Origin of the sequence: Aquitalea sp. FJL05 (assembly GCF_003852595.1) — a bacterium.
In the GTDB taxonomy this organism is placed as follows: Bacteria; Pseudomonadota; Gammaproteobacteria; order Burkholderiales; family Chromobacteriaceae; genus Aquitalea; species Aquitalea aquatilis.
The window spans coordinates 1-55721 of the sequence record NZ_QAJS01000003.1 but is presented as its reverse complement, the minus strand read 5'-3'; the positions used below and the strand labels follow the sequence as shown (position 1 = coordinate 55721).

Genomic DNA, 55721 nt, shown 5'->3' with positions numbered 1-55721 from the left:
CCTGTGACGAATCGCTGGGCCTGCGGCTGGGGCGCGCCATGCACACCTCCAATTACGGCATTCTGGGCTACACCATGCTGGTCAGTCCCACGCTACGGGTGGCACTGGAAACCGCCATCCGTTTTCCCTTGCTGCTGGCCAGCTATTTTACCCTGCGGCTGGAAGAACGTGGCAAGGAAGCCTGGCTGCTGGCCGATGATTACCACTACCGGGCCGACCTGCTCAGTTTCAATGCCGAGATGTGCTTGTCGTCGATGTGGAGCATCGCCGGCGACTGCATGGGCGTGCGCTGGAGTCCGAAGGCGGTGCACATGAGCTTTGCCCAGCCGGCCCACGCCGGGCTTTATCCGGCCATTTTCGGCCATGCCGGCCAGTTTGACATGGCGGACAATGCGCTGGTGTTTCCGGCCAAATGGCTGGACCGCCCACAGCCGCTGGCCGATGCCGTCAGCTTTCACATGGCGCAGGAGCAATGCCAGCGCCAGCAGGAACAATGGGCCAGCAGCCATGGCTCGGCCCTGGTGGCACGGGTGCTGCGGCTGATCCAGTCCGACCCGGTACGCTTTGCCCGGCTGGACGAGCTGACCGCCACCCTGCACATGTCGGAGCGTACCCTGCGGCGCAAGCTGGCCGCACTGGGCACCTCCTTTCAGGCCTTGCTGGATCAGGCCCGCCATCAACAGTCCCTGCATCTGCTGCATGACACCAGGCTGTCCATCGGCATGATTGCCGAACGGCTGGGTTTTGCCGAATCCGCCAGCTTTCGCCACGCCTTTGCCCGCTGGACCGGCAAGCGCCCGTCCGACCTGCGCCGCTAGGCCGCTGCGGTCCTGTTCCGGGCCAGCGCGGCCGGTCTACCCGTTTTCTTGCCCTGCCTGCCCTAGCCATCTGCGGCCCGGGCAGCGCATTGCAGCATCGGCAGTTGGCCATCTGGCCACATGATTTGGCCGGAATTATCCCTTAGTTGACCGCTTTGTATCTTTCGCTGCGCTGCCTTGTTGGCAGAATGAATAAAAAAATAACGGACCACTTCGCAGCCCGAATTCGCCCGCGCCGTGACTGTTGCCAACAGTCATTGCCCAGGGCGGCAGCCTGTCCGTTTACACAAGAGTGGAGGAGAAACCAATGAGCAAGGCATCCGTCGCCGTCATCCAGATGGCAGTCGATCCCGTCTCGCGCCAGCACAACTGGCAGCAGGCAGAAACCCTGATCCGCCAGGCCGCAGCACAGGGCGCACAGATCATCCTGCTGCCCGAACTGTTCGAGTGGCGCTATTTCTGTACCGAGCAGGACGCGCGCTACCACGCGCTGGCTGAACCGCTGGCCGGCCACCCGGCGGTAGCGCATTTTTCGCGGCTGGCCGCCGAGTTGCAGGTGGTGTTGCCGCTGAGTGTGTTCGAAGCCGCCGGTCAGGCGCGCTACAACACCGTGGTGATTATCGATGCCGATGGCAGCGTGCTGGGGCACTACCGCAAGACCCACATCCCGGATGGTCCGGGCTATTCCGAAAAGTTCTACTTCAATGGCGGCGATACCGGCTTCAAGGTATGGCACACCCGCTATGCCAGGCTGGGCGTGGGCATCTGCTGGGACCAGTGGTTCCCCGAAAGCGCCCGCGCCATGGCGCTGCTGGGGGCCGAGCTGCTGTGCTACCCCACGGCAATCGGCAGCGAGCCGCAGGACGCCACGCTGGACTCGCGCGACCACTGGCAGCGCACCATGCAGGGCCATGCTGCCGCCAACCTGATGCCGCTGTTTGCCGCCAATCGTATCGGTAGCGAGCAGGGCCGCGACTTTTCCCAGACCTACTACGGCAGCTCCTTCATCACCGATGGCAAGGGTGCTGTGCTGCACCGTGCCGGGCGTGATGAACAGGCGGTGCTGGTGCAGGACTTCGACCTGGCAGAACTGGCCGCCGTGCGCGCCAGCTGGGGCGTGTTCCGCGACCGTCGGCCGGATGCCTATGCGGCGCTGCTGACGCTGGACGGGCACACGCCCGTCCCCACCGCCGGCTAAACCTCCCTCATTTCCGAAGTATTGCGTGTCTGCGCATGACCCATCTGTGGGCAGGGCGCGGCCATGTTATCCACTGTATTCCACAGGAGGACTGCCATGACCGGCAACCGTGTGGCGATTGAGATCGACCATGTCTGCAAGCGCTTCGGCGCAGGCGAACAGGCCGTGCTGGCGCTGGACCATATCGCGCTGGATATCCGCGAAAACGAATTCTTCACCCTGCTGGGGCCGTCAGGCTGCGGCAAGACCACCTTGCTGCGGATGATTGCCGGCTTCGAGGATGTCAGTGCCGGCGACATCCGCCTGTATGGCGCCTCGCTCACCGGCAAGCTGCCCTTCCAGCGCCCGGTCAACACCGTGTTCCAGAGCTATGCGCTGTTCCCGCATCTGACCGTGGAAGAAAACATCGCTTTCGGGTTGGAAATGCGTGGTTTCAAGCCGGCTGACATCAAACCCATCGTGGCGGAAAAGCTGGAGCTGGTGAAGCTGTCGGGCTTTGCCCGCCGCCGTCCGCACCAGCTGTCCGGTGGCCAGCAACAGCGGGTGGCGCTGGCGCGGGCGCTGGCCCCGTCGCCCAGGGTGCTGCTGCTGGACGAATCGCTGTCGGCGCTGGACCTGAAGCTGCGCAAGGAGATGCAGGTAGAGCTGAAACGGCTGCAGCGCGAAACCGGCATCACCTTTGTTTTCGTCACCCACGACCAGGAAGAAGCGCTCACCATGTCGGACCGCATCGCGGTGATGTCGGCCGGCAAGCTGCAACAGGTGGGCAGCCCGGAAGACATTTACGACCGGCCGGCCAATCGCTTTGTCGCCGACTTCATCGGCGAAACCTCCTTCCTGCAAGGCCAGGTGGCGGATGGTCAGCTGCAGTTTGGCGCAGCAGGCAGCCTGTCCTGTCAGGTGCTGGATCAATCACACGATGGCGCGGCAGCGCTGGCCGTACGGCCCGAACGGCTGCAACTGTCGGCCACCGGCAGCGGACTGGCCGGGGTGGTGGCCGAGGTGGTGTATCGCGGCGTGGACACCGTCTATACCGTGCAACTGGCCGATGGCCAGCCCTGCCGGGTGCGCCATACCAATGACAGTGGTGCCTCGCGCCTGGCACGGGTGGGCGATGCGGTGCGGGTCGCCGCTCAGCCGGGAGCCTTCCATCGTCTGCAGGAGGCCGGCCATGACGCTTGATCCCTATCGCCGCACGCGCCGGCGCTTGCTGCTGGCTCCCACCACGCTGACCCTGCTGCTGTTCATGGTGCTGCCCATGCTGCTGATGGGCTGGATGTCGCTGCTGGCACCGGACACCTATGGCGGGGTGCGCTGGAAGGAGTGGAGCCTGGATGCCTATGTGCAGTTTCTGTACGAGCGCGATCTGGACGACAGCCTCACGCTGAATAGCGATTACCTGCAAATCTTTGGCCGCTCCTTCCTGCTGGCCGGCTTTGCCACCGTGGTGACGCTGCTGATCGGCTTTCCCACGGCGCTGTATATCGCGCTGAAAGAGGAAAAGACCCGCCAGCGGCTGATTCTGCTGATTTCCATTCCCTTCTGGACCAACCTCTTGGTGCGCACCTATGCCTGGATGCTGCTGCTGCGCAATGGCGGGCTGATCGACAGCAGCCTGTCCTGGCTGGGCTTGAGTCAGGGCGCGCTGGATGTGCTGTACACCCCCACGGCGGTGGCCATCGGCTTCGTTTATTCCTTCCTGCCCTTCATGGTGCTGCCCATCTACACCAGTCTGGAAAAAATGGACTGGCGGCTGGTGGAGGCGGCATTCGACCTGGGTGCCAACCGCTGGCTGGCCCTCAGGCGGGTGATTCTGCCGCTGGCCATGCCCGGCATCGTGGCGGGCTGTTTACTGGTGTTCATCCCGGCCATCGGTTCCTACTTCATTCCCGAGCTACTGGGCGGCGGCAAGAGCCTGATGATAGGCAATCTGATCCAGAACCAGTTTGGCACTGCCCGCAATTGGCCGTTCGGGGCGGCCCTGTCCTTCATGTTGCTGGCGCTGGTACTGCTGGTGATGTGGATCTACACCAGACGCTTCCAGCGTCCGCCGGGAGAATGACATGCAAGCATCCAATACGCTGTGGCGCTTTCGCGGGGTAACACCCACCGCCATGCTGGCCTTTGTCTATCTCTACCTGCCCATCGTGGTGCTGGTGGTGCTGTCCTTCAACGCCAACCGCATTGCCACGCTGTGGACCGGTTTTTCCTTCGACTGGTATCTGAAGGTGATGGACAACGACAACATCCTGCGGGCGACCAAGAACTCGCTGATCATCGCCTGCGGGGCCACGGTGCTGGCCACCAGCTTTGCCACCATGGCGGCGCTGGCCATGGCCGGCAAGCGCTTTCGTGGTCAGGCCTTCATCAATGCCATGCTGGGCCTGCCGCTGCTGGTGCCGGAAATCGTCACCGCCGTGGCGTCCTTGCTGTTCTTTCTCGCGCTGGGGCTGGACCTGGGGCTGCTGACGGTGCTGATTGCCCACACGGTGTTCTGCATTCCCTTTGCCTACCTGCCCATCCGCGCGCGGCTGGAAGGGCTGGACCCACGGCTGGCCGAAGCCGCGGCCGACCTGTATGCCGGGCCGTTTGCCACCTTCCGCCGCGTCACCCTGCCGCTGATCCTGCCGGGCGTGCTGTCTGGTGCCATGCTGGCCTTCATCGTGTCGCTGGACGATTTCGTCATCACCTTTTTCGTGGCCGGTGCCGGTGCCACCACGCTGCCGGTGTACATCTTCGGCCTGATCCGCATGGGGATCACCCCGGAAGTGAATGCGGTATCGGCGCTGATGCTGCTGGTGTCGATTGCCTTTGTCGCGCTGTCCTACTGGATGGGCCAGCGCAAATCCTGAACCGGGTCGGCGGTCTGGTCCGCCTCTCATTTTTCGCTGCTTGTTCACCCTACGAAGGAGAAATGCCATGAAAGTCTGCAAACTGCATTCGCTGGCCCTGGCTGCGGGCCTGCTGGTATCCGCCTCGGCCATGGCCGCTGGCGAATTGAACCTGTACAACTGGTCCGACTACATCCCGCAGGATTTGCTCAAGCGCTTTGAAAAGGAAAGCGGCATCAAGGTGAACCTGGATGTATTCGATTCCAACGAGTCCCTGCTGGCCAAGCTCAAGGCCGGGGCCAAGGGTTACGACGTGGTGGTGCCGTCCGACTACATGGTGAAAATCATGATCGAAGAGGGCCTGCTGGAAAAAATCGATGCCAGCAAGATGGCCAATTTCAAGCTGGTGGAAGCCCCGCTCAACAAGCCGGATTTCGACCCGCAGCGTGCTTATTCCGCACCATACATGTGGGGTGTCACCGGCTTTACCTATGACGCCAGCCGCGTGCCGGGCGGCAAGCTGGACAACAGCTGGAAGAGCTTCTTCACCCCGCCGGCCGCGCTCAAGGGCAAGGTGGTGGCGCTCAACGACGTGGCCGAGCTGTACAAGGCTGCCGCCATCTACCTGAAAGTGGATCAGTGTACCGAGGACCCCAAGCAGGCCAAGCGCATCCAGGACCTGCTGGAAGCACAAAAGCCCATGCTGGCCATGTATAACTCCGACGGCACCATCGAGCGCATGCAGGCGCAGGAAGTCATCCTGCACCAGCAGTGGAACGGCGCGGCCTACCGTACCCGCCAGAAGCTCAAGTCCGCCGTGTTTGTCTATCCGAAAGAAGGCATCCCCTTCTGGAACGACAATCTGGTCATCCCCAAGGGGGCGAAGAACCGCGACAACGCGCTCAAGTTCATCAACTGGATGATGGAGCCTAAGAATATTGCCGAGGCCTCCAACTTCACCGGCTACAACAATGCCATCAAGGGCAGCTCGGCTTATTTTGTGGCCGACCTCAAGGCCGATCCGGCCATCAACCCCACGGCCGCCATGCGCGCGCTGTTCGTGCCCAACAAGAACTGTTCGGCCAAGGCCAATGCCCTGCGCGACCGGGTGTGGACCAAGCTGAAGAAATAAGCTTCGCCGGCTGACGCCGGCATTTCCTTACCACCACGACATAATGCCGCTGGCTCCCCGCCCGCGGCAGGGAGACCTGCATGCTGACGATTTACAGTGACGACCACCACCTGCACCACGGCAATGCCGAACTGATCGACGGCACCCTCAAGCCCTGCTTCGAAATGCCCAGCCGCGCTGACATGGTGTTGCAGCGCGTGCGCCAGACTGGCCTGGGCGACATCATCGCCCCCACCGAGCACGGGCTGGAGCCGTTGCTGCGGGTGCATGACGCCGGCTATGTACGCTTTCTGGAGCAAGCCTGGAGCTTATGGCAGGCCCAAGGCCGCAACCATGACGCGCTGCCGCTGGTGTGGCCGGTGCGCGGCCTGCGTACCGACCGCATTCCGCAGGACATCGACGGCCTGATGGGTTATTACTCTTTCGATGCCGGGGTGCCGATCACCGCCGGCACCTGGCAGGCCATCCGCTCTTCGGCCAATGTGGCGCTGACTGCGCTGGATGTCATGCAGGCCACCGGCCACAGCACTTTCGCCCTGTGCCGTCCGCCGGGCCACCATGCCGCGGCCGACTATATGGGCGGCTATTGCTATCTGAACAATGCCGCCATTGCCGCCCAGGCCATGCTGGACAAGGGGGCCAGACGGGTGGCGATCCTGGATGTGGACTATCACCACGGCAATGGCACCCAGAGCATCTTCTATGCCCGCGAGGATGTGCAGTTCCTGTCGCTGCACGGTGACCCGCTGGTGGAGTATCCCTATTTCCTCGGTCATGCCGACGAAACGGGTGCGGGCCAGGGGCTGGGCTTCAACCACAACTATCCGCTGGCCCACGGCACCGACTGGTCGCACTACGGCCCGGCGCTGGCCGATGCGTGTAACAGGATTGCCGCCTATGCGCCGGATGCGCTGGTGGTATCGCTGGGGGTGGATACCTTCGAACAGGACCCGATCTCGCGTTTCAAATTGAAGAACGCCGACTATCTGCGCATGGGCCAGCTGATCGGTACGCTAGGTTTGCCCACCTTGTTCGTGATGGAGGGTGGCTACGCGGTGGAGGACATCGGGGTGAATGCGGTGAATGTGCTGGCTGGCTTTGAGGGTGTGGCCGGTTGATGGCAGGAGGGAGGCTTGCCTCCCTCGCCGTCGCGCAGACCTAGTGTTCAGGCATGGGCCGGGGCTGGGGCAAAGCTGCCCGCCTGCGCCATGCGCCACATGCGGCCGTAGAACTCGGCCTTGATGTCCTCGCCCAGTAGTTCTCCTGCTTGCAGGAAGACGTGCAGCTGCGAGTACAGGCGGATTTCGGTATCGCTCACCCGCCGCACCAGATGGTGGGCGGCCAGTTGCTCGGGGTGGGTGAGGCCGGCGGCGGCCAGCATCTCGGCCAGCGCATGCAGGGTGTTGCGGTGGAAATTGAACACCCGCTCGGCCTTGTCCGGCACCACCAGCGCACGCTGGCGCAAGGGGTCCTGGGTGGCCACCCCGGTGGGGCAGCGGTTGGTATGGCAGCTCTGGCTCTGGATGCAGCCGACGGCAAACATGAAGCCGCGGGCGGAATTGGCCCAGTCGGCACCGATGGCCAGCATGCTGGCAATGTCGAAGGCGCTGACGATCTTGCCGCTGGCCCCCAGCTTGATCTTGTCGCGCAGGTTCAGCCCCACCAGGGTGTTGTGCACAAACAGCAGGCCCTCGCGCAGCGGCACGCCGATGTGGTCGGTGAATTCCAGCGGTGCCGCGCCGGTGCCGCCTTCCTTGCCATCCACTACGATGAAGTCCGGCAGGATGCCGCTCTCCAGCATGGCCTTGGCAATGGCCATGAATTCCCAGGGGTGGCCCAAGCAGAACTTGAAACCCACCGGTTTGCCGCCGGACAGTTCGCGCAGGCGGGCGATGAAGGCCATCATCTCCAGCGGGGTGGCAAAGGCGCTATGGCTGGATGGCGACACGCAGTCCTGCCCCAGCGGCACACCACGGGTGGCGGCAATTTCCGGCGTCACCTTGTGCTTGGGCAAAATGCCGCCGTGGCCCGGCTTGGCCCCCTGGCTGAGCTTGATCTCGATCATCTTCACCTGCGGGTTTTGCGCCTGTCTGGCAAAACGTTCCGCATCGAAATGGCCCTGCGCATCGCGGCAGCCAAAGTAACCGCTGCCCAGCTCCCATACCAGGTCGCCACCGTGTTCCAGATGATAGGGGCTGATGCTGCCCTCGCCGGTATCGTGGTAAAAGCCGCCCTGTTTGGCCCCTTGATTGAGGGCGCGGATGGCGTTGGCGCTGAGTGCGCCAAAGCTCATGGCCGAGATATTGAATACCGATGCCGAGTAGGGCTGGCGGCATTGTGGGCCGCCAATCGTGATACGAAAGCCGGCCGGGTCGCTGCGCGGCGCAGGGCGGATGGAGTGGCTGATGAATTCGAAACCGCTGCCGTAGACATTCAGCATGGTGCCAAAGGGCTTGTCCGCGGCCACGTTCTTGGCTCGGGCATAAACCAGCGAGCGCTGGTCACGCGAGAAGGGCAGCTGCTCGCCGTCGGCTTCCAGCAGGTATTGGCGGATTTCCGGGCGGATGGCCTCCACCAGATAGCGGATATTGCCCAGCACCGGGTAGTTGCGCCTTACCGCATGGCGGGTTTGCCGCAGGTCCAGTATGCCGACCAGGCTGAGTACCAGGGCTGTCAGGGTGAAGGGCCACAGCCATTCGATCCGGTGCAGGGCCAGGCCGATCAGGCTAAGCAGGATGCAGGCGACAAAAAAGGCATAACGGCTGAGCAGGGACAGATTCATGCGGGCTCCGGCAGGCTGGGCTGAAACAGGTTGGAGCACGGCAAACCTGCTTGGTTGCCGGCAACGGTGTTTCAGCTTAGCGGCTGCTCAGACGCAATGCCATGCCTGGCGGCGGCAACTCAGTGGAAACGTACCGGCTCGCCGCTGGTGTCGAAAGCCAGGTAGCGCGCCACGTCGCCACCGGTCTGGATGGTCTGGATCATGCGTTTGAGCGCGGCTTCGATTGCATCAGCCGGTGGCTGCTGACCGGCCTTGCCGTCCAGACAGGCGACAAACACGATCTGCCACGGCTCGCCCATGCGCGCCGATTCGGCCTGCAGGCTGGCAAAGTCCACCAGTGCGCCAGCAGCGCGGTCCAGACACATGATGGGCAGCAGGATGCCGCCCTCGCCACGGGCGAAGCGCTCGGCTTCCTGCGGCTGGTGGTCGTCATGCAGCACGGCCTTGGTAAATACCAGCAGCAGATGCTGCGGCTCAGCTTGCTGGCGGGCCGCAGCCAGCAGCGCGTTGAAATCGTGGATGTCCATGGTGCTCAGTACAGGGTGAAGTGGCAGCTTGCAGTGTGTGGCGTGGCCATCCTGTTTGCCATCCTCCGCTGGAACTAGTTGGCAGCGGCATTGGAGGGAGCAATTCAATGGCAAGAAACAGGAGGCGGCGGCATGTTTGTCCGCTTATGCTGACAGGCATGACAAAGGGGAGGGTGGCGATGCGACGGGAAATGGCAGGACTGGTGGTGCTGGCCGCCTTGTGGGGGGCTTCGTTTCTGTTCATGCGGGTGGCGGTGCCCGCGCTGGGGCCATTCGTGCTGATTGCCTTGCGGCTGGGCTTGGCTGCACTGGTGTTGTTGCCGGTCTTGCTGCTGCGCGGAGGCCTGCCCTTGTGGCGGCAACACTGGCAGCGTATTGCCGTGGTGGGGGTGTTTCTGTCGGCGCTGCCATTTTGCCTGATTGCCTGGGCCAGCCTCAGCCTGCCGGCCGGTGTGGCTTCAGTGCTGAACGCCACCACGCCGCTGATGACGGCCTTGTGGGCCATGCCACTGGCGGGTGAGCGCATGACGCTGCCCCGCGCAGCCGGCCTGTCGCTGGGGCTGGCCGGTGTACTGGTGTTGATGCTGGGGCGCGGTGCCGCCTTCGATGTACAGACTGTGCTGCCGGTGCTGGCCATGCTGGGGGCCACGGCCTGCTATGGCTGGTCCGGTCACATGGCCAAGCGCTGGCTGCCCGGCCTGCCTGCGCTGGTGACGGCGACGGGTAGCCTGTTCAGCGGAGCCGTGCTGGTGACGCCGTTGGCTTTGCTGACCCTGCCTGCTCAGTCTCCATCGACCACGGTATGGGGAGCGGTGGTGCTGCTGGCACTGGGCAGCACCGCCCTGGCCTATCTGATTTTCTACTGGCTGATCGACAAACTGGGCGCGACCCGCGCCAGCAGCGTGACCTATCTGGTGCCGGTATTCGGCGTGCTGTGGGGCAGCCTGTTGCTGGCGGAGCCGGTGGGTGTGCTGATGCTGCTGGGAGGGGTGCTGATTCTGTGCGGGGTATTGCTGCTGGGCTGGCGGCCCCGTTCTTGAGCCGCCAGTCGGCTTCAGGCCGCTGGATGGGTGGCCAGCGGCAGCAGGATGCGGATGCGAAAGCCACCATCGGCCTCGTCGGCAAACTGCAGCTGGCCATGGTGCTGCTTGACCACCCGCGACACGATGGCCAGCCCCAGACCGCTGCCGCCATCGGTGCCACGGTGTTCGGCCAGCCGCTCGAAGGGGGCCAGTGCCGATTCGCGCAGCGCAGCGGGAATGCCCTGACCGTGGTCGATCACGCTCAGCTCGGCCATGCCGTCGCGCTGGGCGACTTCCACCCGCAGCGGCGGCTTGCCGTAGCGACGGGCATTTTCCAGCAGATTGGATAGCAGCCGCTCCAGCGCCAGTGCATCGGCCTGCAATTCCGGCTCGGCCTGGCGCAGCAGTTTCACATCCAGCCCGTCGCGGCCAAAGCGTGCCACCACGCTGTCGGCCAGCTCGGCCAGCGCCACCGGCTCCAGCCTGGCCGACTCTTCGGCACGGGCGAAATCGATGAACTGGCGCACGATGCGTGACAGCTCGTCGATGTCGGCCAGCATGTCCGGCGTATCGCTATTGTGTTCCTGTAGTTCCAGCATCAGCTTCAGCCGGGTCAGCGGTGTGCGCAGGTCGTGCGACAGCCCGGCCAGCATCAGCCGGCGCTCGCGGGCCGCGCTGTCCAGTGCGCTGGCCATGTGGTTGAAGCCGCGCGCCAGCGCCTGCAGCTCACGCGGGCCGTTTTCCTGCAGTGGTGGCGGCATATTGCCGCGCGCCAGTTCGCGTGAAGCGGCCACTACCTTGCCGATGGGGCGGGTAATGCGCCAGGCGACCAGCGAGGCCAGCAGGGTGGCCAGCAAGGTAGCCAGCAAGGCCGCCTGGATGATGGCGTAGATGGGGCGGTCGCTGTAACGGCCGAAGGGGATGACCAGCCAGTAGGGGGTGTCCAGCACATGCACGTTGACCCACAGCTCGTTGCGGTCTTCACGGCGCACCATGTAGCCGCGCACGGTGTCGTCCAGCCCCTTGCTCAGCCGGCTGACCAGGCTGCTGGCGACCCGTGGCAATTCGGTGTCGAACTGTTGCTTGGCCGCCGCTTGTTGCGGCAGCAGGCGCGGCAGGCCCGGACGGTTGTAGCTGGCCAGAAAAGCAGTGCGCTGGACGGGGCTCATATTGTCCATCGAGCCTTCGAGGAAGGCCAGTGTATCCACCACCTGGGCATACAGCTGCTTGTCCATCAGCTTGTGGCGCTCACCCGCTGCGATATAGACCGTGACGATCTGGGTGGTGACCACCACCACCACCACCAGCACGATCAGGCGAAACAGCAGGGAACCGGTCAGGCGTCGCAGCACTGCTTACTCCCGCTCGCTGCCGTCGGGCACGAACACATAGCCGTAGCCCCACACGGTCTGGATGAAGCGCAAGGGGCTGTCGCCGCCTTCCAGCGTCTTGCGCAGGCGGGAAATGTGCACATCGATGCTGCGATCCAGCGATTCGCCATTACCCTTGCCCAGCGCCATTTCCATCAGTTGCTCGCGGGTCAGCGGGCGGCGCGGGTGGGTGGCCAGTACGGTGAGCACGGCAAATTCGGCGGTGGTCAGTGACAGGGCTTGCTGGTTTTTCAGCAGCTCGCGCCGGCCCAGATTAAGCTGGAAGTCGCCAAACTCGATGACTTCGTCGGACTCGTGGCGGGCGGCCAGCGCCGGTGTGGCGTGGTGGCGGCGCAGCACCGACTGGATGCGCGCGGTCAGTTCGCGCGGATTGAAAGGCTTGGGCAGATAGTCGTCGGCACCCATTTCCAGGCCCAGGATACGGTCCACATCTTCGCCGCGGGCGGTCAGCATGATGACCGGCACCGTCTCGCCCTGGGCGCGCAGGCGGCGCACCACCGCCAGGCCGTCATCGCCGGGCATCATCACGTCCAGCACCATCAGGTCGGGGCGGTTGCGCGCCAGTTTGCGGTCCAGTTCGCGGGCATCCGGCAGCGTGTCGACCACATAACCCTGCTGTCCCAGGTAGCGGGTCAGCAGTTCGCGCAGCTTGGCGTCGTCGTCGACGATGAGAATCTTGTTGTGTTCCATGGTGTTTTCCTTGATCGCACGGCGCGGCAACGCGGCAGGCATACTGGTGGCAAAGCTTAACCCGGCCCAGCCGGCAAGGCGATGGTGGATCATGAATTTCTGTTAAACGCCATCAGGCATTCACAAAAGTTAACATTTGGTAACATGTGACACACGGATGCGCAAAAGCCACCTTCTAGACTGCCAGAGTGTGCTGCATACCGGAGATCATGATCATGAAAAACCCCTTGATTCTATTGCTGTTTGCCGTTGCTACCCTGGGCGTGGCTTCGGCTGCGCAGGCCGCCGAGCGCGGCGGTAACGGTGCGGATATTCGCGAGGCGCGCCAGCTGGCCGCACAGAGCACGCCAGTGGCGACGCCTGCCACCGGATATACCGTGCCGGATGGCGCATCGACCTCGATGCGGCGTCCAACCGGCGAAAAGTAAGCCCCATAATCATTCATGTTCCATCAGTCTTCTGCTGTGATGCCGGTGAGTCATCATGGCAGGAGGCGTAATGTCAGGTTAAAATGAAGCCATGAAGTACCATGCCATTTATGTCTTGCTGTTTGCCACGGTGACGGCGTTCGCCTTGCCGGTGCTGGCGCAGGGCCCAAATGGCGCGGAGGACGGCGCGGCGGAATTCCAGCGTTTCCCGCCCCGGCAATCAGCCGGAGAGGAACGCCGCTTGCGCAATCTGCGTCTGAAGGAGGCCGTGCAGGCCGGTGACTTGTCGCCGGAAGACGCGCGCCGCCTGCAACGCCGACATCCTCCGGGGGCGCCGCCTGCGGGTGGCATGGGTGGACCTGATCGTTTTGCACCGGATGGTTTTTCTCATCCGCCGCCGGGACAGCGCAATTTCTGGCGCGACAAGCGACAAAAGGCTCAGGAGCAATTCCAGAACGATTGATCCGGCTATCTTTGTAGCCGGACATTGCCAGTGGCAAGGATCACGGCCTTGAACAAAGCTTGGGGTAAGTGGAGTAGCGGCAACTGGCTGGTGGGTTTGGCCATGTTGGTGGGGTTGGTGTGGTCGGTGCAAGTGCAGGCGGCCCCGGATTGTGACAAGGCCATGGCGCCGCAACGCTGCGCCAGTTACCGGCAAGGCTGGCTCAGTTGTTCTGATCTGACGGCGGGGTCGCGCCGAGCCTGCATTGAGCAGTTCACCCCGGCGCTCAGCTGCCAGCGCAGCCGTGATGCCCGGCGCTGTGAAGCCTTGCTGGCGGCACAGGCGGCCTGCGAGGGTAGCGAGGGGCTGGCACGACGGCTTTGTGTGCGCGAGCGACTGCCCGCTGCCGATTGCGGCCACGCCAGCAACAAGGCCCGCTGCGAGCAACGGGCGGCGGCCGAGCAAAGCTGTGCCGAAACCGCCACCCAGCAAGGCCGCGAATGTGTGCGCAAGGCACTGGCCCCCTCAGGCAACTGAAACCAGACACAAAATAAAACCCCGCTGTCACGACAGCGGGGTTTTTCATGGCTAGCCGGTGCTCAGGGCAGCAGAATGATGGAGCCGGTAGTGCGGCGGCTTTCCAGATCACGGTGCGCCGTGGCGGCGGCGGCCAGCGGGTAGCTGGCAGATGGCTTGACTTGTACCGCACCGGCGGCAATGCGTTCGAACAAGGCTGCCGCCGATGCCTCCAGCTCCTCGCGCTGGGCAATGTAGTCTCCCAATTTGGGCCGGGTGAAAAACAGCGAACCTTTCTGCGACAGCAGCAGCGGTTCGAATGCCGGTACGGCCCCCGAGGCATTGCCAAAACTGACGAACGTGCCACGCCGAGCCAGGCTGTTCAGCGACATCTCGAAGGTGCTTTTTCCCACCGAGTCGTATACCACGGGCACGCCCTTGCCCGAGGTGATCTCACGCACCCGCGCCACCACATCTTCCTCGTTGTAATTGATGACATGGGCGCAGCCCAGCTGGCGTGCCAGCTCGCCCTTTGCGGCCGAGCCGACCGTGCCGATCACCTGCACCCCCAGTGAGCTGAGCCACTGTACGGCGATCTGGCCGACACCGCCGGCGGCGGCATGCCATAGCACGGTCATGCCGGGTTGTACTGCGAAAGTGCGGTGGATCAGGTACTCCACCGTCATGCCCTGCAGCATGATGCAGGCGGCGACTTCATCGCTGATGCTGTCCGGCAGCTTGACCAGTACGGCGGCGGGAATCAGCCGGAGCGTGCTGTAGGCCCCCAGCGGCCCGCCGGCATAGGCGACGCGGTCTCCCACCTGCACCTGCGTCACGCCTTCGCCTACGGCTTCCACCACACCGGCCGCTTCACTGCCCAGGCCACTGGGCAGGGCAATCGGATAGAGTCCGCTGCGCTGATAGGTATCGATGAAATTGATGCCGATGGCACGGTGACGCAGGCGCACCTCGCCTGGGCCTGGTTCGCCGACGCTGATGTGTTCCAGCTGCAGCACATCGGGTGATCCGGTGACATGAAAACGGATGGCCTGGCTCATGGTACGGTCCTTTTTCCAGCATGATGACATGCCATCGAGTCTGCACCGCAGGCCACTGCCATGCAAGCCGCGTCCAGAGAACAGAGTGTTTCCCGCAGGTGGTGACTTGGTGTTTGGCCGGTTTTCTTCCTACATTGAATCCATGGTGCCCTGTTGCGTGCAGGGTTAATCGTAGCGGGCAGAGCAGCGCATGCAAGCCACACGAAGGGAATAAGCATGAAAGGCGTGGTGTTTACCGAGTTTCTGGAAATGGTGGAGAGCCGCTTTTCTACCGACATGGTGGATGACATCATCGAGGATGCCGGCATTAAATCGGGAGGGGCCTACACCGCGGTGGGCAGCTATCCTTTTGCCGAGATGGTGGCGCTGGTGACGGCCTTGTCGCAGCGCAGCGGACTGGAAGCGCAGGCACTGATCTACACTTTCGGCCATTACCTGTTCGGCCGCTTTGCCCTGCTGTATCCGTACAGCATCCAGGGCTGCAGCAGCGCATTTACGGTGCTGGGCAATATCGAGAAGCACATTCATCAGGAAGTACAAAAGCTTTATCCGGATGCGCAGCTGCCGCAAATCGAGGTGCTCAGCAGCGACGCGCGCTGCATGGCCTTGCTGTACAGCTCGCCGCGCTGCCTGGCACCGTTGGCCTCCGGCCTGATCCAGGGCGCGCTCGATCATTTCGGTGAGCAAGGGCGCGTCGTGGCTGAGCCATTGAGCGAGGATGGCAGCAAGGTACGCTTCGTGGTGGAACTGGTATGAGCGATGACGAACTGGCCCAGTTGCAAGACCAGCTGCTGCGCTTCCAGAAGCGCTACCAGCGTGAGAAAACCGCGCGCAAAGAGGCCGAGGTGCTGCTGGAACAGCGCAGCCGCGCCTTGTACGACGCCAACTTTGAACTGTCCACCGTAGCGGCCCAGCTGGAAAAAATCGTCGAATGGCGCATGGCACAGCTGTCCGAGGCGCTGCTCAAGGCGGAAATGGCGGCCAAGTCCAAGTCGGAATTCCTGGCGGTGATGAGCCACGAAATCCGCACGCCGCTCAATGGTGTGCTGGGCATGGCCGAGCTGCTATCGCATTCGCGCCTGACACCGGAGCAGGGCGATCAGGTGGCCACCTTGCAGGAGTGCGGCACTTCGCTGCTGGCCCTGATCAACGATATTCTCGACCTGTCCAAGATTGATGCCGGCAAGCTGACGCTGGAGCAGCGACCTTACAATCTGTATGCCTTGCTCGATAGCGTGGTGAATCTGTTTGTGCCCAAGGCGATGGAGGCTGGCCTGCGCATCGAATGGCAACGGCCGCTGGGCAGTGCCTGGCTGCTGGGTGATGCCACCCGGCTGCGCCAGATCACCAGCAATCTGTTGAGCAATGCCATCAAGTTTACCCATCAGGGCGGCATCACCGTGACGGTGGGCATCGAGCCGCTGGAAGATACCTTCGACATGAAGCGCCTGGTGCTGGTGATTCGCGATACCGGCATCGGCATGACCCAGGAACAGCTGGGCAAGGTGTTTACCGCATTTGAGCAGGCCGACTCCACCACGACCCGGCGCTATGGCGGTACCGGGCTGGGGCTGGCCATCTGCCGACGGCTGGCGGAGGCCATGGGCGGGCGCATCGATGTCAGCAGTGAACACGGCGTGGGCAGCAGCTTCAGCGTGCACTGGGTGGCCACCGAGGCCAGTGCGCCGGCGGCTGAGGCACCCGCTGCGGTGCTGCCGGTGGAGACGCCAGCTCCCGGCGTGGCACCGTTGTCGGTCATGGTGGCCGAGGACAATACGGTGAACCAGAAGCTGATTATCAAACTGCTGGAAAAACTCGGTTTTCGCGATGTCATGCTGGCGGGCAACGGGCGGCAGGCGCTGGAGCGGGTCAGCCAGGGCGGGGTGGAGCTGATCCTGATGGACATGCAGATGCCGGAAATGGACGGGCTGGATGCCACCCGCGCCATTCGCCAGCTGGAGCTGGACTACCAGCCGCACATCATTGCGCTGACGGCCAATGCCTTCGACGAAGACCGCGAACGCTGCCAGCAGGCCGGCATGAATGACTTCCTGTCCAAACCGGTGAGCCTGGAGCGCCTGTCAATGGCCATGCAGCGTGGCAGCAAGCTGCTCAGCCAGCAGAAGCTGCCCAGCCCAGCAGGGGCGGCAGACACTCAAGCCAGCGCTTGAGACGGTGGTCGTCGCCATTGAAAATGGTTTGCCGGTGGCCACGGTAATAGCGCGCTGCGGCCTGCCAGTCCAGCACCTCGTCCGCACTGCCCAGCCATAGCCAGTATTGGCCGGCTGCTGGTGCTGGCAGACGCATGGCCAGCAAGGCCTGCATGTCGGCATCATCCAGTACGTACTCTTCCCCGGTGTAAGGATTACGCTGCGCACCCAGATAGCGCTGCAGATCGATATATGGCGTGATGGCCGGATTGATCAGCGCGGCCTTGCGGCCATGTTTTTCTGCCAGCCAACCGGCGTAATAGCCGCCCAGTGAACTGCCGATCAGCCAGCTGTCGGCGGGCAGTGACAGCAATAATTCTTCCGCCTGACGCATGGCCGTGGCCGGATGAGGCGACAGCTTCGGGCAGTACAAGGTGAGGTTGGGTGCATGCTGGGCCAGCCAGGCTGCTGTTTCCTGTGCTTTCAGCGATTGCGGGCTGGAGTTGAAACCGTGCAGATAAATGATATGCATGATGCGTGTGCAAAAAAGAGCAGAGTGATGACAAAGGCCCCCGCGTCTGCTGCGATGACAACGAGACATCCTTGCAGGGCAAGGGCGGGGGATGACTATTTGGCAGGCAAGTTGAAAAACCAGCAGCCTGGAGGGCGAGGCCGGGCTGGCCGGGGCGGCGTATGGCATCCCACCCCTTGTTTGCAGCCAGGGGCAAGCCGGTGGGCTTGCCCGGTTTCACGTGAAACAGCTTATTGCGTCTGCCATTCGTAGGATTTGAGAATGGCCTTCAGCTTGCCGCTGCGGCGCATGGCTTCAATGCCCTGGTTCAGCTTATCGGTACTGATCGGCGAATTGGGTGCCACCGCGCACATGGTGGGCATATAGGTCACCGTCATCGGGTGCTGTTTGAAGGCGCGGGCTTCCTGCGGATTGGTCTTGGCCCACCACGCCAGCTCCAGTTCCGAGGAGATGGCGACATCGGTCAGTTTCTTCTGCAGCGATTTCACCAGCAGCTCCAGCCGTGGTTCATCCACGCGGGTGGTGCGGCCCACCGCCCACAGATGTTCCAGTGTCGGATAGCTGTAGCCGCGAATGGTGCCGATGCGCTTGCCGACCATTTCATCGGCCTGGTGCAGGTCTGGCATGTCCTTGAGCGATAGTGCCCGCTCCACCTGTGGATAAAATTCGCGCGTCCAGCCCAGGCGTGCGGCATTGCCATACCATTCCGGATTGGCATTGCACACAATGTTGACCTTGCCGGCTTCAATGGTGTTTTCCACCCGCTTGCGGGCGATCACCACATACTGCGCTTTCAGTCCCAGCTCGCCGGCCAGTGCATCGCCCAGTTCTTTGGTCAGGCCACCGGCTAGCGCCTGGTTGTCCGGCGTCAGTACCACAATGGGCGGTGCGTCCGAATCCGACACCCCGATTTTCAGTACGCCGCCCGCTGCGGCCACTTGCGCCAGTGCTGTTCCCGTTAACAGCGCCAGCCAGGTCTTATTCAAACGAACCATAAGCTTGTACTCTCTTCTTCTTAGTTAGTTGTCTGACAGTTCCAGACGCAATGGTAATATGATCGGCCGCACCTTGAGTGTGCCTTTTATCGATCCAGCCCATAACAGCCTGTTTGCCATGACCAAAAACACCACCCACCCGGTATTTTCCCAGCTGTCGCAGCGCATCCTGATCCTGGATGGCGGCATGGGCACCATGATCCAGCGCCATGATCTGCAGGAAGCTGACTACCGTGGCGAGCGGTTCGCCGACTGGCCCTGTGACGTAAAAGGCAACAACGACCTGCTGGTGCTGAGCCGGCCCGATGTGATCGGCGGCATTCACCAGGCCTATCTGGATGCCGGGGCCGACATCATTGAAACCAACACTTTCAATGCCACCTCGATTGCCATGGCCGACTACCAGATGGAAAGCCTGGTGTGGGAGATCAACCACGCGGCGGCCAAGCTGGTGAAGGAGCTGTGTGTTGCCCAAACCGCAAAGAATCCGGCGCGGCCGCGTTTCTGTGCCGGCGTGTTGGGGCCCACCAACCGTACCGCCAGCATCAGCCCGGATGTGAACGACCCCGGCTATCGCAATGTCAGCTTTGACGAACTGGTGAGCAGCTACACCGAGGCGATTGACGGCCTGGTGGCCGGCGGCGCGGATTTCCTGCTGGTGGAAACCATCTTCGACACCCTGAACGCCAAGGCGGCGGTGTTTGCCATCCATCAGTATTTTGATGATCACCCCGACAAGACCCGGCTGCCCATCATGGTGTCCGGCACCATTACCGACCAGTCCGGCCGCACCCTGACTGGCCAGACGACCGAGGCCTTCTACAACAGTCTGTCGCATGCCGACGCCATGTCGTATGGCCTGAACTGCGCGTTGGGCCCGGACCTGCTGCGCCCCTATGTGGAAGAAATGTCGCGGGTATCCGCCAGCTATGTGTCGGTGCATGCCAATGCCGGCCTGCCCAATGCCTTTGGCGGTTACGATCTGGAACCGGCCGCCATGGGCGAATTCGTGCGTGAATGGGCCGAGTCCGGCCTGATCAATATCGTTGGCGGCTGTTGCGGCACCACGCCGGACCATATCGCCGCCATTGCCCATGCGGTGGACGGCATCGCCCCGCGCGCGCTGCCGGATATCGAGAAAAAGTGCCGCCTGTCCGGCCTGGAGCCGTTCAACATCGGCGACAAGGACCTGTTCGTCAATGTGGGCGAACGCACCAATGTCACCGGCAGCCGCGCCTTTGCCAAGCTGATCCTGAATGGCGACTACGCCACCGCGCTGGATGTGGCACGGCAGCAGGTGGAGAATGGCGCCCAGGTCATCGACATCAATATGGACGAGGGCATGCTGGACGCGCTGGCGGCCATGGATCGCTTCCTCAAGCTGATCGCCGCCGAGCCGGACATCGCCCGTGTGCCTATCATGATCGACTCCTCCAAGTGGGAGGTGATTGAAGCCGGCCTCAAGTGCATCCAGGGCAAGGGCATCGTCAACTCCATCTCCATGAAGGAAGGGGTGGACAAGTTCAAGGAACAGGCACGCCTGTTGCGCCGTTATGGCGCGGCGGTGATCGTGATGGCCTTTGATGACAAGGGCCAGGCCGATACTTACGCCCGCAAGGTGGAAATCTGCGAAAAGAGCTACCGCATCCTGGTGGACGAAGTGGGCTTTCCGCCGGAAGACATCATCTTCGACCCGAATATCTTTGCCGTGGCCACCGGCATTGAAGAACACGCCCGCTACGGCCTCGACTTCATCGAAGCCACCGGCTGGATCAAGCAAAACCTGCCGCACGCCAAGATTTCCGGCGGCGTGTCCAATGTGTCCTTCTCCTTCCGTGGCAACAACAAGGTACGCGAAGCCATCCACGCGGTATTCCTCTACCACGCCATCCAGCGTGGCATGACCATGGGCATCGTCAACGCCGGTGCGCTGGAAGTGTATGACGAGGTGGACAAGGCGCTGCGCGAGCGCATTGAAGACGTGGTGCTGATGCGCACTCCGGCCGATGGCGGCGATGCCACCGAACACCTGATTGCGCTGGCGGAACGCTTCAAGGGCGAGGCGGTAGGCGAGAAAAAGGTGGAAGACCTGGCCTGGCGCGACTGGCCGGTGGAGAAGCGGCTGGAGCATGCGCTGGTCAAGGGCATGACCACCTTTATCGTGGAAGATACCGAGGAAGTCCGCCTCAAGTGCGCGCGCCCCATTCATGTGATTGAAGGTCCGCTGATGGACGGCATGAACGTGGTGGGCGACCTGTTTGGTGCCGGCAAGATGTTCCTGCCGCAGGTGGTGAAATCGGCCCGCGTGATGAAGGCTGCCGTGGCGCATCTGGAGCCTTTCATCGAGGAAGAAAAGATCCGCATGGGTCTGGCCGATGCGCCGGCCAAGGGCGTCATCATCATGGCCACGGTCAAGGGCGATGTGCACGATATCGGCAAGAACATCGTCGGCGTGGTGCTGCGCTGTAACAACTACAAGGTGATCGACCTGGGCGTGATGGTGCCCTGCCAGACCATTCTGGATGCAGCCCGCGAACACAAGGCCGACATCATCGGCCTGTCCGGCCTGATCACTCCAAGCTTGGAAGAGATGAGCCATGTGGCCAAGGAAATGCAGCGCCAGGGCTTTGACATTCCCTTGCTGATTGGTGGGGCGACCACTTCCAAAGTGCACACGGCGGTGAAGATTGCGCCGCACTACCAGCATCCGGTGATTTATGTGCCGGATGCCAGCCGTGCGGTGGGTGTGTGCTCCAATCTGCTGTCCGATACCCTGCGCGATGGCTTTGTCGCCGAAGTGGCGGCCGAGTACCAGCGTGCCCGCGAAGGCCATGCCAACAAGGCCAACCGCAAGGTAGTCAGCCTGGAGCAGGCCCGTGCCAACAAGCAAAAAACCGACTGGGCCAGCTATGTGCCGCCCCAGCCGCAGTGGCTGGGCGTGCGCCGTTTCGAAAACTACCCGCTGGCGGATATCGCCGCCGTCATCGACTGGACGCCTTTCTTCCAGAGCTGGGAGCTGGCCGGCCGCTTCCCGCGCATTCTGGACGATGAAATCGTGGGCGAGTCGGCACGCAGCCTGTATGCCGATGCCCAGGTGATGTTGCAGCAGATCATCGAGGAAAACTGGCTGTCTGCCAGTGCCGTTATCGGCCTGTTCCCGGCCGCCAGCGTCAACGATGACGATATCGACATCCGCAGTGTGGATGGCCACAGCAGCCAGATGAGCTGGGTGGGCCTGCGCCAGCAACTGCCGAAAATGGATGGCAAGCCCAACTGGGCGCTGGCCGACTATATCGCCCCGGCCGACAGCGGCGTGCAGGACTATATCGGTGCTTTTGCGGTGACTGCCGGCATCGGCATCGAGCCGCATGTGGCCCGTTTCGAGGCTGCCAACGATGACTACTCGGCCATTCTGCTCAAGGCGCTGGCCGACCGTCTGGCCGAGGCCTTTGCCGAGCTGATGCACCAGCGTGTACGTCGCGAATTCTGGGGCTATGCCGCTGACGAGACGCTGAGCAATGAGCAGCTGATCGACGAGGAATACCGTGGCATCCGTCCGGCTCCGGGCTATCCGGCCTGTCCGGACCATACGGTGAAGAAGGCCCTGTTTGCCTTGCTGGATGCCCCGGGCATCGGCATGACGCTGACCGAAGGCTATGCCATGCTGCCGACGGCGGCCGTCTCCGGCTTTTATTTCAGCCATCCGGAGGCGCGCTACTTCGGCGTGGGCAAGGTGGAAAAGGATCAGGTGCAAAGTTATGCCCAGCGGCGCGGCGTGTCGCTGGAACAGGCCGAGCGTGATCTGGCACCGAATCTGGGCTACGACGCCTGACGCAGGCTTGCCGCGCCCAGCTACCGAGCCGCCTGCGGGCGGCTTTTTCGTGGGCTAGCCCGCCTGCGCCAGTGTGTGCGGCGGTGCCGGATGGCCGCAGGACAGGGCCAGCACAAAGCCGTTCTTGCCGCGGTGCTTGGCCTGGTACAGCGCCGCATCGGCCTGGCGCAGGGCGGCACTCAGGCCGATGCGGCCATCCATCAGCACGATGCCGATGCTGATGGACAGCCGTCGCTGCTCCACGCTGCAGCTATTCACCCGGTGTATCAGCTGGCTCGCCAGTTCGCTGACGCGCTGGCTGTCCTGCAGCCGGGTGAACAGGCCGAACTCCTCACCGCCCAGCCGCCCGCACAAGGCCACGTCGGGATGCCCGCTCAGCTGCCGCGCCACTTGTTGCAGCACCTGATCGCCCGCTTCATGGCCGAAGTCGTCATTGACGCTTTTGAAGTCGTCGATATCGACCATCAGGAAATGGCCGTGCTGGGCCGGATACCAGGCCTGCAGCTTTTCCAGCAGGCTGCGGCGGTTGTCGATACCGGTGAGGGCGTCCTGAAAGGCTAGCGCTTCCAGATCTCGACGCAGATGGTAGCCACGTAGCCGCAGGCGGCGAAACAGGATGTTGAGCATCAGGCCGGAGGCCAGTGTCACGATGGTCAGCAGAGCGATCAGCGTATCCTGTTGCCATAAGCGTCGGTCATCCAGCGTACCTTGCAGCAGGATGCCCCACACGCAGCCACTGGCCAGCACGAAGCAATACGAGCTGTGGAAAACCGGAGCCATGGTCAGGCTGATGCACACGGCAATCGAGGTGGCCCACAGGCTGGTATCGGCGACAAACAGCATGTTCAGGCGAAAGCCCAGCGCCAGGCCACACAGATTCAGCAGCATGCCCAGTAGCAGGGTGTGGCGGTGGCCGGCATTCAGCGATAGCAAGGTGCCGGCCAGCATGATCAGGCAGACCAGCACCGTGTTGGCGGCGTCGACCTGCTGGTGCGGGTGGCTGAGCAGCAGGGAAGCCAGCCAGGACAGCTCCCCCAGCAGCTGTGTCCATACCGCGATGGGGCGCAGCTCGAGAAAGGATTGATGCTGGAAATCTGCATCGCCAGCATAAAGGTACTTCATGGGGCCTCCTTGCAAAGCGGCGACAGCGGAGGCTGCCACTCCCGGGAACATCGCAGCATCGTGGCGGCTTGGTCTGGGGTGGTCGACTGGACCTATGTGCAGGCGGTGTTGGCAGGGAAGGGCTGGCCGGCCCGCCGTGTGCTCTTGCATCCGCGCTCTGGCGGTGCACAATGCACTGATGTCTGTTACCGGCGCATATGCCTTAGATCAAGAAAGCAGACTGGTGTCGGGACTAGCATGAGCTTGTAGTCAGGTGGCATGAACGCCACCCCACCCACCAATCAGGAGAAGCCGATGTTCCCAGAATTCCGTGATCTGATCAGTAAACTGAAAACCGAAGACGACCACTTCAGCCGCCTGTTCAACAAGCACAATGAACTGGACCAGAAGATCAAGAATATCGAGGCCGCCATCGAGAAGGGCAGTTCGCAGGAGGTGGAAGTGCTGAAGAAGGAAAAACTGAAACTCAAGGATGAACTGTACGTCATCCTCAAAAAAGCCGAAGCCTGATTCCCAGGGCCGGCCATGAAAAAACCCGCCAACTGGCGGGTTTCAGGCTGCTGATAAAGTTATTTGGTGCGATTGCATTGGACCCGGCAAAGCCGGGCCTTTCGACTAAGTTATTGCTTCCGCAGCCTTCCCATCTATTCCCTTTCCCCCCGCCCTTGCCCTGCAAGGGAGCCTCGCTTTCCTTCCGGAAAGCGAGGGGGTGTCGATAGTATGAAAAAACCCGCCAGCTGGCGGGTTTTTGTTTGTGGCAGGCAGGATGATGGCATCAGGCCGGGTCCAGTTCTCCTGGGCGGATGGCCTCGTCGACTTCTTCTCCCAGAAAGCCGCCGCTCTGGTGCGCCCACAGCCGGGCATACAGGCCGCCTTGAGCCAGCAGGCTGGCATGGTCGCCTTCTTCCACCACCCGTCCCTTGTCCAGCACGATCAGCCGGTCCATGGCGGCGATGGTGGACAGGCGGTGGGCGATGGCCACCACAGTCTTGCCCTCCATCAGCCGGTACAGGCTGCTCTGGATGGCGGCTTCCACTTCCGAATCCAGCGCGCTGGTGGCTTCGTCCAGCAGCAGGATGGGGGCATCTTTCAGCATCACCCGGGCAATGGCCACGCGCTGACGCTGGCCACCGGACAGCTTGACGCCGCGCTCGCCCACATGGGCATCGTAGCCACGGCGACCCTTGGGGTCGGTCAATGCCTGGATGAAGTCATGCGCCTCGGCCTGCTTGGCGGCATGGATCATGGCCTCGTCGCCGGCATCTGGCTTGCCGTACAGCAGGTTGTCGCGTACCGAGCGGTGCAAGAGCGAGGTGTCCTGCGTCACCATGCCGATCTGCGCGCGCAGGCTGTCCTGGGTCACCGTGGCAATATCCTGGCCGTCGATCAGGATGCGGCCCTGTTCGATGTCGTAAAAACGCAGCATCAGATTGACGATGGTGGACTTGCCGGCACCGCTGCGGCCGACCAGACCGATTTTTTCGCCGGGACGAATGGTGAGGTTCAGCCCGTCGACAATGGTGCGTTCGCCACCATAGGAAAAGCTGACATTGTCGAAGCGTATCTCGCCACGTGCTACCTGCAGCGCCTGGGCAGCCGGCTGGTCGACAATGGCGACCGGCCGCGACAGGGTGCTGATGCCATCGTGCACGGTACCGATATTTTCGAACAGGCTGGACATTTCCCACATGATCCAGTGCGACACGCCATTGAGCCGCAAGGCCATGGCGGTGGCGGCGGCCACGGCACCGATACCGACCTGGCCCTGGGTCCACAGCCACAGCGTGGCACCGGCAGTGCTGGCGATCAGCCCCATGCTGAGAATGTGGTTGGCGATTTCAAAGCCGCTGACCAGGCGCATCTGGCCATAGGCAGTCTGCATGAATTCCTGCATCGCACTTTTGGTGAAGGCGGCCTCGCGCTGACCCTGGGCAAACAGCTTGACCGTGGCGATATTGGTATAGGCATCAGTCACGCGGCCAGTCATCAGCGAGCGTGCATCGGCCTGGCGGGCCGAGGCCTTGCCCAGCCGTGGCACGAAGAAAGCCAGGGTCGCCACATACAGCAGCAACCAGCCGATGAAGGGCAGCAGCAAGCTGCTATCGAAGCTGCCGACCACCGCCACCATGGTGATGAAGTAGATCACCACGAACACCAGGATGTCGGTGATGATCAGCACCGTGTCGCGTACGGCCAGCGCGGTCTGCATCACCTTGGCCGCTACCCGGCCGGCAAATTCATCCTGATAAAAGCTCATGCTCTGTCCCAGCAGGTGGCGGTGAAACTGCCAGCGCAGGCGCATGGGGAAATTGCCGAACAGGCTTTGGTATTTGAACATGGCCTGCAGGGCGATCAGCAGCGGACTGGCCAGCAGGATGCCGCCCAGCAACAGCAGGTGATGACGCTCCTGGGTCCATAGTTGCGACGGCGCCACATGGCTGAGCCAGTCGACAATGGAGCCCAGCATGGAGAACAGCAAGGCTTCGAAGGCACCGATGAGGGAGGTCAGCAAGGTCATGCACAGGATGTAGGGGCGCATGCCGCTGGTGGCGGACCAGACAAAGGGCAGGAAGCCCTTGGGTGGCTGGACGGGAGGTGTATCCGGGTAGACGTCTACCCGCTTTTCAAACCAGGAAAACATAAAGATCGTCCTTGTCGGGACCTGTGGTCCGTTGAGGTTGTATGGGGGTATGACGATAGCTTGAAGCGAAGTAATCAGCAATGCTTTTTTTGCATGGCTGGGCACAGGCTCGCCTTCTGCGTTGCCGCCATTTTAGTGGGGTTTTGTTGCCGGCAGTTCCCGGTGGCGTAGCGATAGCTTGCCCGGATGGTGGCCCGAACGGGCGCAGGTAAAAACAAAACTGCCCGGCCGAGCGGGTCGGCCGGGCAGTCTGGTACAGCGGCAATCAGACGTGCAGCAGCACGATCTTCAGCGGATGCTGGCCATCGGCGCTGGGGAAATCCTGCTCCGGGGTAATCCATTCCACTTCGTGCACGGTACGGCCGGCTTTTTCTGCGCTGCGCTTGAGCGACTCCAGCCAGGCATTGCCATCAACCTGGGCCACATTATTGCAGCAGATCAGCATGCCACCTTCGGCGGTGCACAGCAGGGCCGGCTTGAACAGGGCCTGGTAGTCGTTGATCAGGTCGACCACGCCGAAGGGGCTCTTGGCGTAGCGCGGCGGGTCAAGGAAGACCAGATCGAACTGGCGGGCTTCCAGAGCCGGGAAGGGAGGCATTTTCTTGCCACGCACCATCTTGGGCTGGCCGATGCCGGACAGCTGGCGCAAGGCGGCAAAGGCATCGCTCTGCACGCAGCGCGGGCGGGTGGCCAGGCTGTTCAGCTTGGCATTGGCACGGCCGACGGCCAGGCTGGATTCGGCAAAATCCACGTTCAGCACAAATTGCGCGCCGCCCTTGGCCGCTGCCAGGCCGACACCGCAGGTGTAGGCAAACAGATTGAGCACGCTCTTGCCTTCGGCCAGCTGCATCACGCGGCGGCGGCCGGCGCGCAGGTCGAGGAACAGCCACGGGTCCTGGCCGCTGTGGCGACCACGGATGTGGTAGCGGATGCCCATCTCATGGGCCACACGGTTTTCTTCCGCTACCGCTTGCTCGGGCAGGCTCAGGGTGTTGTTGATGCGGGAATTCTTGCCGCTGCGGTCGTTGTAGACCAGCTGCAATTCCGGCAGGAGGCCGGCGTAGAAGCTGCGGATTTCGTCCAGCTCGGCATCTTCCAGGCTTTGGTGGAAGCTTTGCACCAGCAGCAGGTCGCCGTAGCGGTCTACCGTCAGGCCGGCCACGCCTTCCACGCTGCCGTGGAACAGGCGGTAAGTGTTGGTATCTTCGGCGATCAGGCGGCTAACAAGATCACTGCGGCGGTCGGCTGCTGCTTGCAGCAGGGCGCTCAGGGAGTTGGACATGGAATGCTTTCTTTCTGGAATGGCTGCAATTGTAAGCCCAGTGATGGCCGGCCTCAAAATTACTACCACCACGGTAATGGCAAACAGGCTGCCGTGGAAAAATCGTGGGGCGGGCCTAATGTGTTGGCGAGTTTTAAGCAGGCCATGTAAGGCTAGAGTTACAGGCGTTTAGCCGGTAGGCTTGATCTCTTTGTCATGGCCAGTCTGGCCTGCTTTATCTTCCCGATGAACGACGCTTCTGCATCCCTGCGGCATTGCCGCCCTTTCTGGCAGTTCTGGTCGGCCCGTGTGTTGCTGACTGCCGGTTTTCAAATCCTCACTGTGGCCATTGGCTGGCAGGTGTATGCCCTGACCGGCAGTGCGTTCGACCTGGGGCTGGTCGGACTATTGCAATTTCTGCCACGGGTGCTGCTGGTGCTGGTCACCGGGGTGGTGTCGGACCGTTTTGATCGTCGCCGGGTGGTGGCCATCAGCCTGTTCATCCAGTCGCTGGCTGCCCTGACACTGCTGCTGGGTAATCTGGGCGCGGGCTGGCAGGTCAGCCGCGAGCTGATCTTTGCCCTGTCGGTGGTGGTGGGCTGCTGCCGCGCCTTCGACATGCCGGCCATGCAGTCGCTGTTGCCCAATATCGTGCCCGCCAGCCTGCTGGGGCAGGCCATTGCCATGGCGGCCTCGGCCAATGAGGCTGCCACCATCATCGCGCCGGCATTGGGCGGTTTCCTGTATGCCGTGGGTGCGGAACTGACCTATGGCCTGTCGGCTGCCTGTTTTCTGGCCTGCCTGGTGCTGGTGAGCCTGCTGCCCTCCAGCCGGGTGCTGCCCACTGGCCAGCGTGTGTCGCTGGATTCCTTGCTGATGGGGGTGCGCTTCATCCGCAGCCGGCCGGATATTCTCGGCGCCATTTCGCTGGACCTGTTTGCCGTGCTGCTGGGCGGGGCGACTGCCTTGCTGCCGGTGTTTGCCCGCGACATCCTCCTGACCGGGCCGTGGGGACTGGGCTTGCTGCGCTCGGCCCCGGCTGCCGGAGCGCTGCTGATGTCGGTGTGGCTGATGCGTCATCCGATACGCCGTCGCTCCGGACATATCATGTTTGCCGCAGTCGCCGTGTTTGGCCTGGCCACCATCCTGTTCGGTCTGTCGCGCTCTTTCCCGCTGTCCTTGCTGGCGCTGATGCTGTTGGGTTCGGCTGATGTCATCAGCGTGGTGATTCGCGGCACGCTGGTGCAGCTGGAAACACCGGATGACATGCGTGGCCGGGTCAATTCGGTGAACTCGCTGTTCATTGGTGCCTCCAACCAGCTTGGCGAGTTCGAGTCTGGCGTCACGGCGGCCTGGCTGGGAACCGTGCCGGCCGTGGTTCTGGGCGGGGCGGGTACCTTGCTGGTGGTGGTGCTGTGGATGCGCTGGTTTCCGCAACTGGCCGGCCGTGACCAGCTGGTATCCAGTTCGTGAAACCACTTGCGCTGGCACATTTAATGACTTTGGTATATTAATGGGCGGCAAACGCTGAAGTTTGCCCAAGTCAGGAGAAGTAAAAATGCATGCAGTCAGCCCCAAGCTGACCGACTGGTTGTCCCAGCTCAACCAGCTCATCCGCCGCCTGCGGGATAGCGGCTACAAGCCCACCGCCATCGGCGCCCGCGAGGCGCTGGCCAATGTCACCCGCAGCCTGGTCAGTGCCGGGCCGCACATTGCCTGGGTCAATGACGAAATCATCCACGGTCGCGATTACAGCGTGCCGGTGCGGATTTATCATCCGGCACCAAGCGAGGCGCGGCCGGTGCTGCTGTTTCTGCATGGTGGCGGCCATACCGCCGGCAGTGTCAGCGTATACGACCCCATCAGCCGCCGGCTGGCAGCAGCCACCGGCCATATCGTGGTGGTGCCGGAATACCGGCTGGCGCCGGAAAACCCTTATCCGGCAGCGCTGCATGATGCCTATGCCGCCGCGCGTGGTGTGTTTGCCGCGCTGAGTGCGCGCCAGCTGCCGTTTCTGCCCAGCCTGTCGCTGATGGGTGACTCTGCCGGTGCGGCGCTGGCGGCCACGGTGAGTGCGCGCTCGCAGCACGATACCGCCTTGCAGATTGCCGCCCAGGTGCTGATCTATCCCAGCCTGGACTACAGCATGAGCCTGCCGTCGATTAGCGAGAATGGCGAAGGCTATTTCCTCAACAGCGATCGCATTGCCTGGTATTTCGACAATTATTTCCAGCATGGTGAAGACCGGCTGGCGGCGTCGCCCTTGCATATGGCGATGACCGAGCGGCTACCGGCCACCCTGGTGGTGTCAGCGGGTTTTGATCCGCTGCGTGACGAGGCGCTGTGCTATCTGGATAAATTGCAGGCAGCTGGCGTGCCGCACCAGCATCTGCATTTTGATGATCTGGTGCATGCCTTCCTCAATATGGAGCAGCTGGTGGCGGCCGAGTGTGCCCAGACTTACCAGCAGATCGCCGCTTTCCTCGAGCGCCGTTAGCGTGTTGCCGGGCTGGGGGCTGGCTCCAGCTCGCGCAGGGTCAGCCATAGCCGGGTATCAAACTCCAGCTGGTGGTAAGCCGGCTCCATGTGGCAGCACAGCTGATAGAAGGCCTTGTCGTGGTTTTTTTCACGTAAATGCGAAAGCTCGTGGACGACGATCATGCGCAGGAAGGGCTCGGGCGCGTCGCGGAACAGCGTGGCAATGCGGATTTCGTGTTTGGCCTTGAGCTTGCTGCCCTGCACCCGCGAGATCTGGGTATTGGTGCCCAGCGTCCCTTTGACCGGGTGTTGGCGATTGTCGTACAGCACCTTGGTGGGAGCCGGGGCATTTTTCAGATAGCGCTGTTTCAGCTCGCTGACATACTGGTACAGCGCGTTATCGCTTTGCACTGCATGGCTGTCGGGATAGCGGCTGGCCAGCCAGTCGCCCAGGCTGCCGTCGTCCAGACGGGCCTGGACCTGGGCGAGCAGGCTGGGTGGGTAGTGCAGCAGGTATTTGAGGGCAGACATGCCGCCAGTTTAGCAAAGCCGGCGCTGCGCTGCCGCACCACGCCTGCTGTTTATGCTTGGACGGCGGCCAGTTGCGCTGGCTGCTGCCAGCGATAGCACAGGGCAATGGCCTTGCGTCCATCCGGGGCCAGCACGTTTTCGCGGTCTACCATTTCCCCGCCCATGCGGCTGTAAAAACGCCGCGCCTCGCTATTGGCCTCGTATACCCACAGGTGCATCGGTCGGCCCGGCTGCAGGGTGTCGGCCTGGGCTGCTGCGGCCCGTAGCAGGCTGCGGCCCACGCCACGGCCTTGCTGGCCGGGCAGCACGTGCAGATTGTCCAGCAGCAGGCCGCGCTGGGTCTCGCCATCCGGCAGCAGGCAGACAAAGCCCACCGGCTCGCCTTCCCACAGGGCCAGCAGCACCCACAGATGATTGTCGTAATGGAAGCGACGGGTCCACATGGTGTGGCGCTCGGTCGGGGCGACGTGGTCGAGATAGTCGTCGGACAGGATGGTGCGGTAGCTGTGCTGCCAGCTTTCGGTATGCAGTCGGGCAATCAGTCCGGCATCGTCAAAGGTGGCAACACGCAAGGTCAGCGAGGTCATGGGCTTGGCTAGGGGCTAGGGATACCGGCATTTTACGACAAGCAGATGACGTTAAGGTTCGCTTTGCATGGCAATTAACGTGGTGCCCGCAAGGGGCGCGGGGTGATGGGGGTGGACAGGATGATGGAGGTACGGGTTTCACCCAGATGATTCACCCGCGCCACCAGGGCTTCCAGATGGCCGACATCACGCGCCAGCAGGCGGAACAGATAGGAATCGGCCCCGGTGACATGGTGGCATTCCAGCACCTCAGGCATGTCCTCCAGCAATTGCAGCAGCTTTTTCTTGTAGGGCTGCGCCACGGTAATGCCCACCATGGCCGACAAGGTGTAACCAGCCTTGGCGGGCGACAGCCGGGCGTGGTAGCCCTGGATCACGCCGGCTTCTTCCAGCCGTTTTACTCGTTCCGACACCGCCGGTACCGACATTTCCACCGCACGGGCCAGCTCGGTCAGTGACAAGCGGGCATCCTGCTGCAGGCATTCCAGAATTTTCCAAGCTTTGCTGTCGATCTCCATGGCCACTCCTTTATGGTCGAACTGCATTCTGGCTTTAATTTATCAGTTATCTGGGCGGGTTTGCCTGAAAAAACTCATGTAAGCCAGCCCGCAGGCCGCGCACACTGGCGGTTCTAAATCAGGAGCCTGCTCATGCATCTGTTGACCTTGTTTGCCCAAGCCTTGCTGTTGGGCCTGGCGATTGCCGCCCCGGTTGGCCCCATTGGCCTGCTCTGTATCGAGCGCAGTGTGCGGCAGGGGCCGTGGGTGGGGCTGGCCACCGGGCTGGGCGCGGCGACGGCCGATGCGCTGTATGCCACGCTGGGGGCGCTGGGCCTGAGTGCGCTGATTCAGCGGCTGACCGCGCTGGCTCTGCCCTTGGCGCTGGCGGGCAGCCTGCTGTTGTTATGGATGGGGCTGGGCATGTTGCGGCGGCATGCGGCAAGCGAGGCTGCGCGGGCGGCAAGTGCCCATGGCTGGTGCAGCGCCTGGGCATCGGCGCTGCTGCTGACCCTGAGCAACCCCATGACCATCTTGTCCTTTCTGGCCGTGTTCGCCAGCCTGTCCGGCCATGCCGCGCCGGGGGCGGCTGAGGCCTTGCTGATGGTTTCTGGCGTGTTTGCCGGCTCGGCGCTGTGGTGGTGTGTGCTGGCCTTCGGTGCCGGTCGCTTGCTGGGCCGACTGGGAGAGGCCGGGCGACATGGCATTGATATCGTCTGTGGCGTGCTATTGCTGGGAATGGGCCTGCTGCTGCTGTGGCGTGCACTGGCCAGCCTGGTGGGCTAGTGGTTCCCTGCTTGATGATAAAAGTGGACCTGTAACAGGGCCATTATCAGGCCGATAATGCAGGCTTGCCCTCAGGAGAAACCGCCATGTCCAGCCTGCGTCAGCCTTATGCCGAATTGTCCGGTGCCGCCTTGCAGCATTTGCGTGCCATCAAGAAACTGCTGGAAGACAGCCCCTTGGGGCGTAATCTGGTGGAGCTGGTGTACATGCGTGTGTCGCAGCTCAATGGCTGCGCCTTTTGTCTGGATATGCATGCCCGGGCATTGCGCAGCGGCGGGGAAAGCCATGCCCGGCTGGATACGCTGGCCGGCTGGCGGCTGAGCCCGCATTTTTCGGCAGCAGAGCAGGCCGCGCTGGCCTGGGCCGAGTCGCTGACCGATATTGCGGCCAGCCAGGCGGCCGATGCGGTATATCAGCCCTTGTTGCAGCATTTTTCCGCGCAGGAAATCTGCGACCTGACCATGGCCATTGCCAGCATGAATGCACTGAACCGCCTGGCCATCGCCATGCGGCAATAAGAGCAGCTAACAAAACCCCTGCTGCTGCGTTGCGCCTCCTAGTCGTACCCTTGTACTGTCTGCGTCGGCGCGCCTGGCGTCAGGGACGCGATGCTATTTTGTTAGCCGCTCTAAGGAGACACAATATGTATGTGGTGATTTTCCGGGCTACAGCCCGCCAGCTGGACGAGGAATACAGCCGGGTGGCGGCACAATTGCGCGAACTGGCGCTGAGCCGCTTTGGCTGCCTGGAGTTTGTCGCGGTCAATGAAGGCGGGCAGGAGGTGGCGTTGTCCTACTGGCCGGATCTGGACAGTATCCGCGCCTGGAAAGCCAACGCCGATCATCTGCTGGCCCAGCAATTGGGACGCGAGCGCTGGTATGCCGGCTACCGGGTACAGATTGCCCAGGTGCTGCGTGACTACGGCTTTCCCGCCGCTGCAGGAGAGCAACCATGAGCCTGTACTGTCCTGCGGCATTTCGTGCTGAGGCTGACTATGCACGCCAGGTGATGGCCGACAATCCGCTGGCCACGCTGATCACCCAGGCTGATGGCGAACCCTGGCTCAGCCATCTGGTGTTGCTGCCCGACCCAACCGAGCCAGACTGCCTGCTTGGCCATCTGGCGCGAGCCAACGGCCATGCCGGGGTGCTGTTCGGGCAGGATAGTGTGGCGGTGTTTAGCGGTGCCCATGGCTATGTCTCGCCGCGCTGGTATGTATCGGACGGCATGGTGCCAACCTGGAACTACCGGGTGGCGCATGCCCATGGCCGGGCGGAGCCGGTGGAGGGCGAGGCGCTGGCGGCCTTGTTGCAGCAGCTGGCACTGCAGTTTGAAGGCGAGGCCGGCTGGAACAGCAGTGCACTGTCGGCACAGGCCATGGCCGCCATGCAGCGTGGGATTGTTGGCTTTCGGCTGCGGGTGCAGCGCTGGGATATCAAGGCCAAGCTCAGCCAGAACCGGCTGCCGCAAGACCGGCAGGGGGTGATTGCCGCACTGGAGCAGGGCGACGAAGCCGCCCGTCAGCTGGCGGCTGTCATGCCTCGGCCTGCGCACGGCTGAGAAAACCTCGCAGAGGCCTGGCTTAAGGTGCGCAGACGCCGACGCTAGCAGAAGTCGTACCGCCAGCAGGTGCAATGCCGGAGCCGGGGTTTTGTTAGAGGGCCTTGGAGCCTGTTCAAGATCTGGCGAACGCCGGATTACCCGCGTCGCGCAGATCGTAAACATATTGTTAATGCGGCACTTTCAGCGGCTCTACCTCTACCAGCACGCTGCGGCTTTCGTCGGCCAGCCATAGTTGGCCGTCCTGTACGGTGGCGGTCAGCTGCATGCCGCGCTGGCACAGGCTGGCCAGTTCGGCCAGGGTAGCGGTGCTGATGCGGTAGACGCTGAGCTTGTCCAGCTTCACCAGCTTGTTTTCGATCTGCGGCCACCATACTTCGCTGGAACGGCCGCCATAGCTGTACAGCACCACCTGGTCGGCCCGGCTGCAGGCTTTTTTCAGGCGCTTTTCATCCGGTTCGCCCAGCTCTATCCACAGTTCGATTTCGTCGCTGTAATTCTTCTGCCACAGCTCTGCTTCGTCATCAGAGCTGAGGCCTCGGGTAAAGCTCAGGGTTTCACTGGCGTTCAGCACAAAGGCTACCAGGCGCACCATCAGGCGTTCCACGGTTTCCGACGGGTGTTGGGCCAGGGTCAGGTTGTGGCTGGCATAGTAGCCGCGGTCCATGTCGGAAATCGACAGGCCGGCTTTATAAATGGTGGCTGTAAGCGCCATGGTGATGTTTCCGCAATGTTGGGTTGAAGGCCGCTGCACAGGCGGCGGCAGGAGTCTGGAACAAACCGGGAGGGGCGAGGCAGGCGCTATTGCTCTGGCTGGCTGATGCACAGCAGGCTTTCGCCTTTCCAGTTGATGCTGGCTTCCTTGCCCCGGATGGTGAATTCGACATTCTGGCCGGCATAGCGGGCACCGCCGGTGACCAGCTCCTGCTGATGCAGGATGACCTGGCTTTTGCCGCGTACCAGCCGCGCCGTGGCCGGCTTGGTGCGGTAAAACGTGGCCAGTACATCGTTATTGCCACCGCCACCGCACAGGTAGTGCAGCGGGGTCAGCGAGGGTGCCAGCTCCCAGCCGGCCTGCAATTCGGTAATGCGCAGAATATAGGTATCCCCCAGACACATATGGGGATTATCGTTCTTCATGCATTCCTTGAGATTGTGCGCCCAGCGCCGTTGCTCTTGCTCCAGCTTGTTCTGGCTGGGTGCGCCGGCGCTGTTTTGCCTGGCTTTGTCCATGGCCTGGGTAAAGACCTTGTCCAGACGGTTACCCAGCCGGATCAGCCCTTCATCCTGGCACAGCATGGTTTCCATGGCATTGGCCGGCTTGTTGCAGTCGAACTCGGTGGCCTGCATCGTAGGCGTGGGAGGCAATGCCGGCGGTACGGGCTGGCGCAGGCCGCCACGGCCACCGTTTTTGTCCGGCCCGGTACCAAGCGAGTGCGCGCCGTTCAGGGCATGGGCCTGGCCGGATACGAGCAGTAGCAAAAGGACTGCGAATGGTACTGGGGGGATTTTGAGCATGCTTTATTGTGCCATGTGGCGCGATGTTACGCTGCACCAATACGCAGGATGATTTCCCTGCCCGGGCAATTGTCTGTAAACTCGCCGACTTCCGCGTCTTGCCAATCGGCGCGCAATGCAAGCCTCATCCCGAGGCGTTCCGCATTTATTTCAACCGTTTATCGTCAGCCTAGATTGGTGTCGCTTACTGCGATCAGGCAGTCGCAGGAGTGCAGTATGTCCGAAATTACCTTTGCTGACCTTGGTCTGGCGCAAGCTTTGTTGCGTGCCGTGGCCGATACCGGTTACACCATTCCCACGCCGATTCAGGCACAAGCCATTCCCCAGGTGCTGCAAGGTGGCGATCTGCTGGCTGCCGCACAGACCGGTACCGGCAAGACCGCCGGCTTTACCCTGCCGCTGCTGCAATTGCTGATGGATGCGCCCTCGCGCCAGCCCGGCAAGCCGCGCGCCCTGGTGCTGACCCCCACCCGCGAACTGGCAGCCCAGGTAGAAGAATCGGTCCGTGAGTACGGCAAGCATCTGCCGCTCAAATCCATGGTGATGTTCGGCGGTGTTGGCATCAACCCGCAGATTTCCGCCCTGAAAAAGCCGGTAGACATCCTGGTGGCCACGCCTGGCCGCCTGCTTGACCATGTCAGCCAGCGCACGCTGGATCTGTCCGCCGTGGAAATCCTGGTACTGGACGAAGCCGACCGCATGCTGGACATGGGCTTCATCCACGATATCCGCAAGGTGCTGGCACTGCTGCCGGCCAAGCGCCAGAATCTGCTGTTCTCGGCGACCTTCTCCGACGAAATCAAGACCCTGGCCGACAAGCTGCTCAACCAGCCCAAGCTGGTGGAAGTGGCCCGCCGCAATACCACCAACGAGCTGGTAGACCAGCGCGTCCACCTGGTGGACCGCGACAAGAAAACCGATCTGTTGATCAAGCTGATCCGCGACCACAACTGGTACCAGGTGCTGGTGTTCACCCGTACCAAGCACGGTGCCAACCGTCTGGCCGAAAAGCTGGACAAGATCGGCATCCCGTCGGCGGCCATTCATGGCAACAAGAGCCAGAATGCCCGTACCCGCGCCCTGGCCGATTTCAAGACTTCCAAGCTGCAGGTGCTGGTGGCTACCGATATCGCCGCCCGTGGCCTGGATATCGACCAGCTGCCGCATGTGGTCAATTTCGAATTGCCGAATGTGCCGGAAGACTATGTACACCGTATCGGTCGTACCGGCCGTGCCGGCAGCCCGGGTGAAGCCATTTCCCTGGTGTGTGTCGACGAATTCAGCTTCCTGCGCGAAATCGAAAAGCTGACCAAGCAGTCCATCGCCCGCTTCACCATTCCGGGTTTCGAGGCGGACCTGAACGTGAAGCCGGAACCCATTCCCATGGGTGGCAACAGCGCCGGCCGTGGTCGTGGTCAGGGTGGCGGGGGTCGTCAGGGGCAGGGTGCACGTCAGGGCCAGGGTGCTGGCAAGTCGCGCCACGAACAGCAGAGCAAGCCTACCGGTCATGGCCATCGCCCGGCCGGCAGTGCGCCGCGTAGCAAGGCCGCTGAGCCGCGTAGCCAGGGTGGCCAGGGTGGCCAGCCGCAGCCGGCCCGTCAGGCCGCCACGGCCAAACCGGGCAATGCGCCGCAGCAGCGTCGCAGCCAGCCGGCACGCCCGGTGTCGGCCTTGCTGTCGCCCAACAAGCGCTAAGTCGATGCAGCCCAGGCGGTACGGTGGCGGTCGATCGCCGCGCTTGCTGTCGCCGCTGGCGGCCCGTATGCTGAAGTGAACCGAGTCACTGCCGCGATCGTCAATGGATGACGACACTGTCAGGCAGTGACCGTCGCGGGGAAGTCTGGCGTCTGCACGTCAGTGGCTAACGATTCGAGTTACGGAGCAGGTCATGAAACAATGGCTTGCAGGTCATGCCGGCAGCGCCCGGCATGTTGCCCTGGGCGTCATGTTGCTGGGGTGGGCGCTGGCTGCACTGGCCGCGCATGGCCCGCTGCCGGGAGGCAGCCGGCTGTCCATTGTGTTGGCGTCCGATGAGTGGCCCCCCTATCTGGGTAATCATCTTCCCGATAACGGCATCCTGTCCCGTGTGGTGACAGCGGCATTTGCCCGCGCCGACGTCACGGTGACCTACCGCTTCCTGCCCAATAACCGTAGCTTGCAATCGGCGCGTAATGGCACGGCGGACGGCAGCCTGGGCTGGGCTCCCAGCCCAGAGCGCTTGCAGGATTTGCTGTACAGCCAGTCGGTGATGTCGGCGCGCATGGTTTTTTTCCAGCGCAAGTCCGAGCAGCGGCGCTGGGCACAACTGGCTGATCTGGCCGGGCTGCGTATCGGCATCACCATCGGCAATTTCTATTCCGCAGAATTCGACCGCCTGGTGCAGCAGGGTGTGCTGCATACCGACGGCGCAGCCGATGATCTGAGCAATTTCCGCAAGTTGCTGGCACGGCGCATCGATCTGTTTCCCATCGAAGAAGATGTTGGCCAGTTTTTGCTGGCGCGCAACTTTTCCCCCTTGCAGGCCGGACAGCTGGCCAGTAGCCCGGCATTCTGGTCCGCCCCCTTGCATGTGGTGATCTGGCGTCGGCATCCGCAAGGCGCCGAGCTGATCGCGCGCTTCAATCGCGGCTTGCAGGCCTTGCAAAGCAGCGGCGAATTCGACCGTATGGTGCGGGAGACGCGGCTGGCCTGCCAGCGCAGCCAGCCCTGACGGCCACCTGTTCTGGCTTCAGCAGGCGGGTGCGGTCTGGCCAGCAATCAGCGCGGCCGCATCCTGTAGCAGTTGGGCGGATAGTGCCGGGTCGGTGACGGCACGCGACAACAGCAGGGCACCGACCATCAGGCTCAATTGCACCGTCGGTTTGAGTGGGCTGCCGCCACTGGCTGCGTCCTGCTGTGCGGCCTCGGCCAGTGTGGCCAGCTGTTGCTCCAGCCCGCTGGTAAACGCCTGACGCGCCTGGCTGCCACGCCGGCTTAGTTCGCCGGCCAGTGCGGCCGCGACGCAACCGGTATCCGGAAAATCCCGATGCGAAATGCTCAGGTAGTCCTCGGCCACCGCCTGACATTGCTGCCCCGCATCGGCCTGCTGGCCTTGCTGCTGCCACTGCTGTGCCATTTGCTGCATGGCCTGCTGGCAAACCTGGGCGACCAGATCTTCCTTGTCCTTGAAGTGCCAGTAAAAGCCACCGTGGGTCAGCCCAAGGTCGGCCATCAGGTTGGCAATGCCAACCGCCGCAATGCCTTCCGAGCGAAAGCGCAGGCTGGCCATGTCCAGGATGCGCTGGCGGATGGCGGTTTTATGTTGTTTGTCGTAACGCATGCTGGCTCCCGCTGCTCACCGGCTGATTTTTTTATGATGTATATCATATAAACAATAGCCAACTTAATCAGCAAGATAGCGTTTATTGATTTTGCCGGTGGTGGTCGGCGATTTTCCGGTATGTCGCGGACAAGGCTTGCCGGCCACACGGTTTCGCGCTGCAATGCCGACATGCCCTCATCCTCTGCATTGGCCGGTACGCTGGCCACTTACCATTCGCGCCGGCAGCAAAGAATCGCCCGCGTGCCGATCTGGCAGTCACAGCTGATTGCCGTGCTGGAAGGCTGCAAGATCATTCATACGCGTAGCGGCGAGCTGATCTGCCGCGCCGGGGAATGGCTGCTGCTGCCTGCCGGACAGGAGCTGGAGCTGGTCAACCAGCCGGATGCCGACAGCGGCCACTATCTGGCCCTGGCGCTGACCCAGGACCGGCAATGGCTGCAGCGCTTTCATGCTCTGCATGGCCATTTGCTGCTGCAGGCAGCGCCGGGTAGCCCGGTGTTCACCCCCAGCGCCAGCAGCCGTCAGGCTTTGCAGCAGCTGGTGAACACCCTGGAAAACGCCGATGGCCCCATGGTGCAGGCCTGGGCCGAGCATGGCTGGCAGGGGCTGATGCTGGCCTTGTTGCAGCAGGGGCAGGGCCGCAGCCTGCTACTGCTGCCAACCGAGGATGCCCGCCAGCAATTGCAGTCATTGTTTGCTTTCGATCCGGCCCATGACTGGACGCCGGCCGTGGTGGCGCAAAGGCTGGTCATGAGCGAGGCCACGCTGCGGCGGCGGCTGGCGGCTGCATCCACGACCTTTTCTGCCTTGCTGACCGAGGCACGCTTGGCGCATGGGCTGGGGCTGGTGATGACCGGGCGGCAGTCATTGCTGGAAGTCGCGCTGGCTAGCGGCTATCAGTCGCCATCGCGCTTTGCGGCGGCATTCCGGCGCCGTTTTGGCCTGACGCCCAGTGCTTTGCGTGCCACCCGCGAACTGCCCGAAGAAGATTGAGCGGCTTGAGCGGCAAAGGCGATGCACTGAGCGGCTGCGGCGCGCTGCGGCCGGCGGGCCTGCCTAGAATGATGCAGGCAATGCGGCCATCCCCGCCGCCGTGCATCCCTCATTCTTCGTGGAGTAACACCATGCGTCATTTGTTGCCGACTCTTGTTTTTGGTCTGCTGTGCAGCACGGCACACGCGTTTCAACTGGGCAGTAGCGAGGTAAAAGCCGGCGGCACGCTGTCGCGGGCGCAGGAATTCAACAGCTTTGGCTGTAGCGGAGGTAATACCTCGCCTGCGCTCAGCTGGAGCGATGTACCAGCCGGTACCCGCAGCTTTGCCCTGACTGTATATGATCCGGATGCCCCAACCGGCAGCGGCTGGTGGCACTGGCTGGTATTCAACCTGCCGGCGGCGACCCGCTTGCTGCCTACGGGGGCCGGCAGTGCCGATGGCCTGCATTTGCCGGCCGGCAGCGTGCAGAGCAAGACCGATTATGGCCAGCCCGGCTTTGGCGGTGCTTGCCCGCCGCTGGGCGACAAGCCGCATCGTTATGTCTTTACCGTGCATGCGCTGAAGGTGGACAAGCTGGACCTGCCGGCTGATGCCATGCCGGCGCTGGTGGGCTATATGCTCAATGCCAACAGTCTGGGCAAGGCCAGTTTCACCGCCTTCTACGGCCGTCATTGAGGGCGGCAGGCAGGCGTGACTATGACATCGCCATCTTGACTTGGGCGGGCTTACACGTTAAACAAGGTTTTATTTCTGTTGTGAGCTACTGTCATGTCGCGCCTGCACACCTTTGTCACCCCCCGGCCCGATGCCGCATTGATGCAGTTTCTGGTGCCGGTGAACCGCTGGCTCAATCTGCATGGCGTGCCGCTGCTGCGCGACTTGCCCGTGCTGGGGCGGCTGCCCGGCTTTTCCGGCGTGGCGGACATCCGCGAGTGGCATGTGCCACCCGAGCACGAGGCGCGCTTGCGGCAGGCGCTCAGTCCGCGCAATGTCAGCTTTATCGGGCCCAACCATCCCGAATTCTTTACCGACTGGATGATAGACAAGGAGCTGTCGGCACGGTATGCGCCACAACTGGCCAGCTGGGCCACGCATACCGTGGTGAACGGCATGGGGGCGGCCATGCAGCGCTTCTGGTTGCGCAACAACCTGATTGCCCAGATTCCCGGGGCAGCCAGCCAGGCGGCGAAGCAGCATTCGGTGGATTGGGCTTTGCAAGGCCATGGCGTGCTGCTGCACCCGGAGGGCGCGGTCGGCTGGCATGCCGACTGGCTGGCGCCGCTGTTTCCGGGAATTGCCGAACTGGCACTCAGCGCGCATGCCCGCTTGCAAGCCATGGGGCTGGAACGCCTGCCGCCGGTTCATATCGTGCCGGTGGTGTGGAAGTTACGCTTTTTGCATGATGAAACCCGTGCCATCCGCCGTGAACTGTTGTGGACAGCCGCCCGGCTGCGGCTGGAGGTCAGTGCGGATGCCGACTTGCCGCAACAGCTGTTCCAGCTGCTGAGCGGTGTGCTGGAGCGCGAAGCTTCCCAGTGTGACATCAGCCTGCCCCTGCGCCATGAACAGGCCTATTTCGAACGCCAGCTGCGCTTGCAGCAGCAACTGGCCGCCCGCCTTGATCTGCTGGCCGGCACCGAACATGCTGGTCTGAGCGAAGGGCGTCGTTGGAGCAAGGTGCTGCGCGAAAGCCGCGACGAGAGCCAGCGCCAGGGCATGAAGCCACTGCTGGCGGCCTGGGAGCGTTTGCAGCGGCTGGCACCTGCCGCCTACAGCCAGCCCTTGCTGGCGCAGGAGCAAGTGGCGGAATGCATCAAGCGGGTGCGCAACGATTATTGCAAGGGACGTCTGCGCGATACCCTGAACGCCTTTTTCCCGCGTCCGGCCGGCCCACGCGCCCTGTTCATGCGGGTGGTGGAGCCTATCGAGATCAGCCGCTGGCTGCGCGAACAATCTGATAACAGCGCCGCCGCCCTGGTGGCGCAGATGCGCATCAGCATGCAACAGGAGCTGAACAGTCTGCTGGACGGGCTGCATAAGCGTGAGCCTTACTGGACCCTGCCCAACCCCCTGATCAGCCGCGCCTGAGTGCTGCAGATGGCTGGTGTCGGCCGGCGCTCTGCTCTGTTTGTTCGATCAGTACCACACGCCGTTAGCGTAAATGGATGAATCCGTGGATTTATCCCAAATGCTTAGCTATTCTTGCTGCCCATGCCGCGACACAAATGACGAATCCTGTTTTGTCTGGTCACGGCCCTATGGGGAGTCGCGGTGAGCACATCAGGCAAAACAGTGAAGCCATGGCTGGCCAGTGCTGGTGGGACCTTGGCCAGCGCGGCTGCGCTGTGGCTGTCGGCGCTGCTATCCATGCAGTTGCCGCGCTCGGTGGATTTTGACGTACTGGCCTTGCCGCTGTGGCTGCCCGCCGGGCTGGCGCTGGCCATCGCCATGCGCTGGGGTTGGCGCACCGCCGGTGGCCTGTTGCTGGGCATGGTCGCCAGCAATGCGCTGGTATTGCACTATGCCTGGCCTGTGGCTCTCGCCATCGGTCTGGGGCAGGCGGGCGCACCATTATTGGCCGCCTCCCTGTTGCGCCGGCAACAGGCCCTGCCATTCTACCGGCTGTCACGCGTGCTGCTGTTTCTGTGGTGCGGAGTACTGGGCAATGCCTTGCTCTCTGCCGCATGGAGTGGCTTTTTCCTGGACGCTGGCATTCTGCCGGCTGGAATCCAGCGCTGGCACTGCCTGCTGGCCCGTGGACTGGGCGAACTCTGTGGCGTTCTGGTACTCACCCCTTCTGCGCTATTCCTGCTGCAGGCCGAACCGGCCCGCTATAGCCGTAATCCGGCCCGCTGGCTGGAGAGCATGCTGCTGCTATGGGTAAGCCTGCTGCTGGCAGTGGTGGAATTCATCGTGGCCGATTATCGCCATGGCGTGGCGGCCAGCCTGTGGCCGCTGTTCTTCATTGCCCTGATGTGGGTGGCCTTCCGCTGCCGACTGGCACTGGCTTACTGGCTGCACAGCGGCATCGTGCTGCTGGCATTCGCTGGTGTGCTACTGCATAACGGTGCGGCCTATCAGGACCCCGGCCTCAGCGGCATGGCCGCCGCCCTGATGCTGCTGCTGGTGCAGTCACTGGCCTTGCTGGTGTTTGGAGCGCTGGTAGCCGAGCGGCGCTTTACCGAAGACTGGTTGCGCCGTGCCAACCAGACCCTGGAAGGCAAAGTGGTGGAGCGCACCCGTCAGTTGGCGGAAAGCGAGGCCCGTCTCAAGCTGATGGCCGATGCTTCACCTTTTCCGCTAGCCATGAACAATCTGAACGGTGGCGGTCTGATCTACGCCAATGCCCAGGCGGAAAGCCTGTTCAAATGCCGGCTGGATGCGCAGCAGCGGCGGGTGCAGGATTTTTATGTCGATCCGGCCGAGCGCGAAAGCATTTCAGCCCTGCTGCGCAGCCAGGGGGCGGTACGTGATCATGAAGTTCAGCTGCATGATGCCGAAGGGCGGCAGTTCTGGGCGCTGGTGTCCTGTGCGGTAGTGCATAGCGATCAGGAGCTGTATGTCATCAGCGGCATCAATGACATCAGCGAGCGCAAACGGCTGGAACGCAGCCTGCATGCCGCCAACGACGCCCTGCGCCAGCATGTGGCAGAGATCGAGTCATTGCAGGTTGGCCTGCGCGAACAAGTCCGGCGCGACCCGCTGACCGGCCTGTTCAACCGCCGCTATCTGGATGAAATCCTGCCACGCCTGCTGGCGCACATGCTGGCCCTGGATGGCACGGTGGCCGTCATGATGGTGGACGCGGACCACTTCAAGCGCATCAATGACAATTATGGCCACCAGTGTGGTGATGCCGTGCTGGCCACGCTGGGAGCCTTTCTGCGTGACCGTTTCCGTAGTGGCGACATCGTCTGCCGCTATGGTGGCGAGGAGTTCTGCATCCTGATGCCGGGCATTGCGCTGGATGCCGCTAACCACAAGGCCGAACAGCTATGCGAGGCGGTCCGGCAGCTGCCCATCCAGGCGCTGGAGCACCGGCTGCACATTACCCTGTCCATCGGCCTGTCGGTGTGTCCGCTGCATGGCGAGGACCCGGAAAGCCTGATCCACGCGGCTGATGCTGCGCTGTACCAGGCCAAGGCGCTGGGGCGCGATCAGGTGCGGCTGGCAAGCAATAGGCAGAATGTCCTGTCCTGAGCTTCCCTTTTTGTACTTCCCGTCAGTTCCGGCCTGGTGCGCTATTGTGGTAGCGCACCAGGCCGGAGCAATCATTGCGACAAGTTTGCGGCAAGGCCTGGTGACGGCTGGCTACGATGCCGCTCTCCGGGTGGCGTGCTAACATTCCGCCCATGGAACTCTACAGACTCTTGCAACAACAAGGCTTTGGCAGCCGCAAGGAATGCCGCAAGCTGGTGGAATACGGCCTGGTGGAAATCAATGGCGAGGTGGCCGAGGATTACCGTCAGGTGTGCAGCCTGGATGATATCGACGAACTGGTGGTGGACGGCGAGCCATGGCAGCTGCAATCCGGCCCCATCTACGTGATGCTGCACAAGCCGGATGGCTATGAAACCTCGCACAAGCCCATGCACCATCCCAGCGTGTATACCCTGCTGCCATGGCAGTTTGGCAATCTGGACATTTCGGCGGTCGGCCGGCTGGATGTCGATACCACCGGCTTGCTGCTGCTGACCAATGACGGTCAGTTTGTGCATGCGCTCAGTTCGCCCAAGCGCCATATACCCAAATGCTACGAGGTCACCCTGAAGCATCCGGTACAGCCCGAGCTGGTGAAGCACTTGCTGGCAGGGGTTTTCCTCAAGGACGACAACGAGAAAATCGCTGCCGACCAGGTAGAGGCGGTCGATGAAATCACCATCCGCATGACCATTACCCAGGGTAAGTATCATCAGGTGAAACGCATGGTGGCGGCTGCCGGCAATCGGGTGATGGATCTGCACCGGCTGACGGTTGGCGAGTTAAGTCTGGGAGAGCTGGACGAGGGGCAGTGGCGCTATCTGAGCGCCGGGGAACTGGCCAGTTTCGGCTTTGCACCGAAGGGCTGAACCGGCCCGGGCGGCGGCTTACAGCAGCTGGTGCAGCTTCTGCATCGCTTCGCGCATGCCGCCGATGCTTTCGATATGGGTGTAACCCAGGCTGCGCAGGCGGGCTGCGGCCAGCTTGGCCCGCTCACCGGTCCGACAGTACAGCGCCAGTGGCGTGGCCGGATCGGGAATCGTGCTGCTGGCCTGTTGTTCCAGCTGCTCCAGTGGCAAAGAGCGGGCACCGGGGATGTGCTCGGCGCTGAATTCTTCGCTGGAACTGACATCAATCACCAGTCGGCTCGAGCCGCTCAGCAGTCGCTGTGCAAAGGTGGCGGTAACGCCACCCAGTAGTGCACCAAAAAGATGTTGCATTGCCGTTCTGCCCTGTCATCAAGGGGATGGGCCTGCGAGGCAGGCTCTGCTTACATCTTGCAGTCTTGCATGCATTTGCCATGACGGGCATTGTGGCAATTACCTAGCATAATGAAATATTGTGTAAATCGTTTGTTTAACTTCAGCTGGCTGGTGCGAGAATCCTGCCAGCCCAGCCCGGCCCAGCCCATCCCAGCCCAGCCCAGCCCAGCCCAAGCCCAAGCTATCCCAAGCTATCCCAAGCTATCCCAACTAGTCGCTTGTTCGCCGCGCTAGCATCTCTGCCTCTGCCTCTGCCTCTGCCTCTGCCTCTGCCTTCCTGCATCAATTTCTTGCGCCTCGTCTGTTCGTCTGCAGTCGGTGCGTGTCATGACGCATTCAACTCAGATTTTGCATGACTTGTGGATGCCTTGTTGCGTCGGCGGACATGCGCCCAGGGCGTAAACCACTACCGCTTTTGCCTTGTTCCGGGCTTGTCCGCTCAGGCTGGCGGCAGCGATCTGCAGTACCGAAATTTTTAGCGCTTAGCTGCTAGGTTTTCTGGCCAGCTTGCAGCATTTTGCAAGGTGATTTGCGGTTAAATTTTCTGCCTAAAAAATAAGCGAGAGTTATTTTGTAATTTAAATAATGAAATACATGTTTTATTTACGTATTGATTGATCATTTTCTTTGACAGGTCAACTGCCAGGGTCGTCGGTGTGGAATAACAGCAAGTCAGGAAGGATTGAGCTGGTGCCCGGCCAGCAGCAATCGCTGCTGCCGTGGTTCCGGCTGCAGATGGCGTAAGAAAAGCATGAGAAGAGCATCCATGCAGGCCGCAGGCACCGATGAGATGGCAGGAGAGGCTGCGAGTGTGGTGCGAGTGGGGCGAGGGAGTGCAAGTGGACTACGTGTTGTCATGTAATGCCAGAGGTGTGCTGATGGGGTTCAGCCTGGCTGCAAGCGTCAGGGCAAGGGCAGGTGGTGTGGGTCCCCGGTGAAGGCTGCGCAATCAGCTGCTGCAGGTGCAGACTGGCTGAGGGGGGATGGTATCCGTCCACGTTGTCACCGCTGCAGCCCGGCGTGGAAGGTGGGGAGGGGCGTTAGCTTCAGCATGCAAACAGCCCGCATGGAGCGGGCTGTTGCTTGTTGCATGAGGTCGTTCTGGCTTGGGTTTACTGTGGGTGCTTTTCTTCCACCATGCGGTCCAGCAGTTGCAATACCTGTGCGCTATCGGTTTCCAGGGCTTGCATGTGGTGCAAGATGACATTTTCGTCTAGCAATGCCTTGTTGGTGGCCGTGGCAATGGCCTGTTCGATACTGCTGGCAACCCGCTGGTCGGAGGCCGCCAACTGGCTGAAGGCGCGGGTGTCGCCAAAGCTGTTATGGCCTTCGGCCTGACGCCATGGCGCCAGATCGCTGCCGTGGGGAATATCTGTGCCTTCTTCGATGGCGTGATAGACCATCTGCTTGTGCATGACATGGCCCACCTTTTGTAGTGAAACCTGCGACATGTCGCGCACTTTCTGTACCTGGCCCAGCACGGTATCGGATTGTTCGGCCAGGGTGCTGAAGCGATTGCGGAAGGATTCGACCGATGACTTCACCTCGGCGGCCACCGATCCGGCTTCGCCGGCACGGCTTTGCATGTCGCCAATGCGGCTGGACAGGCTGCCCAGCACCGATTGCACCCGGTGCGCAGTGTCCTTGCTGCGCTCGGCCAGTTTGCGTACTTCGTCTGCCACCACGGCAAAGCCGCGGCCCATTTCGCCGGCGCGTGCCGCTTCGATGGCTGCGTTCAGCGCCAGCAGGTTGGTCTGGTCGGCAATGGCGGAAATGGCGGCCAGCGACGATTCGATGCCGGTCCACTCCTGGGCCAGCGCGCTGCTGGCCTCGTTCATGCTCACCACGCTGCCGGCAATCGTGTCCATGTGGCCGGATAGCAGCACGGCACTGTCCAGGCTCTCGCGTGAGGCGCTGGCCGTGTCGCGGGTAATGCTGGAGACCTGATCCATGGCGGTGCTGATCTGGGTCAGGTCGCTCTGGTTGTTGGCCAGGTTCTGGCGTAGATGCGGGTTGTTCAGCGCTGCCAGCTGGGAGGACAGGCGATTCTTGCGGATATAGCCGTCATTGTCGGCCATGGCCTGAATGGCGCTGTCCACATTGCGCAGCGATTCGGCAAACATGCCGGGCAGGCCCTGGCTGAGCGGGCGGCGGCTGTAGTCGTTGTCGCTGACCCGGCGAAAGCTGGTGTTGATTTCCTTGAAGTAGGTTTCCACCAGATCGAGAAAGTCATTCAGCTCCCAGGCCACCAGTCCCACTTCGCCCATGTCGCGGGTGCGCGAGGCGCGGTGGTGCAGTTCGCCGTCGCAGGCATAGCCCAGTTGTTCGTGCAGGGTATTGAGGACGGCGAAGATACGGCCGCTGCCCAGCCAGATCATGGTGGACAGCAGCAGGGAAGTCACCACCAGAAACACTTCCACCGCCAGCCGCCAGCTATCCGGCAGCAGCAGCGAAGCCAGTACGGTGCAGATGGTGAGGATGTTGAAGCCGATCAACCAGAAGCCAAGGCGAGTGCGCAGAAAAGGGGAAGACGAGCGGCGGGCCATTATGCGGTTTTTCCGGTGGTGAGGTGGGTGTCGAGCAGCGACAGCACAAAGCTTTCATAGCTGTGGCCCTGCTTGTCCAGTTCGGCCAGCAGCCACTCCATGGAGGCATCCGGAGCGGTAGCCTTGTTGAGCGTGCTTTCCAGCTGGCACATCCTGGCATAGATGGGGATGACGGTTTCCACCGCACGACGGCCCGGTGGGCGGCGTACCGAAAAGTAACCCTCCAGCTTGTTTTTGCTGTCGTAGTCCGGGGTGACGTTGGCCAGCACCCAGTAGTAATTACCACTGGCGGTGTAGTTTTTGACTACGCCGAAAAATTCACGCCCAGCCTGCAGCGTTTTCCACATCAGCCGGTACACGCCGCGCGGCATGTCTGGATGGCGGATGAGATTGTGCGGTTTACCCAGCAGCTCGCTTTCCGGATATTCAGCCAATTGCATGAACACGCGATTGGCGTAGGTAATGTGGCCGGTGCTGTCGGTCTTGGTGACAATCAGTTCATCGGCTTCCAGCTGTACTTCTTTGCTTGCGTGGCTTCTGTTCAGCTGCGTCATGAAGGGTTTCCGCCTGGCTTATGCCTTGCTGGCATATGTCGATTAAGTCGTTCTACTAGGAACTTTACTTACTTGTGCCAGAAAATTTCATGACAGGAATCAGTTTTTTTAATGTTGAGGCAAGAAATACCACCGAGAGACTATAAGTCAGCCCACATCCGCAACAGGTTGTGATAGTTGGCCGTTAGCGTAACCAGTTCGGCGGTGTCGCCGTGTTGCTGACGCAAGCGTGAAATGGCCATGTCCATGTCGAACAGCAGGCCGCGTTTGGCATCGTCACGGATCATGCTTTGCGTCCAGAAAAACGAGGCAATGCGCGCACCACGGCTAACCGGCTCCACGCGGTGCAGGCTGGTGGAGGGGTAGAGCACCATGTCGCCGGCGGGCAGTTTGACGCTATGCAGACCATAGGTGTCTTCCACCACCAGTTCGCCGCCGTCGTATTCGTCCGGGTTGCTGAAAAACAGCGTGCAGGACACATCGGTACGGACCCAGCTTTGGTCAAACGGATGGCTGCGTACGGCATTGTCCACGTGATTGCCAAAGTCCATGCCGCCCTGGTAGCAGTTGAACAGCGGTGGAAACACCGTCTTGGGTAGCGCGGCAGAGAAGAACAGCGTATTGCGTTTGAGTGCTGCTTCCACCATGGCTTGCAGCTCGCGGGCGATCTCCAGATGCTGTGGCAGTTGCAGATTGCGTTTGACCTGCGCCGACTGGCTGCCAGCGGTGATACGGCCATCCGCCCAGTCGGCCTGGGCCAGCAGCATGCGGCCATGTGCCAGTTCTTCTGGTGTCAGCACCTCGGGGATATGCAACAGCATGACGGTTATTCCTTTTATATAGATTTATCTGGATGACTCAGCCGGCCACGGCGGTGGTTGGCTGAGTGTGGCGGCCCGGCCGCAACAGTGCAGCAGGGCCGCCAGGGTGGCTTAGTACTTCAAGCCGATGGTCAGCTGCGCTTCACGCGGCGTGCCCAGGGTGGCGTGGCCGCCATAGGCACCATCGAAGTACTTCTTGTTGGTCAGGTTGTTCAGGTTCAGTTGCAAGCGGTAATGCTTGGTCTCGTAACTGAGCATGGCGTTGCCGATGGTGTAGTCCGGCAGGTAGTTGACATTGGTTTCAGTGGCATAGCGTTTGCCGACATAAGTCGCACCGATGCCGCCGGTGATCAGGTCGGTAAACTTGTAGGTGGTCCACAGGTTGGCGGTGGCGCGCGGGGTATAGCGCGGCATCTTGCCTTCGGTACCGGTCTGGCCCTGCGCGGCCGGAGCCGCCTTGTCGATCTTGGAGTCCATCAGGGTGACGCCGGCAAAGACTTCCCAGCGTTCGGTCAGGCGGCCACTACCTTCCACTTCCACGCCATTGGTGTGACGTTTGCCGGACAGTACCACCACGCTGGTATCCAGCGGGTCGGTATTGCGCTCGTTGGTCTTTTCGATACGGAACAAGGCTGCGCGCAGGCTGGCGTCGCCATCCAGCAGGTCCCACTTGGCACCCAGTTCGATATTGCGGTTTTTCTCCGGGTCTACCTTGGCCGTGGCCTTGTCCAGCGAGTAGGTTTCGCCGGACGGGTTAAACGATGTGCCATAGCTGAAGTAGTAGGACTGGGCCAGATCCGGTTGCCAGATCAGGCCGCCGCGCCAGCTCCATACATTGTCGGTACGCGACAGGTCGTAGCTGTTGCTGCTGTTCAGGCTGCCATTGGAGTTGTAGGCACGGACGTTGTAATCCCCTTCGAAGCGGTCGAAACGGGTGCCCAGTACGGCTTTCCACTGGCGGTTCAGCTCAATGGTATCCATGGCGTAGAGGCCGATATTACTGGCCTGGAACTGGGTATTGCTGGTGCGATAGCGTGCCGGATTCACCGCATCGGCCGAGTTGGGGTTACCCAAGGTGGTGGACGGCACGCTGTTGAGCAAGGCGTAGCGGCTGGTGTCGGACAGCTCGTAGCTCAGCTCCATGCCGGTTAGCAGGGTGTGGCGGATGTCGCCGGTGGCAAAGCGGCTGGTCAGGTCGGTCTGGTTGTTCCACGACTGGTCCACCCCGTCGCGCAGCGGCTTGCTGCGACGCATGATGGCGCTGTCACTGGTATCCGTGCTGGCCAGGCGCGGGGCGGTAGGGCTGACATCGCGCCAGAAACGGTTGTAGCGCAGCTGGTTGGACAGCTCCATGCCGTCGCCGAAGTCGTGGGTGATCTTGGCGGTGACGATGTCGGCCGTGGTTTTTTCGTAGTCGCTGTCCAATCCGTAAAACTTGCTGCGATCCACGTTCAGCGGCTGGCGGGTGGCGGTGTTATACGGTACGCCGTAGTCCGGCACATTGTTTTCTTCCTGATGCATGTAAGACAGCACCACGGTGGTAGGCTCACCCAGGCCAAAGGCGACCGACGGTGCAATGCCCCAGCGTTCGTTCTTGGCCGAACCACGATCGCTGCCGTCGTGGGTGTCCATCAGGCTCAGTCGTACGGCAGAGTGGTCGCCGGTCATCTGGTTGATGTCGGCGGTGACCCGCTGGAAGTCATTGGTGCCAATGGTCAGGTCGCCTTCCAGTTTGCTACCCAGAAAGGGCGATTTGCTGACCTGGTTGACCACGCCGCCGGTAGAGCCGCGGCCGAACAACATCGAGCTGGCACCCTTCAGCACTTCCACCTTGTCATCGTTGAAGGCATCACGGTTGTACTGGCCGATGTCGCGCATGCCGTCACGATAGGTATCGGTGGCAGCGGAAAAACCGCGAATCACCACCTGGTCGCCGGTGCGGCCGCCTTCGCCGGCGGCAAAGGTAATACCGGGGACATTACGCAGGGCGTCTTTCAGCGTGGCGGCACCCTGGTCCTGCATCAACTGTTGATTGACCACGGTGATGGACTGCGGAATATCGCGCAGCTGCTGCTTGGTTTTGCCGATATTGCTGGTCACCGTCTTGTAGGTGTCGCGTACCGGGGCTGCACCTTCTACCGTGACGGTTTCCAGTGTCTGGCCGGTTTCTGCGGCCAGGGCCAGGCTGGGGCTCAGGGCCACGGCCAGCATGCCGACTGCCATGCGCGCCGGAAGTTTGCGCTGCTGCAGGTGGGCTGATTGCTGCAAGCTCTGTTTCATGGATTCCTCTCTTATTGTGTGTCATGCACGGTGGCATGCCTGCCCGGGTGCCGGGAGAACGGCGCAGCCGTCCCCGCACTCCGTGTGGGCGGAGCGTTGCAATGGGCAAGGCATGGGGTGGGGCCGGCCGGCGTGTCACCCCCGTGGCGTACCGGCCAGCAAAAAATGCGCGGCTGCGCTAGGGCGCTTCGGTCAGGAAGCCAATGCGGCTGACGCCGCTTTGCTGAGCAGCGGCCAGCGTGGTGGCCACCAGCTCGTAACGCACGCTCTTGTCGGCACGCAGGTTCAGTTCAACCTTGGGGTTGGCCTGCACGGCTGCGGTAAAGCGTGCGGCCAGCGCCTCGTGCTTGACCGGCTGGTCGTTCCAGAACAAGCCACCATCCGCCGCGATGGACAGGCGGATTTGTTCCGGCTTGTCCTGATGCGCTGCCGCCGCTGCTTGTGGCAGATCCAGCTTCACGCTGTTGGTCAGCAGCGGTGCGGTGATGATGAACACCACCAGCAGCACCAGCATCACATCCACCAGCGGCGTGGTGTTGATTTCGGCCATCGGCGCGCCGGGGCCCTTGTCAAAACTACCGAAGGCCATGGTTGGACTCCGGCTGGGTCAGCAGTTGGGCATGCAGATCATGGGCAAAGTGATCCAGCTGTTGCGACATCACGCGCTGGCTGCGGGTGAAGGCGTTATAAGCCAGTACCGCGGGGATGGCGGCGGCCAGACCGGCCGCAGTGGCGATCAGGGCTTCACCGATTGGTCCGGCCACGGTGGCAATGCTCACCTGACCTGCTGCACCGATGTTTACTAGTGCGTGATAAATGCCCCACACCGTGCCAAACAGCCCGATGAACGGTGCGGTGGAGCCGATCGAAGCCAGCAGGGTCATGCCGGATTCCTGCCGGGCATTTTCCTGTGCCAGTGCCTTGCGGATGGCACGGGTGACGAATTCGTTCAGATCGCAGGCCTTGCCCAAGGAGCGCTCGGCATGCTGCTGATGGTGGCGCAGGGCGGCCAGACCCTGGCGGGTGATCTGTGCCATCGGTGCGTTGGACTCGCTCAGGGCTTGCTCGGCACTGTGCCAGTCCGGGGCATCCCATAGTGCCGTTTCGGCCTGGCGATTAGCCTGGCGCAGGCGCAGTGTCTGCACCCCGCGCTGCAGGATCAGCGACCAGGTGGCAATCGACATCAGGATGAGAATCATGAATGTTGTGATCAACACAACATCCCCTTGCTGGAAGACGGTCAGTAGCTTCATGGTTTACGCAGGTTCTTCAGGGAAAATTGAACAGGGACAATAAAGGTATAAGGAATGGCCTCGTCACCACGCTTGGCCGGGATGAACTTCCAGCCGCGCACCGCGGTAAGCGCCGCCCGGTCCAGCCGGGGAAAGCCGCTGCTTTGCTCCAGTTCCACCGCAACCGGCAGGCCCTGGGCGCTGACCTGCACACGCAGGCGTACGGTGCCGGTTTCTTCCATCTCGACCGACAGCGGCGGATACAGCGGCTTCGGATTATTCAGATAACCCCCACGGTACAGTGGCTCGTGTACCACGGGCGAGGGGGCGGGTGCTGCTGCTGCGCTCGCCGGCGTGGTGGGGCTGGTGGGCGCGGTGTCCGCGTGTTCGGTGCTGGTGCTGGCTGGCTTGGCAGTCGCTGCAGCGGCGCGGACTAGCGCTTGTGGTGCCGGCCTTGGTTTGGGCGTGGGGGTGGCCACCGGGCGTGCCGGGCTTGCTTTGGCCACGCTGTGCTGCCTGAGCTTTGGAACGGATGGTGCCGGCACCGGCGCGGTGACCGCACTGGGTGCGGCCAGCGTCATGGCTGGCAGGCTTTCGAGCCGGGGCAGCTGAATGGCCGTCTGGCTGGCCAGTATGCCAGTCAGTAACAGCAAGGCCAGCGCATGCAAGCCACAGCTGCCCAGCACCGCGCCGGTAGCAGGCGTGGTGTCGGAGGATTGGAGTCGCAGGTTCATGGCAATAATGATAATGCAAACCATTATCATTATCAATTGTTAAGATTGAGGAAATGCGCTAGTGCAAGCATCCCTGCCGGCGTTAGGGTTGGCTTGCAATCCCGCTGATTGGCTGCATATTGGAAAATGCACGTCTGCATGGCGCAGACCACCTAATGTATTGGAAAGAAACATGCAGCAGTTTGACGGAACCACCATCGTTTCCGTCCGTCGCGGCGAGCGCGTGGCGCTGGGCGGCGACGGCCAGGTAACCCTGGGCAATATCGTGATCAAGTCCACGGCCCGCAAGATACGTCGTCTCTATCACGGCAAGGTGCTGGCCGGATTTGCCGGCGGCACGGCCGATGCCTTCACCCTGTTCGAACGCTTTGAAGCCAAGCTGGAAAAACACCAGGGCCATCTGGTGCGCTCCGCTGTCGAACTGGCCAAGGACTGGCGCACCGACCGCATGCTGCGCCGGCTGGAGGCCATGCTCATCGTCGCCGATCAGGAATCCACGCTGATCATCACCGGCAACGGGGATGTGCTGGAGCCGGAGCAGGGCATTGCCGCCATCGGCTCCGGTGGCGCATTTGCCCAGTCTGCTGCGCGTGCCCTGTTTGAGAACACCGAGCTGGACCCGGCGGTGGTGGTCAAGAAGTCGCTGGAAATTGCCGGCGACATCTGTATCTATACCAATCAGAACCACCTCATCGAAACGCTGGGAGCCGAGCCCCAGCCCGCTGCCGAATAAACCCAGCCTTTCGTCCCCATCGATTCACGGGCCGCTGCGTTGCGAACGCGCCGGCCGGGAGTACTGTCATGACCCAGATGACCCCGCAAGAAATCGTTCACGAACTCAACAAGCACATCATCGGCCAGGATGCCGCCAAGCGCGCCGTGGCCATTGCCCTGCGCAACCGCTGGCGCCGTCAGCAAGTAGCCGAGCCGCTGCGCAGTGAAATCACCCCCAAGAACATCCTGATGATCGGGCCCACCGGCGTGGGCAAGACCGAAATCGCCCGCCGCCTGGCCCGTCTGTCCGGCGCACCGTTCATCAAGGTGGAAGCCACCAAGTTCACAGAAGTCGGTTATGTCGGCCGCGACGTCGACACCATCATCCGCGATCTGGTGGAAGTGGCCATCAAGGAAACCCGCGATGCCGCCATCAAGCGCAATCGCGTCCGCGCCGAAGATGCCGCCGAAGACCGCATCCTGGATGTGCTGCTGCCGCCCGCGCGTAGCGCCCCCGGCTTCTTTGGCGAGCCGCAAGCAGAAGAAAGCAAGCCGGAAGACGGTCACACCCGGCAGAAATTCCGCAAGATGCTGCGCGAAGGCAAGCTGGACGACAAGGAAATCGAAATCGAAGTAGCGGCGCCGCAGTCCAAGATGGAAATCTTTGCCCCGCCGGGCATGGAAGACTTCTCCAGCCAGCTGCAAAGCATGTTCCAGGGCATGAATGCCGGTAAGAAAAAAGCCAGCAAGCTGAAAGTGGCCGAGGCCTTCAAGCTGTTGATCGATGAAGAAGCCGCCAAGCTGGTCAATGAAGACGAGCTCAAGGCGGAAGCGCTGAAAAATGTCGAACAGAACGGCATTGTCTTCCTCGATGAAATCGACAAGGTCACCAGCCGCTCGGAAGGGCAGGGTGCCGATGTCTCCCGCGCTGGCGTGCAGCGCGACCTGCTGCCGCTGGTGGAAGGCACCACCGTTTCCACCAAGTACGGCATGGTCAAGACCGACCACATCCTGTTTATCGCCTCTGGAGCCTTCCAGCTGTCCAAGCCGTCCGATCTCATTCCGGAACTGCAAGGCCGCCTACCCATCCGGGTGGAGCTGTCCTCCCTCTCGGTAGATGACTTCGTGCAGATCCTCACCAGCACCGATGCCTGCCTCACCCGCCAATACCAGGCGTTGCTGGCAACCGAAGGTGTCGAACTGCAATTCGAGGAATCCGGCATCCGTCGCCTGGCCGAGATCGCCTGGCACGTTAACGAGAAAACCGAAAACATCGGCGCCCGTCGGCTCTACACCGTGATGGAAAAGCTGCTGGAAGAAGTGTCTTACGATGCACGGTCGGGCAGCTGCCAGATTGATGCTCACTATGTGGATGGCAAGCTGGACCTGCTGTCCCAGCGCGAAGATCTGGCCCGCTACGTACTCTGATTCCCCGCAGATTCTCTATATAGAATCTGCAAGGAAGCGCCAGACAGCGCCCGACAGGGCGCTGTCTGCTTGTTGGACGTCGAGATAACCATGCTAAATGGCATAAATGTAGAATTAATTCACGATTCGCCGGGCAGATTGCCAATCTGATTGGTGCTGCCTGATTGGCGATGGCCATTTTTCTGCGGAAAGTCAGCAAGATGATTAAAAAAGTTAAACGATAAATTCGTTTGAAATCAAAATGATAAAATTGATCTTGTGAATTATTGCCATTTTTCAGTAAAAAGGCGTTGACGCAGGTGGGGTGC

The 55721-nt window shown here is 62.0% G+C and carries 54 protein-coding genes (1 of these 54 running past the window's edge); 30 read left to right on the top strand and 24 right to left on the bottom strand.

The window, feature by feature from the left end; translation table 11 throughout:
• The 7 genes from DBR44_RS02280 to DBR44_RS02250 all read left to right on the top strand — a co-directional run.
• Positions 1-818, top strand: the 3' portion of a protein-coding gene (locus DBR44_RS02280; RefSeq protein ID WP_158613542.1) for an AraC family transcriptional regulator. The gene continues 235 nt to the left of window position 1, outside the view; the window shows 818 of its 1053 coding nt (coding positions 236-1053); its start codon lies off the left edge, out of view; it ends in the stop codon at positions 816-818.
• 307 nt (positions 819-1125) lie between these two features.
• Positions 1126-2016 carry an N-carbamoylputrescine amidase gene (aguB, locus tag DBR44_RS02275; protein ID WP_124641651.1) on the top strand — a complete coding sequence of 297 codons (891 nt, stop codon included), beginning with the start codon at positions 1126-1128 and terminating at the stop codon, positions 2014-2016.
• A gap of 96 nt (positions 2017-2112) precedes the next feature.
• Positions 2113-3198: an ABC transporter ATP-binding protein gene (locus tag DBR44_RS02270; RefSeq protein WP_124641649.1), complete on the top strand. Its 1086-nt coding sequence runs from the start codon at positions 2113-2115 to the stop codon at positions 3196-3198.
• A complete protein-coding gene (locus tag DBR44_RS02265; protein WP_124641647.1) occupies positions 3188-4078 on the top strand; it encodes an ABC transporter permease in 891 nt (296 codons plus the stop codon). The genes DBR44_RS02270 and DBR44_RS02265 overlap by 11 nt, the downstream gene beginning before the upstream one ends.
• A 1-nt stretch (position 4079) precedes the next feature.
• Positions 4080-4868: an ABC transporter permease gene (locus DBR44_RS02260; RefSeq protein ID WP_103525836.1), complete on the top strand. Its 789-nt coding sequence runs from the start codon at positions 4080-4082 to the stop codon at positions 4866-4868.
• Positions 4869-4935: 67 nt separating this feature from the next.
• Positions 4936-5979 carry an extracellular solute-binding protein gene (locus DBR44_RS02255; RefSeq protein WP_124641645.1) on the top strand — a complete coding sequence of 348 codons (1044 nt, stop codon included), beginning with the start codon at positions 4936-4938 and terminating at the stop codon, positions 5977-5979.
• A gap of 80 nt (positions 5980-6059) precedes the next feature.
• Positions 6060-7097 (top strand): histone deacetylase family protein, encoded by a 1038-nt coding sequence (locus DBR44_RS02250; RefSeq protein WP_124641643.1) that lies wholly within the window; start codon positions 6060-6062, stop codon positions 7095-7097.
• Between the two features lie 47 nt (positions 7098-7144).
• On the opposite strand, the gene DBR44_RS02245 is transcribed toward DBR44_RS02250, so the two are convergent.
• Both DBR44_RS02245 and DBR44_RS02240 read right to left on the bottom strand, forming a co-directional pair.
• The gene (locus DBR44_RS02245; protein WP_124641642.1) at positions 7145-8761 is read right to left on the bottom strand and encodes an FMN-binding glutamate synthase family protein; all 1617 of its coding nucleotides are present in this window, start codon (positions 8759-8761) and stop codon (positions 7145-7147) included.
• 119 nt (positions 8762-8880) lie between these two features.
• Positions 8881-9288 carry a ribonucleotide reductase subunit alpha gene (locus DBR44_RS02240; RefSeq protein ID WP_124641640.1) on the bottom strand — a complete coding sequence of 136 codons (408 nt, stop codon included), beginning with the start codon at positions 9286-9288 and terminating at the stop codon, positions 8881-8883.
• 179 nt (positions 9289-9467) lie between these two features.
• On the opposite strand from DBR44_RS02240, the gene DBR44_RS02235 reads away from it, so the two are divergent.
• Positions 9468-10328 (top strand): DMT family transporter, encoded by an 861-nt coding sequence (locus DBR44_RS02235; RefSeq protein WP_233578307.1) that lies wholly within the window; start codon positions 9468-9470, stop codon positions 10326-10328.
• 14 nt (positions 10329-10342) lie between these two features.
• Here DBR44_RS02235 and DBR44_RS02230 read toward each other — a convergent pair whose 3' ends face one another.
• Positions 10343-11662 (bottom strand): ATP-binding protein, encoded by a 1320-nt coding sequence (locus tag DBR44_RS02230; protein ID WP_233578305.1) that lies wholly within the window; start codon positions 11660-11662, stop codon positions 10343-10345.
• Positions 11663-11665: 3 nt separating this feature from the next.
• Positions 11666-12391 carry a two-component system response regulator OmpR gene (ompR, locus tag DBR44_RS02225; protein WP_124641638.1) on the bottom strand — a complete coding sequence of 242 codons (726 nt, stop codon included), beginning with the start codon at positions 12389-12391 and terminating at the stop codon, positions 11666-11668.
• 215 nt (positions 12392-12606) lie between these two features.
• Here ompR and DBR44_RS02220 point away from each other — a divergent pair, with 215 nt between their 5' ends.
• The 3 genes from DBR44_RS02220 (at position 12607) to DBR44_RS02210 (ending at position 13798) form a co-directional block, all read left to right on the top strand.
• Positions 12607-12819 (top strand): hypothetical protein, encoded by a 213-nt coding sequence (locus tag DBR44_RS02220; RefSeq protein ID WP_124641636.1) that lies wholly within the window; start codon positions 12607-12609, stop codon positions 12817-12819.
• Positions 12820-12910: 91 nt separating this feature from the next.
• Entirely contained in the window at positions 12911-13282 is a 372-nt protein-coding gene (locus tag DBR44_RS02215) for a hypothetical protein (RefSeq protein WP_124641634.1), read from the top strand.
• A 48-nt stretch (positions 13283-13330) separates the two neighbouring features.
• Positions 13331-13798, top strand: a complete 468-nt coding sequence (locus tag DBR44_RS02210) for a hypothetical protein (protein WP_124641632.1) — start codon at positions 13331-13333, stop codon at positions 13796-13798.
• Positions 13799-13860: 62 nt separating this feature from the next.
• Here DBR44_RS02210 and DBR44_RS02205 read toward each other — a convergent pair whose 3' ends face one another.
• Positions 13861-14835, bottom strand: coding sequence for a quinone oxidoreductase (locus DBR44_RS02205; protein ID WP_124641630.1), 975 nt, complete (start codon positions 14833-14835; stop codon positions 13861-13863).
• A gap of 216 nt (positions 14836-15051) precedes the next feature.
• Between DBR44_RS02205 and DBR44_RS02200 the strand changes: the two genes are divergently transcribed.
• Both DBR44_RS02200 and DBR44_RS02195 read left to right on the top strand, forming a co-directional pair.
• Positions 15052-15591, top strand: coding sequence for a heme NO-binding domain-containing protein (locus DBR44_RS02200; RefSeq protein WP_124641629.1), 540 nt, complete (start codon positions 15052-15054; stop codon positions 15589-15591).
• The gene (locus DBR44_RS02195) at positions 15588-17006 is read left to right on the top strand and encodes an ATP-binding protein (RefSeq protein WP_124641627.1); all 1419 of its coding nucleotides are present in this window, start codon (positions 15588-15590) and stop codon (positions 17004-17006) included. The genes DBR44_RS02200 and DBR44_RS02195 overlap by 4 nt, the downstream gene beginning before the upstream one ends.
• On the opposite strand, the gene DBR44_RS02190 is transcribed toward DBR44_RS02195, so the two are convergent.
• The gene (locus tag DBR44_RS02190) at positions 16948-17517 is read right to left on the bottom strand and encodes a YqiA/YcfP family alpha/beta fold hydrolase (protein WP_233578303.1); all 570 of its coding nucleotides are present in this window, start codon (positions 17515-17517) and stop codon (positions 16948-16950) included. The two genes, DBR44_RS02195 and DBR44_RS02190, sit on opposite strands and share 59 nt — an antisense overlap.
• A gap of 230 nt (positions 17518-17747) precedes the next feature.
• Positions 17748-18512, bottom strand: a complete 765-nt coding sequence (locus DBR44_RS02185) for an ABC transporter substrate-binding protein (RefSeq protein ID WP_124641625.1) — start codon at positions 18510-18512, stop codon at positions 17748-17750.
• A gap of 118 nt (positions 18513-18630) precedes the next feature.
• Between DBR44_RS02185 and metH the strand changes: the two genes are divergently transcribed.
• Entirely contained in the window at positions 18631-22344 is a 3714-nt protein-coding gene (gene metH, locus DBR44_RS02180; RefSeq protein ID WP_124641908.1) for a methionine synthase, read from the top strand.
• A gap of 54 nt (positions 22345-22398) precedes the next feature.
• Here metH and DBR44_RS02175 read toward each other — a convergent pair whose 3' ends face one another.
• Entirely contained in the window at positions 22399-23466 is a 1068-nt protein-coding gene (locus DBR44_RS02175) for a diguanylate cyclase (protein WP_158613541.1), read from the bottom strand.
• A gap of 294 nt (positions 23467-23760) precedes the next feature.
• Between DBR44_RS02175 and DBR44_RS02170 the strand changes: the two genes are divergently transcribed.
• A complete protein-coding gene (locus DBR44_RS02170) occupies positions 23761-23976 on the top strand; it encodes a YdcH family protein (RefSeq protein WP_124641621.1) in 216 nt (71 codons plus the stop codon).
• Between the two features lie 265 nt (positions 23977-24241).
• Here DBR44_RS02170 and DBR44_RS02165 read toward each other — a convergent pair whose 3' ends face one another.
• Positions 24242-26107: an ABC transporter ATP-binding protein gene (locus tag DBR44_RS02165; protein ID WP_124641619.1), complete on the bottom strand. Its 1866-nt coding sequence runs from the start codon at positions 26105-26107 to the stop codon at positions 24242-24244.
• Between the two features lie 265 nt (positions 26108-26372).
• On the bottom strand, positions 26373-27389 hold the full coding sequence (locus DBR44_RS02160; RefSeq protein ID WP_124641613.1) for a class I SAM-dependent rRNA methyltransferase: 1017 nt from the start codon (positions 27387-27389) through the stop codon (positions 26373-26375).
• Positions 27390-27584: 195 nt separating this feature from the next.
• Between DBR44_RS02160 and DBR44_RS02155 the strand changes: the two genes are divergently transcribed.
• Positions 27585-28841, top strand: coding sequence for an MFS transporter (locus DBR44_RS02155; RefSeq protein ID WP_233578301.1), 1257 nt, complete (start codon positions 27585-27587; stop codon positions 28839-28841).
• An 85-nt stretch (positions 28842-28926) separates the two neighbouring features.
• Positions 28927-29865 carry an alpha/beta hydrolase gene (locus DBR44_RS02150; protein ID WP_124641611.1) on the top strand — a complete coding sequence of 313 codons (939 nt, stop codon included), beginning with the start codon at positions 28927-28929 and terminating at the stop codon, positions 29863-29865.
• Here DBR44_RS02150 and DBR44_RS02145 read toward each other — a convergent pair.
• The 3 genes from DBR44_RS02145 to DBR44_RS02135 form a co-directional block, all read right to left on the bottom strand.
• A complete protein-coding gene (locus DBR44_RS02145) occupies positions 29862-30377 on the bottom strand; it encodes a M48 family metallopeptidase (protein ID WP_124641609.1) in 516 nt (171 codons plus the stop codon). The genes DBR44_RS02150 and DBR44_RS02145 overlap by 4 nt on opposite strands.
• 50 nt (positions 30378-30427) lie before the next feature.
• On the bottom strand, positions 30428-30964 hold the full coding sequence (locus DBR44_RS02140; RefSeq protein ID WP_124641606.1) for a GNAT family N-acetyltransferase: 537 nt from the start codon (positions 30962-30964) through the stop codon (positions 30428-30430).
• 74 nt (positions 30965-31038) lie between these two features.
• The gene (locus DBR44_RS02135) at positions 31039-31482 is read right to left on the bottom strand and encodes an Lrp/AsnC family transcriptional regulator (protein ID WP_124641604.1); all 444 of its coding nucleotides are present in this window, start codon (positions 31480-31482) and stop codon (positions 31039-31041) included.
• Between the two features lie 132 nt (positions 31483-31614).
• Here DBR44_RS02135 and DBR44_RS02130 point away from each other — a divergent pair, with 132 nt between their 5' ends.
• The 4 genes from DBR44_RS02130 to DBR44_RS02115 all read left to right on the top strand — a co-directional run bounded on the left by DBR44_RS02130 (position 31615) and on the right by DBR44_RS02115 (position 33807).
• Positions 31615-32247 (top strand): LysE family translocator, encoded by a 633-nt coding sequence (locus tag DBR44_RS02130; protein WP_233578299.1) that lies wholly within the window; start codon positions 31615-31617, stop codon positions 32245-32247.
• 86 nt (positions 32248-32333) lie between these two features.
• On the top strand, positions 32334-32765 hold the full coding sequence (locus DBR44_RS02125; RefSeq protein WP_124641602.1) for a carboxymuconolactone decarboxylase family protein: 432 nt from the start codon (positions 32334-32336) through the stop codon (positions 32763-32765).
• A gap of 125 nt (positions 32766-32890) precedes the next feature.
• Positions 32891-33202: an antibiotic biosynthesis monooxygenase gene (locus DBR44_RS02120; protein ID WP_124641600.1), complete on the top strand. Its 312-nt coding sequence runs from the start codon at positions 32891-32893 to the stop codon at positions 33200-33202.
• Positions 33199-33807 (top strand): FMN-binding negative transcriptional regulator, encoded by a 609-nt coding sequence (locus DBR44_RS02115; RefSeq protein ID WP_124641598.1) that lies wholly within the window; start codon positions 33199-33201, stop codon positions 33805-33807. Before DBR44_RS02120 ends, DBR44_RS02115 begins: the two co-directional genes overlap by 4 nt.
• A 169-nt stretch (positions 33808-33976) precedes the next feature.
• Here DBR44_RS02115 and DBR44_RS02110 read toward each other — a convergent pair whose 3' ends face one another.
• Entirely contained in the window at positions 33977-34522 is a 546-nt protein-coding gene (locus DBR44_RS02110; protein ID WP_124641596.1) for a YaeQ family protein, read from the bottom strand.
• 86 nt (positions 34523-34608) lie between these two features.
• Positions 34609-35289 carry an MliC family protein gene (locus tag DBR44_RS02105; RefSeq protein ID WP_158613540.1) on the bottom strand — a complete coding sequence of 227 codons (681 nt, stop codon included), beginning with the start codon at positions 35287-35289 and terminating at the stop codon, positions 34609-34611.
• Between the two features lie 252 nt (positions 35290-35541).
• On the opposite strand from DBR44_RS02105, the gene DBR44_RS02100 reads away from it, so the two are divergent.
• The gene (locus tag DBR44_RS02100) at positions 35542-37020 is read left to right on the top strand and encodes a DEAD/DEAH box helicase (RefSeq protein ID WP_124641592.1); all 1479 of its coding nucleotides are present in this window, start codon (positions 35542-35544) and stop codon (positions 37018-37020) included.
• A gap of 193 nt (positions 37021-37213) precedes the next feature.
• Positions 37214-38035 (top strand): ABC transporter substrate-binding protein, encoded by an 822-nt coding sequence (locus DBR44_RS02095; protein ID WP_199730948.1) that lies wholly within the window; start codon positions 37214-37216, stop codon positions 38033-38035.
• Positions 38036-38053: 18 nt separating this feature from the next.
• Here DBR44_RS02095 and DBR44_RS02090 read toward each other — a convergent pair whose 3' ends face one another.
• A complete protein-coding gene (locus tag DBR44_RS02090) occupies positions 38054-38644 on the bottom strand; it encodes a TetR/AcrR family transcriptional regulator (RefSeq protein ID WP_124641590.1) in 591 nt (196 codons plus the stop codon).
• Positions 38645-38815: 171 nt separating this feature from the next.
• Here DBR44_RS02090 and DBR44_RS02085 point away from each other — a divergent pair, with 171 nt between their 5' ends.
• The 5 genes from DBR44_RS02085 to DBR44_RS02065 all read left to right on the top strand — a co-directional run bounded on the left by DBR44_RS02085 (position 38816) and on the right by DBR44_RS02065 (position 44711).
• Complete coding sequence (locus tag DBR44_RS02085) at positions 38816-39640, top strand: AraC family transcriptional regulator (RefSeq protein WP_124641588.1); 825 nt, start codon at positions 38816-38818, stop codon at positions 39638-39640.
• 131 nt (positions 39641-39771) lie between these two features.
• Complete coding sequence (locus tag DBR44_RS02080; protein WP_124641585.1) at positions 39772-40317, top strand: YbhB/YbcL family Raf kinase inhibitor-like protein; 546 nt, start codon at positions 39772-39774, stop codon at positions 40315-40317.
• A 93-nt stretch (positions 40318-40410) separates the two neighbouring features.
• Complete coding sequence (locus DBR44_RS02075) at positions 40411-41730, top strand: hypothetical protein (RefSeq protein WP_124641583.1); 1320 nt, start codon at positions 40411-40413, stop codon at positions 41728-41730.
• Between the two features lie 204 nt (positions 41731-41934).
• Positions 41935-43842: a diguanylate cyclase gene (locus DBR44_RS02070; RefSeq protein ID WP_124641581.1), complete on the top strand. Its 1908-nt coding sequence runs from the start codon at positions 41935-41937 to the stop codon at positions 43840-43842.
• 152 nt (positions 43843-43994) lie between these two features.
• Positions 43995-44711 carry a pseudouridine synthase gene (locus DBR44_RS02065; RefSeq protein WP_124641579.1) on the top strand — a complete coding sequence of 239 codons (717 nt, stop codon included), beginning with the start codon at positions 43995-43997 and terminating at the stop codon, positions 44709-44711.
• Positions 44712-44729: 18 nt separating this feature from the next.
• Here the strand turns inward: DBR44_RS02065 and DBR44_RS02060 are convergent, their stop codons facing one another.
• The 8 genes from DBR44_RS02060 to DBR44_RS02025 all read right to left on the bottom strand — a co-directional run bounded on the left by DBR44_RS02060 (position 44730) and on the right by DBR44_RS02025 (position 53271).
• On the bottom strand, positions 44730-45062 hold the full coding sequence (locus DBR44_RS02060; RefSeq protein ID WP_124641577.1) for a rhodanese-like domain-containing protein: 333 nt from the start codon (positions 45060-45062) through the stop codon (positions 44730-44732).
• A gap of 1154 nt (positions 45063-46216) precedes the next feature.
• On the bottom strand, positions 46217-47650 hold the full coding sequence (locus DBR44_RS20005) for a methyl-accepting chemotaxis protein (RefSeq protein WP_124641575.1): 1434 nt from the start codon (positions 47648-47650) through the stop codon (positions 46217-46219).
• The gene (locus DBR44_RS02050; protein ID WP_124641573.1) at positions 47650-48204 is read right to left on the bottom strand and encodes a PAS domain-containing protein; all 555 of its coding nucleotides are present in this window, start codon (positions 48202-48204) and stop codon (positions 47650-47652) included. The genes DBR44_RS20005 and DBR44_RS02050 overlap by 1 nt, the downstream gene beginning before the upstream one ends.
• Before the next feature lie 140 nt (positions 48205-48344).
• A complete protein-coding gene (locus DBR44_RS02045; RefSeq protein WP_124641571.1) occupies positions 48345-49025 on the bottom strand; it encodes a Fe2+-dependent dioxygenase in 681 nt (226 codons plus the stop codon).
• A gap of 111 nt (positions 49026-49136) precedes the next feature.
• Positions 49137-51305 carry a TonB-dependent siderophore receptor gene (locus DBR44_RS02040; protein WP_124641569.1) on the bottom strand — a complete coding sequence of 723 codons (2169 nt, stop codon included), beginning with the start codon at positions 51303-51305 and terminating at the stop codon, positions 49137-49139.
• 178 nt (positions 51306-51483) lie between these two features.
• Positions 51484-51894 carry a biopolymer transporter ExbD gene (locus tag DBR44_RS02035; RefSeq protein WP_124641567.1) on the bottom strand — a complete coding sequence of 137 codons (411 nt, stop codon included), beginning with the start codon at positions 51892-51894 and terminating at the stop codon, positions 51484-51486.
• Positions 51881-52558, bottom strand: coding sequence for a MotA/TolQ/ExbB proton channel family protein (locus DBR44_RS02030; protein ID WP_124641565.1), 678 nt, complete (start codon positions 52556-52558; stop codon positions 51881-51883). The genes DBR44_RS02035 and DBR44_RS02030 overlap by 14 nt, the downstream gene beginning before the upstream one ends.
• Positions 52555-53271, bottom strand: a complete 717-nt coding sequence (locus DBR44_RS02025; protein ID WP_124641563.1) for an energy transducer TonB — start codon at positions 53269-53271, stop codon at positions 52555-52557. Before DBR44_RS02025 ends, DBR44_RS02030 begins: the two co-directional genes overlap by 4 nt.
• 172 nt (positions 53272-53443) lie before the next feature.
• Between DBR44_RS02025 and hslV the strand changes: the two genes are divergently transcribed.
• Both hslV and hslU read left to right on the top strand, forming a co-directional pair.
• A complete protein-coding gene (gene hslV / locus DBR44_RS02020) occupies positions 53444-54004 on the top strand; it encodes an ATP-dependent protease subunit HslV (RefSeq protein ID WP_103526111.1) in 561 nt (186 codons plus the stop codon).
• Positions 54005-54072: 68 nt separating this feature from the next.
• On the top strand, positions 54073-55413 hold the full coding sequence (gene hslU / locus DBR44_RS02015; RefSeq protein WP_124641561.1) for an ATP-dependent protease ATPase subunit HslU: 1341 nt from the start codon (positions 54073-54075) through the stop codon (positions 55411-55413).
• The last annotated feature ends 308 nt before the right edge of the window (positions 55414-55721 follow it).

Bases quoted from the DNA above. Each gene is read 5' to 3' on its own strand.
- DBR44_RS02175 (WP_158613541.1), bottom strand. From the start codon at position 23,466: ATGAAGTACCTTTATGCTGGCGATGCAGATTTCCAGCATCAATCCTTT.
- DBR44_RS02190 (WP_233578303.1), bottom strand. From the start codon at position 17,517: ATGCATATCATTTATCTGCACGGTTTCAACTCCAGCCCGCAATCGCTG.
- DBR44_RS02090 (WP_124641590.1), bottom strand. From the start codon at position 38,644: ATGCGTTACGACAAACAACATAAAACCGCCATCCGCCAGCGCATCCTG.
- DBR44_RS02110 (WP_124641596.1), bottom strand. From the start codon at position 34,522: ATGGCGCTTACAGCCACCATTTATAAAGCCGGCCTGTCGATTTCCGAC.
- DBR44_RS02045 (WP_124641571.1), bottom strand. From the start codon at position 49,025: ATGCTGTTGCATATCCCCGAGGTGCTGACACCAGAAGAACTGGCACAT.
- DBR44_RS02160 (WP_124641613.1), bottom strand. From the start codon at position 27,389: ATGTCCAACTCCCTGAGCGCCCTGCTGCAAGCAGCAGCCGACCGCCGC.
- DBR44_RS02035 (WP_124641567.1), bottom strand. From the start codon at position 51,894: ATGGCCTTCGGTAGTTTTGACAAGGGCCCCGGCGCGCCGATGGCCGAA.
- DBR44_RS02075 (WP_124641583.1), top strand. From the start codon at position 40,411: ATGTCGCGCCTGCACACCTTTGTCACCCCCCGGCCCGATGCCGCATTG.
- aguB (WP_124641651.1), top strand. From the start codon at position 1,126: ATGAGCAAGGCATCCGTCGCCGTCATCCAGATGGCAGTCGATCCCGTC.
- DBR44_RS02260 (WP_103525836.1), top strand. From the start codon at position 4,080: ATGCAAGCATCCAATACGCTGTGGCGCTTTCGCGGGGTAACACCCACC.
- DBR44_RS02205 (WP_124641630.1), bottom strand. From the start codon at position 14,835: ATGAGCCAGGCCATCCGTTTTCATGTCACCGGATCACCCGATGTGCTG.
- DBR44_RS02125 (WP_124641602.1), top strand. From the start codon at position 32,334: ATGTCCAGCCTGCGTCAGCCTTATGCCGAATTGTCCGGTGCCGCCTTG.
- DBR44_RS02195 (WP_124641627.1), top strand. From the start codon at position 15,588: ATGAGCGATGACGAACTGGCCCAGTTGCAAGACCAGCTGCTGCGCTTC.
- DBR44_RS02130 (WP_233578299.1), top strand. From the start codon at position 31,615: ATGCATCTGTTGACCTTGTTTGCCCAAGCCTTGCTGTTGGGCCTGGCG.
- ompR (WP_124641638.1), bottom strand. From the start codon at position 12,391: ATGGAACACAACAAGATTCTCATCGTCGACGACGACGCCAAGCTGCGC.
- DBR44_RS02040 (WP_124641569.1), bottom strand. From the start codon at position 51,305: ATGAAACAGAGCTTGCAGCAATCAGCCCACCTGCAGCAGCGCAAACTT.
- DBR44_RS02095 (WP_199730948.1), top strand. From the start codon at position 37,214: ATGAAACAATGGCTTGCAGGTCATGCCGGCAGCGCCCGGCATGTTGCC.
- DBR44_RS02100 (WP_124641592.1), top strand. From the start codon at position 35,542: ATGTCCGAAATTACCTTTGCTGACCTTGGTCTGGCGCAAGCTTTGTTG.
- DBR44_RS02255 (WP_124641645.1), top strand. From the start codon at position 4,936: ATGAAAGTCTGCAAACTGCATTCGCTGGCCCTGGCTGCGGGCCTGCTG.
- DBR44_RS02120 (WP_124641600.1), top strand. From the start codon at position 32,891: ATGTATGTGGTGATTTTCCGGGCTACAGCCCGCCAGCTGGACGAGGAA.
- DBR44_RS02165 (WP_124641619.1), bottom strand. From the start codon at position 26,107: ATGTTTTCCTGGTTTGAAAAGCGGGTAGACGTCTACCCGGATACACCT.
- DBR44_RS02170 (WP_124641621.1), top strand. From the start codon at position 23,761: ATGTTCCCAGAATTCCGTGATCTGATCAGTAAACTGAAAACCGAAGAC.
- DBR44_RS02115 (WP_124641598.1), top strand. From the start codon at position 33,199: ATGAGCCTGTACTGTCCTGCGGCATTTCGTGCTGAGGCTGACTATGCA.
- DBR44_RS20005 (WP_124641575.1), bottom strand. From the start codon at position 47,650: ATGGCCCGCCGCTCGTCTTCCCCTTTTCTGCGCACTCGCCTTGGCTTC.
- DBR44_RS02140 (WP_124641606.1), bottom strand. From the start codon at position 30,964: ATGACCTCGCTGACCTTGCGTGTTGCCACCTTTGACGATGCCGGACTG.
- DBR44_RS02135 (WP_124641604.1), bottom strand. From the start codon at position 31,482: ATGGAGATCGACAGCAAAGCTTGGAAAATTCTGGAATGCCTGCAGCAG.
- DBR44_RS02150 (WP_124641611.1), top strand. From the start codon at position 28,927: ATGCATGCAGTCAGCCCCAAGCTGACCGACTGGTTGTCCCAGCTCAAC.
- hslU (WP_124641561.1), top strand. From the start codon at position 54,073: ATGACCCAGATGACCCCGCAAGAAATCGTTCACGAACTCAACAAGCAC.
- DBR44_RS02185 (WP_124641625.1), bottom strand. From the start codon at position 18,512: ATGGTTCGTTTGAATAAGACCTGGCTGGCGCTGTTAACGGGAACAGCA.
- DBR44_RS02270 (WP_124641649.1), top strand. From the start codon at position 2,113: ATGACCGGCAACCGTGTGGCGATTGAGATCGACCATGTCTGCAAGCGC.
- DBR44_RS02080 (WP_124641585.1), top strand. From the start codon at position 39,772: ATGCGTCATTTGTTGCCGACTCTTGTTTTTGGTCTGCTGTGCAGCACG.
- DBR44_RS02155 (WP_233578301.1), top strand. From the start codon at position 27,585: ATGGCCAGTCTGGCCTGCTTTATCTTCCCGATGAACGACGCTTCTGCA.
- DBR44_RS02025 (WP_124641563.1), bottom strand. From the start codon at position 53,271: ATGAACCTGCGACTCCAATCCTCCGACACCACGCCTGCTACCGGCGCG.
- DBR44_RS02085 (WP_124641588.1), top strand. From the start codon at position 38,816: ATGCCCTCATCCTCTGCATTGGCCGGTACGCTGGCCACTTACCATTCG.
- DBR44_RS02145 (WP_124641609.1), bottom strand. From the start codon at position 30,377: ATGTCTGCCCTCAAATACCTGCTGCACTACCCACCCAGCCTGCTCGCC.
- DBR44_RS02265 (WP_124641647.1), top strand. From the start codon at position 3,188: ATGACGCTTGATCCCTATCGCCGCACGCGCCGGCGCTTGCTGCTGGCT.
- DBR44_RS02200 (WP_124641629.1), top strand. From the start codon at position 15,052: ATGAAAGGCGTGGTGTTTACCGAGTTTCTGGAAATGGTGGAGAGCCGC.
- hslV (WP_103526111.1), top strand. From the start codon at position 53,444: ATGCAGCAGTTTGACGGAACCACCATCGTTTCCGTCCGTCGCGGCGAG.
- DBR44_RS02235 (WP_233578307.1), top strand. From the start codon at position 9,468: ATGCGACGGGAAATGGCAGGACTGGTGGTGCTGGCCGCCTTGTGGGGG.
- DBR44_RS02215 (WP_124641634.1), top strand. From the start codon at position 12,911: ATGAAGTACCATGCCATTTATGTCTTGCTGTTTGCCACGGTGACGGCG.
- DBR44_RS02220 (WP_124641636.1), top strand. From the start codon at position 12,607: ATGAAAAACCCCTTGATTCTATTGCTGTTTGCCGTTGCTACCCTGGGC.
- DBR44_RS02030 (WP_124641565.1), bottom strand. From the start codon at position 52,558: ATGAAGCTACTGACCGTCTTCCAGCAAGGGGATGTTGTGTTGATCACA.
- DBR44_RS02065 (WP_124641579.1), top strand. From the start codon at position 43,995: ATGGAACTCTACAGACTCTTGCAACAACAAGGCTTTGGCAGCCGCAAG.
- DBR44_RS02245 (WP_124641642.1), bottom strand. From the start codon at position 8,761: ATGAATCTGTCCCTGCTCAGCCGTTATGCCTTTTTTGTCGCCTGCATC.
- DBR44_RS02050 (WP_124641573.1), bottom strand. From the start codon at position 48,204: ATGACGCAGCTGAACAGAAGCCACGCAAGCAAAGAAGTACAGCTGGAA.
- metH (WP_124641908.1), top strand. From the start codon at position 18,631: ATGACCAAAAACACCACCCACCCGGTATTTTCCCAGCTGTCGCAGCGC.
- DBR44_RS02060 (WP_124641577.1), bottom strand. From the start codon at position 45,062: ATGCAACATCTTTTTGGTGCACTACTGGGTGGCGTTACCGCCACCTTT.
- DBR44_RS02250 (WP_124641643.1), top strand. From the start codon at position 6,060: ATGCTGACGATTTACAGTGACGACCACCACCTGCACCACGGCAATGCC.
- DBR44_RS02240 (WP_124641640.1), bottom strand. From the start codon at position 9,288: ATGGACATCCACGATTTCAACGCGCTGCTGGCTGCGGCCCGCCAGCAA.